This window comes from Streptomyces sp. NPDC006610 (genome assembly GCF_040611575.1).
Taxonomy (GTDB): Bacteria; Actinomycetota; Actinomycetes; order Streptomycetales; family Streptomycetaceae; genus Streptomyces.
The window spans coordinates 1-55,435 of record NZ_JBEXOP010000005.1; the positions used below are offsets into that span (position 1 = coordinate 1).

General features: G+C 71.3%; 53 protein-coding genes (1 of these 53 cut by a window edge). 26 read left to right on the forward strand and 27 right to left on the reverse strand.

Going from position 1 to position 55,435, the window contains the following annotated elements; translation table 11 throughout:
* Nucleotides 1–145: 145 nt before the first annotated feature.
* The 6 genes from ABZY13_RS05595 to ABZY13_RS05620 all read right to left on the reverse strand — a co-directional run bounded on the left by ABZY13_RS05595 (nucleotide 146) and on the right by ABZY13_RS05620 (nucleotide 4,653).
* On the reverse strand, nucleotides 146–883 hold the full coding sequence (locus tag ABZY13_RS05595; RefSeq protein ID WP_356627576.1) for a Tellurium resistance: 738 nt from the start codon (nucleotides 881–883) through the stop codon (nucleotides 146–148).
* A gap of 109 nt (nucleotides 884–992) precedes the next feature.
* Nucleotides 993–2,129 carry a DUF475 domain-containing protein gene (locus ABZY13_RS05600; RefSeq protein WP_356627577.1) on the reverse strand — a complete coding sequence of 379 codons (1,137 nt, stop codon included), beginning with the start codon at nucleotides 2,127–2,129 and terminating at the stop codon, nucleotides 993–995.
* A gap of 58 nt (nucleotides 2,130–2,187) precedes the next feature.
* The gene (locus ABZY13_RS05605; protein WP_356627578.1) at nucleotides 2,188–2,763 is read right to left on the reverse strand and encodes a TerD family protein; all 576 of its coding nucleotides are present in this window, start codon (nucleotides 2,761–2,763) and stop codon (nucleotides 2,188–2,190) included.
* 179 nt (nucleotides 2,764–2,942) lie between these two features.
* Nucleotides 2,943–3,518 (reverse strand): calcium homeostasis/redox stress adaptation protein, encoded by a 576-nt coding sequence (locus ABZY13_RS05610; RefSeq protein WP_356627579.1) that lies wholly within the window; start codon nucleotides 3,516–3,518, stop codon nucleotides 2,943–2,945.
* A 123-nt stretch (nucleotides 3,519–3,641) separates the two neighbouring features.
* Complete coding sequence (locus tag ABZY13_RS05615) at nucleotides 3,642–4,100, reverse strand: peroxiredoxin (protein ID WP_356627580.1); 459 nt, start codon at nucleotides 4,098–4,100, stop codon at nucleotides 3,642–3,644.
* A gap of 115 nt (nucleotides 4,101–4,215) precedes the next feature.
* On the reverse strand, nucleotides 4,216–4,653 hold the full coding sequence (locus ABZY13_RS05620; protein WP_167529716.1) for a DUF3052 domain-containing protein: 438 nt from the start codon (nucleotides 4,651–4,653) through the stop codon (nucleotides 4,216–4,218).
* A 387-nt stretch (nucleotides 4,654–5,040) separates the two neighbouring features.
* Between ABZY13_RS05620 and aceE the strand changes: the two genes are divergently transcribed.
* A complete protein-coding gene (gene aceE, locus ABZY13_RS05625; RefSeq protein WP_356627581.1) occupies nucleotides 5,041–7,773 on the forward strand; it encodes a pyruvate dehydrogenase (acetyl-transferring), homodimeric type in 2,733 nt (910 codons plus the stop codon).
* A gap of 17 nt (nucleotides 7,774–7,790) precedes the next feature.
* Nucleotides 7,791–8,561: an ion channel gene (locus tag ABZY13_RS05630; RefSeq protein WP_356627582.1), complete on the forward strand. Its 771-nt coding sequence runs from the start codon at nucleotides 7,791–7,793 to the stop codon at nucleotides 8,559–8,561.
* A 113-nt stretch (nucleotides 8,562–8,674) separates the two neighbouring features.
* Here ABZY13_RS05630 and ABZY13_RS05635 read toward each other — a convergent pair whose 3' ends face one another.
* A complete protein-coding gene (locus ABZY13_RS05635) occupies nucleotides 8,675–8,983 on the reverse strand; it encodes a small hydrophobic protein (protein ID WP_356627583.1) in 309 nt (102 codons plus the stop codon).
* Nucleotides 8,984–9,203: 220 nt separating this feature from the next.
* A complete protein-coding gene (locus tag ABZY13_RS05640; protein WP_356627584.1) occupies nucleotides 9,204–10,823 on the reverse strand; it encodes an MFS transporter in 1,620 nt (539 codons plus the stop codon).
* 124 nt (nucleotides 10,824–10,947) lie between these two features.
* Here ABZY13_RS05640 and ABZY13_RS05645 point away from each other — a divergent pair, with 124 nt between their 5' ends.
* The 3 genes from ABZY13_RS05645 (at nucleotide 10,948) to ABZY13_RS05655 (ending at nucleotide 13,776) form a co-directional block, all read left to right on the forward strand.
* Nucleotides 10,948–11,589 carry a TetR family transcriptional regulator gene (locus ABZY13_RS05645; RefSeq protein WP_356627761.1) on the forward strand — a complete coding sequence of 214 codons (642 nt, stop codon included), beginning with the start codon at nucleotides 10,948–10,950 and terminating at the stop codon, nucleotides 11,587–11,589.
* A 54-nt stretch (nucleotides 11,590–11,643) separates the two neighbouring features.
* Nucleotides 11,644–12,861 carry an alpha/beta hydrolase gene (locus tag ABZY13_RS05650; protein WP_356627585.1) on the forward strand — a complete coding sequence of 406 codons (1,218 nt, stop codon included), beginning with the start codon at nucleotides 11,644–11,646 and terminating at the stop codon, nucleotides 12,859–12,861.
* Between the two features lie 66 nt (nucleotides 12,862–12,927).
* A complete protein-coding gene (locus ABZY13_RS05655) occupies nucleotides 12,928–13,776 on the forward strand; it encodes a DUF4429 domain-containing protein (RefSeq protein WP_356627586.1) in 849 nt (282 codons plus the stop codon).
* A gap of 15 nt (nucleotides 13,777–13,791) precedes the next feature.
* Here the strand turns inward: ABZY13_RS05655 and ABZY13_RS05660 are convergent, their stop codons facing one another.
* Nucleotides 13,792–14,808 (reverse strand): aldo/keto reductase, encoded by a 1,017-nt coding sequence (locus tag ABZY13_RS05660; protein ID WP_356627587.1) that lies wholly within the window; start codon nucleotides 14,806–14,808, stop codon nucleotides 13,792–13,794.
* The gene (locus ABZY13_RS05665) at nucleotides 14,805–15,269 is read right to left on the reverse strand and encodes a MerR family transcriptional regulator (RefSeq protein ID WP_356627588.1); all 465 of its coding nucleotides are present in this window, start codon (nucleotides 15,267–15,269) and stop codon (nucleotides 14,805–14,807) included. Before ABZY13_RS05665 ends, ABZY13_RS05660 begins: the two co-directional genes overlap by 4 nt.
* A gap of 89 nt (nucleotides 15,270–15,358) precedes the next feature.
* On the opposite strand from ABZY13_RS05665, the gene ABZY13_RS05670 reads away from it, so the two are divergent.
* The gene (locus tag ABZY13_RS05670) at nucleotides 15,359–16,180 is read left to right on the forward strand and encodes a serine hydrolase domain-containing protein (RefSeq protein ID WP_356627589.1); all 822 of its coding nucleotides are present in this window, start codon (nucleotides 15,359–15,361) and stop codon (nucleotides 16,178–16,180) included.
* Here ABZY13_RS05670 and ABZY13_RS05675 read toward each other — a convergent pair.
* Nucleotides 16,177–16,836, reverse strand: a complete 660-nt coding sequence (locus tag ABZY13_RS05675) for a pirin family protein (protein ID WP_356627762.1) — start codon at nucleotides 16,834–16,836, stop codon at nucleotides 16,177–16,179. The two genes, ABZY13_RS05670 and ABZY13_RS05675, sit on opposite strands and share 4 nt — an antisense overlap.
* Before the next feature lie 86 nt (nucleotides 16,837–16,922).
* Between ABZY13_RS05675 and fasR the strand changes: the two genes are divergently transcribed.
* From fasR to fabF, 5 genes are all read left to right on the forward strand, one after another.
* A complete protein-coding gene (gene fasR / locus ABZY13_RS05680; protein ID WP_356627590.1) occupies nucleotides 16,923–18,128 on the forward strand; it encodes a fatty acid biosynthesis transcriptional regulator FasR in 1,206 nt (401 codons plus the stop codon).
* Nucleotides 18,129–18,217: 89 nt separating this feature from the next.
* On the forward strand, nucleotides 18,218–19,129 hold the full coding sequence (locus tag ABZY13_RS05685) for an ACP S-malonyltransferase (RefSeq protein WP_356627591.1): 912 nt from the start codon (nucleotides 18,218–18,220) through the stop codon (nucleotides 19,127–19,129).
* A gap of 24 nt (nucleotides 19,130–19,153) precedes the next feature.
* Nucleotides 19,154–20,155, forward strand: coding sequence for a ketoacyl-ACP synthase III (locus ABZY13_RS05690; RefSeq protein WP_356627592.1), 1,002 nt, complete (start codon nucleotides 19,154–19,156; stop codon nucleotides 20,153–20,155).
* A gap of 79 nt (nucleotides 20,156–20,234) precedes the next feature.
* A complete protein-coding gene (locus ABZY13_RS05695) occupies nucleotides 20,235–20,483 on the forward strand; it encodes an acyl carrier protein (RefSeq protein WP_004988657.1) in 249 nt (82 codons plus the stop codon).
* Nucleotides 20,484–20,588: 105 nt separating this feature from the next.
* Nucleotides 20,589–21,860, forward strand: a complete 1,272-nt coding sequence (fabF, locus tag ABZY13_RS05700) for a beta-ketoacyl-ACP synthase II (RefSeq protein WP_356627594.1) — start codon at nucleotides 20,589–20,591, stop codon at nucleotides 21,858–21,860.
* Between the two features lie 150 nt (nucleotides 21,861–22,010).
* Here the strand turns inward: fabF and ABZY13_RS05705 are convergent, their stop codons facing one another.
* Nucleotides 22,011–22,505, reverse strand: coding sequence for a DUF3145 domain-containing protein (locus ABZY13_RS05705; RefSeq protein WP_356627595.1), 495 nt, complete (start codon nucleotides 22,503–22,505; stop codon nucleotides 22,011–22,013).
* Nucleotides 22,506–22,762: 257 nt separating this feature from the next.
* Between ABZY13_RS05705 and ABZY13_RS05710 the strand changes: the two genes are divergently transcribed.
* Nucleotides 22,763–23,659: an SGNH/GDSL hydrolase family protein gene (locus ABZY13_RS05710; protein WP_356627596.1), complete on the forward strand. Its 897-nt coding sequence runs from the start codon at nucleotides 22,763–22,765 to the stop codon at nucleotides 23,657–23,659.
* A 15-nt stretch (nucleotides 23,660–23,674) separates the two neighbouring features.
* Nucleotides 23,675–24,652: an aldose epimerase family protein gene (locus ABZY13_RS05715; RefSeq protein WP_356627597.1), complete on the forward strand. Its 978-nt coding sequence runs from the start codon at nucleotides 23,675–23,677 to the stop codon at nucleotides 24,650–24,652.
* A gap of 317 nt (nucleotides 24,653–24,969) precedes the next feature.
* Here the strand turns inward: ABZY13_RS05715 and ABZY13_RS05720 are convergent, their stop codons facing one another.
* Complete coding sequence (locus ABZY13_RS05720) at nucleotides 24,970–25,794, reverse strand: EI24 domain-containing protein (protein ID WP_356627598.1); 825 nt, start codon at nucleotides 25,792–25,794, stop codon at nucleotides 24,970–24,972.
* A 23-nt stretch (nucleotides 25,795–25,817) separates the two neighbouring features.
* Nucleotides 25,818–26,273 (reverse strand): MarR family transcriptional regulator, encoded by a 456-nt coding sequence (locus ABZY13_RS05725; protein ID WP_356627599.1) that lies wholly within the window; start codon nucleotides 26,271–26,273, stop codon nucleotides 25,818–25,820.
* A gap of 107 nt (nucleotides 26,274–26,380) precedes the next feature.
* Between ABZY13_RS05725 and ABZY13_RS05730 the strand changes: the two genes are divergently transcribed.
* The gene (locus tag ABZY13_RS05730; protein ID WP_356627600.1) at nucleotides 26,381–27,379 is read left to right on the forward strand and encodes an NADP-dependent oxidoreductase; all 999 of its coding nucleotides are present in this window, start codon (nucleotides 26,381–26,383) and stop codon (nucleotides 27,377–27,379) included.
* A gap of 3 nt (nucleotides 27,380–27,382) precedes the next feature.
* Here ABZY13_RS05730 and ABZY13_RS05735 read toward each other — a convergent pair whose 3' ends face one another.
* Both ABZY13_RS05735 and ABZY13_RS05740 read right to left on the reverse strand, forming a co-directional pair.
* On the reverse strand, nucleotides 27,383–28,549 hold the full coding sequence (locus ABZY13_RS05735; RefSeq protein WP_356627601.1) for a serine hydrolase domain-containing protein: 1,167 nt from the start codon (nucleotides 28,547–28,549) through the stop codon (nucleotides 27,383–27,385).
* Between the two features lie 94 nt (nucleotides 28,550–28,643).
* The gene (locus ABZY13_RS05740) at nucleotides 28,644–29,486 is read right to left on the reverse strand and encodes a hypothetical protein (protein ID WP_356627602.1); all 843 of its coding nucleotides are present in this window, start codon (nucleotides 29,484–29,486) and stop codon (nucleotides 28,644–28,646) included.
* Between the two features lie 279 nt (nucleotides 29,487–29,765).
* Here ABZY13_RS05740 and ABZY13_RS05745 point away from each other — a divergent pair, with 279 nt between their 5' ends.
* The 7 genes from ABZY13_RS05745 (at nucleotide 29,766) to ABZY13_RS05775 (ending at nucleotide 38,376) form a co-directional block, all read left to right on the forward strand.
* Complete coding sequence (locus tag ABZY13_RS05745) at nucleotides 29,766–30,929, forward strand: mandelate racemase/muconate lactonizing enzyme family protein (protein ID WP_356627603.1); 1,164 nt, start codon at nucleotides 29,766–29,768, stop codon at nucleotides 30,927–30,929.
* Nucleotides 30,926–31,930, forward strand: coding sequence for an alcohol dehydrogenase catalytic domain-containing protein (locus tag ABZY13_RS05750; RefSeq protein WP_356627604.1), 1,005 nt, complete (start codon nucleotides 30,926–30,928; stop codon nucleotides 31,928–31,930). Before ABZY13_RS05745 ends, ABZY13_RS05750 begins: the two co-directional genes overlap by 4 nt.
* A gap of 244 nt (nucleotides 31,931–32,174) precedes the next feature.
* Nucleotides 32,175–33,140 (forward strand): hypothetical protein, encoded by a 966-nt coding sequence (locus ABZY13_RS05755; protein ID WP_356627605.1) that lies wholly within the window; start codon nucleotides 32,175–32,177, stop codon nucleotides 33,138–33,140.
* Nucleotides 33,141–33,227: 87 nt separating this feature from the next.
* The gene (gene chvE, locus ABZY13_RS05760) at nucleotides 33,228–34,340 is read left to right on the forward strand and encodes a multiple monosaccharide ABC transporter substrate-binding protein (RefSeq protein ID WP_356627606.1); all 1,113 of its coding nucleotides are present in this window, start codon (nucleotides 33,228–33,230) and stop codon (nucleotides 34,338–34,340) included.
* A gap of 43 nt (nucleotides 34,341–34,383) precedes the next feature.
* The gene (mmsA, locus tag ABZY13_RS05765; protein WP_356627607.1) at nucleotides 34,384–35,934 is read left to right on the forward strand and encodes a multiple monosaccharide ABC transporter ATP-binding protein; all 1,551 of its coding nucleotides are present in this window, start codon (nucleotides 34,384–34,386) and stop codon (nucleotides 35,932–35,934) included.
* Nucleotides 35,931–37,175, forward strand: a complete 1,245-nt coding sequence (gene mmsB / locus ABZY13_RS05770; protein ID WP_356627608.1) for a multiple monosaccharide ABC transporter permease — start codon at nucleotides 35,931–35,933, stop codon at nucleotides 37,173–37,175. Before mmsA ends, mmsB begins: the two co-directional genes overlap by 4 nt.
* A gap of 55 nt (nucleotides 37,176–37,230) precedes the next feature.
* A complete protein-coding gene (locus tag ABZY13_RS05775; RefSeq protein WP_356627609.1) occupies nucleotides 37,231–38,376 on the forward strand; it encodes an aldose epimerase family protein in 1,146 nt (381 codons plus the stop codon).
* A gap of 166 nt (nucleotides 38,377–38,542) precedes the next feature.
* Here the strand turns inward: ABZY13_RS05775 and ABZY13_RS05780 are convergent, their stop codons facing one another.
* The gene (locus ABZY13_RS05780) at nucleotides 38,543–39,979 is read right to left on the reverse strand and encodes a family 43 glycosylhydrolase (RefSeq protein WP_356627610.1); all 1,437 of its coding nucleotides are present in this window, start codon (nucleotides 39,977–39,979) and stop codon (nucleotides 38,543–38,545) included.
* Entirely contained in the window at nucleotides 39,961–40,944 is a 984-nt protein-coding gene (locus ABZY13_RS05785) for an arabinan endo-1,5-alpha-L-arabinosidase (RefSeq protein ID WP_356627611.1), read from the reverse strand. The genes ABZY13_RS05780 and ABZY13_RS05785 overlap by 19 nt, the downstream gene beginning before the upstream one ends.
* A 551-nt stretch (nucleotides 40,945–41,495) precedes the next feature.
* On the opposite strand from ABZY13_RS05785, the gene ABZY13_RS05790 reads away from it, so the two are divergent.
* Complete coding sequence (locus tag ABZY13_RS05790; RefSeq protein WP_356627612.1) at nucleotides 41,496–42,722, forward strand: hypothetical protein; 1,227 nt, start codon at nucleotides 41,496–41,498, stop codon at nucleotides 42,720–42,722.
* Here the strand turns inward: ABZY13_RS05790 and ABZY13_RS05795 are convergent, their stop codons facing one another.
* Nucleotides 42,723–43,661, reverse strand: coding sequence for an NADP-dependent oxidoreductase (locus ABZY13_RS05795; RefSeq protein WP_356627613.1), 939 nt, complete (start codon nucleotides 43,659–43,661; stop codon nucleotides 42,723–42,725).
* 132 nt (nucleotides 43,662–43,793) lie between these two features.
* On the opposite strand from ABZY13_RS05795, the gene ABZY13_RS05800 reads away from it, so the two are divergent.
* Nucleotides 43,794–44,204: a helix-turn-helix domain-containing protein gene (locus ABZY13_RS05800; protein ID WP_356627614.1), complete on the forward strand. Its 411-nt coding sequence runs from the start codon at nucleotides 43,794–43,796 to the stop codon at nucleotides 44,202–44,204.
* Here ABZY13_RS05800 and ABZY13_RS05805 read toward each other — a convergent pair.
* From ABZY13_RS05805 to ABZY13_RS05815, 3 genes are all read right to left on the reverse strand, one after another.
* Nucleotides 44,182–45,330, reverse strand: coding sequence for a HEAT repeat domain-containing protein (locus ABZY13_RS05805; RefSeq protein WP_356627615.1), 1,149 nt, complete (start codon nucleotides 45,328–45,330; stop codon nucleotides 44,182–44,184). The two genes, ABZY13_RS05800 and ABZY13_RS05805, sit on opposite strands and share 23 nt — an antisense overlap.
* 6 nt (nucleotides 45,331–45,336) lie before the next feature.
* Nucleotides 45,337–46,032, reverse strand: coding sequence for a HEAT repeat domain-containing protein (locus tag ABZY13_RS05810; protein WP_356627616.1), 696 nt, complete (start codon nucleotides 46,030–46,032; stop codon nucleotides 45,337–45,339).
* A 309-nt stretch (nucleotides 46,033–46,341) separates the two neighbouring features.
* The gene (locus tag ABZY13_RS05815; RefSeq protein WP_356627617.1) at nucleotides 46,342–46,803 is read right to left on the reverse strand and encodes an Rrf2 family transcriptional regulator; all 462 of its coding nucleotides are present in this window, start codon (nucleotides 46,801–46,803) and stop codon (nucleotides 46,342–46,344) included.
* Between the two features lie 184 nt (nucleotides 46,804–46,987).
* On the opposite strand from ABZY13_RS05815, the gene ABZY13_RS05820 reads away from it, so the two are divergent.
* Nucleotides 46,988–47,650: a DUF4232 domain-containing protein gene (locus tag ABZY13_RS05820; protein WP_356627618.1), complete on the forward strand. Its 663-nt coding sequence runs from the start codon at nucleotides 46,988–46,990 to the stop codon at nucleotides 47,648–47,650.
* 39 nt (nucleotides 47,651–47,689) lie between these two features.
* Here ABZY13_RS05820 and ABZY13_RS05825 read toward each other — a convergent pair whose 3' ends face one another.
* From ABZY13_RS05825 to ABZY13_RS05845, 5 genes are all read right to left on the reverse strand, one after another.
* Entirely contained in the window at nucleotides 47,690–49,207 is a 1,518-nt protein-coding gene (locus ABZY13_RS05825) for an alpha-N-arabinofuranosidase (RefSeq protein WP_356627619.1), read from the reverse strand.
* 123 nt (nucleotides 49,208–49,330) lie between these two features.
* Nucleotides 49,331–50,299: an arabinan endo-1,5-alpha-L-arabinosidase gene (locus tag ABZY13_RS05830; protein WP_356627620.1), complete on the reverse strand. Its 969-nt coding sequence runs from the start codon at nucleotides 50,297–50,299 to the stop codon at nucleotides 49,331–49,333.
* A gap of 22 nt (nucleotides 50,300–50,321) precedes the next feature.
* Nucleotides 50,322–51,179, reverse strand: a complete 858-nt coding sequence (locus ABZY13_RS05835) for a carbohydrate ABC transporter permease (protein WP_356627621.1) — start codon at nucleotides 51,177–51,179, stop codon at nucleotides 50,322–50,324.
* Complete coding sequence (locus ABZY13_RS05840; protein WP_356627622.1) at nucleotides 51,176–52,114, reverse strand: sugar ABC transporter permease; 939 nt, start codon at nucleotides 52,112–52,114, stop codon at nucleotides 51,176–51,178. The genes ABZY13_RS05835 and ABZY13_RS05840 overlap by 4 nt, the downstream gene beginning before the upstream one ends.
* Nucleotides 52,111–53,460 (reverse strand): extracellular solute-binding protein, encoded by a 1,350-nt coding sequence (locus ABZY13_RS05845; protein WP_356627623.1) that lies wholly within the window; start codon nucleotides 53,458–53,460, stop codon nucleotides 52,111–52,113. The genes ABZY13_RS05840 and ABZY13_RS05845 overlap by 4 nt, the downstream gene beginning before the upstream one ends.
* Nucleotides 53,461–54,538: 1,078 nt before the next feature.
* Here ABZY13_RS05845 and ABZY13_RS05850 point away from each other — a divergent pair.
* Entirely contained in the window at nucleotides 54,539–55,036 is a 498-nt protein-coding gene (locus ABZY13_RS05850) for a toxin (protein ID WP_356627624.1), read from the forward strand.
* Nucleotides 55,033–55,435 carry the start of an MAB_1171c family putative transporter gene (locus ABZY13_RS05855; protein ID WP_356627625.1) on the forward strand. It continues 776 nt past the right edge of the window, so the window shows 403 of its 1,179 coding nt (coding positions 1–403); the start codon lies at nucleotides 55,033–55,035; the stop codon falls past the right edge of the window. Before ABZY13_RS05850 ends, ABZY13_RS05855 begins: the two co-directional genes overlap by 4 nt.

Below are 55,435 nucleotides of genomic sequence, written 5' to 3' on the forward strand. Positions count from 1 at the left end.
CCCGGCGCCCCCCCGGGCCCCCCCCTCCCCCCGCCCCCCCCTGGCACCCCTGTTCCTGGGGCGCTGCCGCCCGGGCCGGCCGGGCCGTCAGCGCCCTGCGCGTCCCGCGGCCGCCGCAGCACGGCGCCCCGCAGAGGGGAAGGCGTCAGCGCTGCGTCTTCGTCTTGTGTCCCCGGCCCCACTGGAGCCCCCACCCGTACAGGCGGTCCAGCTCGGCCTGGAAGCCGTAGACGAACTTCACCTCGCGGCGCACCAGGATCTCGTTCTTGACGTTCTCGATCATCACGACCGCGCAGGAGCGGGCCTGCGGATGGCGTTCGTCGAGGCCGATCTCGATGCGCGGGCCGTTGCCCGGGTAGAGCGTGACGACGGCGTGCGTGCGGTCGAAGGCCGGGGTCTGGTCGTAGATGTACACGAAGACCAGCAGGCGCTTGATGGCCTCCCGGTGGTCCAGGTTGACGTACATCGTCTCGCCCGACCCGGAGCCGAACCGGTCGTCGCCGCTGAGCTTCACGTACGGCGGCGCGTTGACGTCGCCGAGGAGGCCGCCGAGGGGCTGGACGACGCCCTTGGTGCCGTCCTGCAGCTCGTACAGGCAGCCCAGGTCGAGGTCGACGTTGACCATGCTCTGGCTGTGCCCCATGACCTCCGGCGGCTTCAGCGCCCGAAGCGGGTGGCGCAGCAGGCTCTCCCGCTGCGGTCCGCCGATGTCGGAGCTGCGCATCCGCCAGGCCAGGTTGATCCGCAGGTGGCCGGTCTCCGCCCCCTGTTTGGTGAGCGACACCTGGCCGCGCCGCTTGGTCAGTTCGATCGCGTTCGAGGCCGTGCCGCCCGAGTCGAACTGGGCCGCGCGTGCGCCTCTGAGCCCGTCCAGCAAGCCCATTCCCCGCCCCCACCTTCCGGTCCTGTGACAAAACGAGCGGGGCGGCCCGAGGAGACACTGTCGTGCTCGACGGCCGCCCCGCTCAGAGCGTTCCTCGCCGGGAGGGGCGTCACACCCCGGAGGAGACCTCGGTCTTGTCCCCGGAGCCGCCCTCGGCCGCCGCGAGCGCGCGGTTGCGGCGCACGGAGGACCAGAAGGAGGCGGCGATCAGGACGACGCCGATCAGGCCGGTGATGATCTCGGAGATCTGGTACTGGATGGTGATCAGCAGGATCACCGCGAGGGCGCCGATCGCGTAGTGCGCGCCGTGCTCCAGGTAGACGTAGTCGTCCAGGGTGCCCTGGCGGACCAGGTAGACCGTGAGCGACCGGACGTACATGGCGCCGATGCCGAGGCCGAGCGCCATCAGCACGATGTCGTTGGTGATGGCGAAGGCGCCGATGACGCCGTCGAAGGAGAAGGACGCGTCCAGGACCTCCAGGTAGAGGAACATGAAGAACGCGGCCTTGCCGGCCAGCGCCACGGCGGACTTGGGCTTGCCGGCCCGGACGGCCTCCTCCTCGGCCTCGTGCTCGCGCTCCTCCTCTTCCTCGAGCTTGTCCTCGAAGTAGCCGGAGAGACCACCGACGATCATGTACGTGATGAGGCCGGCGACACCGGAGAGCAGGACCGTCTCCGCCTTGTTCGCGGGACCGGCGTGCAGGTGGGCGTGGGTGGCGAAGGTCATCGCGGTGATCAGCAGGACGGTCAGGGCGACGCAGACCGACAGCATGTCGACCTTGCCGAGCTTGGACAGCGGGCGCTCCAGCCAGCCGAGCCACTTGATGTCCCGGTCCTCGAAGATGAAGTCGAGGAAGATCATCAGCAGGAACATGCCGCCGAACGCCGCGATCGCCGGGTGGGCGTCCGTGACCAGTGCCTCGTAGCGGTCCTTGTCGGTGAGCGCGAGGTCGACGGCCTCGATCGGTCCCATCTGGGCGCTGACGGCGACGATGACGACGGGGAAGACCAGCCGCATGCCGAAGACGGCGATCAGGATGCCGATGGTGAGGAAGATCTTCTGCCAGAAGGCATTCATCTTCTTCAGGATTCCGGCGTTGACCACTGCGTTGTCGAAGGACAGCGAGATCTCGAGGATGGAGAGGATCGCCACGATGCCGAAGGCGGTCCACCCCCCGACGAAGACCGCCGCGACGAGGCCGAGCGCGGTGACCGCGAACGACCAGCCGAAGGTTTTCAGAACCACTGGCTACCCAATCCCTTGTGTACGGGGTGTACGGGTCTCCCCCGCGCCGCACCCGGCTTTACGAAACGTTGACCCCGAAGTCTAGAGCGATGCCCCGCAGTCCCGACGCGTACCCCTGCCCAACGGCCCGGAACTTCCACTCGCCCTGGTACCGGTAGACCTCGCCGAAAATCATCGCGGTCTCGGTGGAGGCGTCCTCGCTGAGGTCGTAGCGGGCCAGTTCCTGGCCGTCGGCCTGGTTGACGACGCGGATGAACGCGTTGCTGACCTGGCCGAACGTCTGGCCGCGCTCGTCGGCCATGTGGATCGAGACCGGGAAGACGATCTTGTCGCACTGGGCGGGCACCTTGGAGAGGTCGATCAGCAGCGACTCGTCGTCGCCGTCGCCCTCGCCGGTGAGGTTGTCGCCGGTGTGCTCGACCGAGCCGTCCGGGCTCTTGAGCTGGTTGTAGAAGATGAACCACTCGTCACCGAGCACCCGGCCCGCGCTGCACACCAGGGCGCTGGCGTCGAGGTCGAAGGGGGCTCCGGTGGTGGAGCGGGCGTCCCAGCCGAGTCCGATCATCACCTGCGTGAGATTCGGCGCGGCCTTGGACAGGGAGACGTTGCCTCCCTTGGCGAGCGTGACACCCATGATGCTGTCCTCCCCTGGTGCTGCCCTGGCACTGCTTCTTGGGTTGTCTGCGCATCCGGCGCCGCACGCAAACCGTGCGGCGCCGGACGGTGGAGCGGGGTGTTCGGTTGAGCGGGGTGCTCGGTGAACTCGGCGGGGTGCTCGGGGAACGGGATGTCCGGTCGAGCGGTGCCGCTCGCTCAGACGTTCACGCCGAAGTCCTGCGCGATGCCGCGCAGGCCCGAGGCGTAGCCCTGGCCGATGGCGCGGAACTTCCACTCCGCGCCGTGCCGGTAGAGCTCGCCGAAGACCATGGCGGTCTCCGTCGAGGCGTCCTCGCTGAGGTCGTAACGGGCGAGCTCGGCGCCGCCGGCCTGGTTCACGACGCGGATGAACGCGTTGCGCACCTGGCCGAAGGACTGCTGGCGGTTCTCGGCGTCGTAGATGGAGACCGGGAAGACGATCTTCTCCACGTCGGCCGGGACCGCGGCGAGGTTGACCTTGATCTGCTCGTCGTCGCCCTCGCCCTCACCGGTGAGGTTGTCACCGGTGTGCTCGACCGAGCCGTCCGGGCTCTTGAGGTTGTTGAAGAAGATGAAGTGCGCGTCACTGGCGACCTTGCCGGCGCTGTTCAGCAGCAGCGCGCTGGCGTCCAGGTCGAAGTCCGTGCCGGTCGTGGTGCGCACGTCCCACCCCAGTCCGACGATGACCGCGGTCAGGCCGGGGGCCTCCTTGGTCAGCGATACGTTGCCGCCCTTGCTGAGGCTGACTCCCACGAGTCCTCCATTGGTGTCCAGGGGCGGGAAGCCCCGTCGTGCTTGGCATCGGTCAGTTACCGGATCGAACGAGTCGATCCTAGTGAGGGGTTCCCGGGCCCCGCAGGGCCTGGGGCCCGACAATCACAGGGTGTCGAGCGCCTTGACGTAGTCGCCGAGGTCCCGGGCGTCCGGGAGGCCGTTGACGACGGTCCAGCGCACGACGCCCTCCTTGTCGATGACGAAGGTGCCGCGCAGGGCGCAGCCCTTGTCCTCGTCGAAGACGCCGTAGGCGCGCGAGGTCTCGCCGTGCGGCCAGAAGTCGGACAGCAGGGGGTACTCCAGGCCCTCCTGCTCGGCGAAGACGCGCAGGGTGTGGATGGAGTCGTTGGAGACGGCGAGCACCTGGGTGTCGCGGTCGGAGAACTTCGGCAGGTTGTCCCGGACCTCGCACAGCTCGCCGGTGCACACGCCGGTGAAGGCGAACGGGTAGAAGAGCAGCACCACGTTCTTGTCGCCGCGGAAGTCCGAGAGCCGTACCGTGCGCCCGTGGTTGTCCTTCAGTTCGAAGTCGGGCGCCTTGTCGCCGGCCTGGATCGCCATGGTGTCCTGCATCCCTTCGGTGGGCTGTTCGGGTGGGAGTCCACCCTACGCAGCGATCACCGAGGGCTCGCGGACGGGCCGGTGCGGACCGGCCCGTCCGCCGTTCAACGTACGGTCACCGCTTGGACTTCGCGGCCTTGGGCGTCGCCAGCCGGCTGCCGCTCCAGTCCTTGCCGACGCTGACGCTCTTGGACGCGGTCAGACCCGCCGTCGTCGCGGCTTCCGAGATGTCGCTCGGCTCCACGTATCCCGAACGGCCGGTCTTCGGCGTCAGGAGCAGGATCGCGCCGCCCTCCTCGATGTACGTGGTGGCATCCACCAGCGCATCCGTCAGGTCGCCGTCGTCGTCACGGAACCACAGCACAACGGCGTCGGCCACGTCGTCGTAGTCCTCGTCCATGAGGTCGCCCTCGATGGCTTCCTCAATGGCCTCGCGGAGCTCCTGGTCGACGTCGTCGTCGTAGCCGATCTCCTGGACCACCTGCCCGGGCTGGAACCCCAGCCTGGCGGCAGGGTTCGTCCGCTCCTCCGCGTGGTCCGCGGTCGCGCTCACGGGTTGCCTCCTGATCATGTCTTTGGGAATAACTCAGCCACGCGCGTGCGCGAAGCATTGGCCGTAGTCCACACGGGCGGGACGGATCGCGCAAGTACCCGGCGGTTCGGACCGCCGAAACAGTGACGATCCGGGCCGTGTCGCCGCAACTCCAGGCATGCCGCCGGGAGCACTGGTGACACACACCACACCTTTCTGCCCCGTTTGTGCGTTTGGGAATCATCGCAGGGTACGAGACTCGAATGGACTTGCCCCCGCGGCCGGCCCGCGCCCGATGGTTACCTTTCGGTAGAGGTGACGTTTGCCTCCCCGAGGTACACGATGGGGGACGGTGCAGACAAACCGCGACATCCCACCGAAACGGCCCTCCGACAGGTAAGGAACAGCGTGGCTTCCGGATCCGATCGCAATCCGATCATCATTGGCGGCCTTCCGAGTCAGGTTCCCGACTTCGACCCCGAGGAGACGCAGGAGTGGCTCGACTCGCTCGACGCCGCCGTCGACGAGCGCGGCCGTGAGCGGGCCCGCTACCTGATGCTGCGGCTGATCGAACGGGCCCGCGAGAAGCGGGTGGCCGTGCCCGAGATGCGCAGCACGGACTACGTGAACACGATCCCCACCCGGGCCGAGCCGTTCTTCCCGGGCAACGAGGAGATCGAGCGCAAGATCCTCAACGCCACCCGCTGGAACGCCGCGGTGATGGTCTCGCGCGCCCAGCGTCCCGGCATCGGGGTCGGCGGCCACATCGCCACGTTCGCGTCCTCGGCGTCGCTGTACGACGTGGGCTTCAACCACTTCTTCCGCGGCAAGGACGAGGGCGACGGCGGCGACCAGATCTTCTTCCAGGGCCACGCCTCGCCCGGCATCTACGCCCGCGCGTTCCTGCTGGACCGGCTGTCCGAGCGGCATCTGGACGGGTTCCGCCAGGAGAAGTCGAAGGCGCCGTACGCGCTGTCCTCGTACCCGCACCCGCGTTCGATGCCGGACTTCTGGGAGTTCCCGACCGTGTCGATGGGGCTCGGCCCGATCGGCGCGATCTACCAGGCGCGGATGAACCGCTACATGCACGCGCGCGGCATCGCCGACACGTCGAAGTCGCACGTGTGGGCGTTCCTCGGCGACGGCGAGATGGACGAGCCCGAGTCGCTGGGCCAGCTGACGATCGCCGCGCGCGAGGGCCTGGACAACCTCACCTTCGTCGTCAACTGCAACCTGCAGCGCCTGGACGGGCCGGTGCGCGGCAACGGCAAGGTGATCCAGGAGCTGGAGTCGGTCTTCCGGGGCGCCGGCTGGAACGTCATCAAGCTGATCTGGGACCGCACCTGGGACCCGCTGCTCGCCCAGGACCGCGACGGCCTGCTGGTGAACCGGATGAACACCACGCCGGACGGCCAGTTCCAGACGTACGCCACCGAGTCGGGCGCCTACATCCGCGAGCACTTCTTCGGCGACGACCAGCGGCTGCGCGCGATGGTCGAGAACATGACCGACGACCAGATCCTGCACCTGGGGCGCGGCGGGCACGACCACCGGAAGATCTACGCGGCGTACAAGGCGGCGGTCGAGCACAAGGGGCAGCCGACGGTCATCCTGGCCAAGACGGTCAAGGGGTGGACGCTGGGCCCGAACTTCGAGGGCCGCAACGCCACGCACCAGATGAAGAAGCTGACGGTCGACGACCTCAAGCGCTTCCGGGACCGGCTGCACCTGCCGATCTCCGACAAGGACCTGGAGTCCGGCCTGCCGCCGTACTACCACCCGGGCCGGGACTCGGCGGAGATCCAGTACATGCACGACCGCCGCAGGGCGCTCGGCGGGTACGTCCCGACGCGCGTCGTGCGCGCGAAGCCGCTGCCGCTGCCGGACGACAAGACGTACGCGACCGTGAAGAAGGGCTCGGGCCAGCAGTCCATCGCGACGACGATGGCGTTCGTGCGACTGCTGAAGGACCTGATGCGGGACAAGGAACTGGGCCGGCGGTTCGTGCTGATCGCGCCGGACGAGTACCGCACGTTCGGCATGGACTCCTTCTTCCCGAGCGCGAAGATCTACAACCCGCTGGGTCAGCAGTACGAGGCCGTGGACCGCGAGCTGCTGCTCGCCTACAAGGAGTCGCCGACCGGGCAGATGCTGCACGACGGCATCTCCGAGGCCGGCTGCACGGCGTCGCTGATCGCGGCGGGCTCGGCGTACGCCACGCACGGCGAGCCGCTGATCCCGGTGTACGTCTTCTACTCGATGTTCGGTTTCCAGCGCACGGGCGACCAGTTCTGGCAGATGGCCGACCAGCTGGCGCGCGGTTTCGTGCTGGGGGCGACCGCCGGGCGTACGACGCTGACCGGTGAGGGGCTGCAGCACGCGGACGGCCACTCCCAGCTGCTGGCGTCGACGAACCCGGCGTGCGTGGCCTACGACCCGGCGTTCGGCTTCGAGATCGCGCACATCGTGCGGGACGGGCTGCGCCGGATGTACGGGCCGGACAGCGAGGACGTCTTCTACTACCTCACCGTCTACAACGAGCCCATCCAGCACCCCGCCGAGCCGCAGGACGCGGACGTGGAGGGCATCCTCAAGGGCGTCCACCGCTTCAGCGCGGGCACGGCCGGCTCGATCCCGGCGCAGATCATGGCGTCCGGGGTCGCGGTGCCGTGGGCGGTGGAGGCGCAGCGGATCCTCGCCGAGGAGTGGAACGTCCGGGCGGACGTCTGGTCGGCGACCTCCTGGAACGAACTGCGGCGCGACGCGGTGGCCTGCGAGGAGTACAACCTGCTGCACCCCGAGGAGGAGCAGCGGGTGCCGTACGTGACCCGGAAGCTGGCCGGGGCCGAGGGGCCGTTCGTGGCGGTGTCGGACTGGATGCGGGCGGTGCCGGACCAGATCGCGCGCTGGGTGCCGGGGACGTACCGGTCGCTGGGCGCGGACGGCTTCGGCTTCGCGGACACCCGGGGGGCGGCGCGGCGGTTCTTCCACATCGACGCGCAGTCGATCGTGCTGGCGGTGCTGACCGAGCTGGCCCGTGAGGGCAAGGTGGACCGTTCGGCGCTGAAGCAGGCGATCGACCGCTACCAGCTCCTGGACGTCGCGGCGGCCGACCCGGGCCCGGCGGGGGGCGACGCGTAGGGCCCTACGATGCGGGCATGAAGGTGCACTCCGCGCAGGTCCGGTGGGAACGGCGCACACAACGGCCGCTGCTGGCGCTGGCCGTGGTGTTCGCCGTCGCCTACGCGATCCCGATCGTCGACGGCTCGCCGAGCGCGTCCGTCACCCGGGCCTGCTGGATCGTCGAGTGGGTGGTGTGGGGCGCGTTCGCTGTCGACTACCTGGTACGGCTGTGGCTGGCGCCCGCACGCCGGGACTTCGTCCGCCGCAACTGGCTGGACCTGTGCGCGGTGCTGCTGCCGCTGATCCAGCCGTTGCGGCTGCTGCGGCTGGTGTCGACGCTGCTGCTGGTGGGGCGGCGGGCGCGGATGGCCTCGCAGATCCGGCTGACGACGTATGTGGTCGGCTCGGTGGTGGGCCTGCTGATGTTCGGCTCGCTGGCGGTGCTGTCGGTGGAACGGGACGCGCCGGGCGGGAACATCCGGACGCTGGATGACGCGGTGTGGTGGTCGTTCACGACGATGACGACCGTCGGCTACGGCGACCACGCCCCCACCACGGGCGTGGGCCGCCTGCTCGCGGTGGGCCTGATGCTGTCGGGCATCGCCCTGCTGGGTGTCGTCACGGCCAACATCGCGGCGTGGTTCATCGCCCGCTTCCAGCAGGACGACGCGGAGGAACGGCGCCAGACGGAGGCGATCCAGGCGCTGACGGCGGAGGTCCGCGCCCTGCGGGCGGAGGTGGCGGCCCTGTCCGGGCCCGCCGGCCTCCCGGTCCGTGAGCGGGACGGGGTCCGTACGGGGGATTGACGGCGGCCGGGTCCAGCGACCCCGCGGGGGACGGCAGAAGTAACCCCGCGCGGCGCGGACGGCGCGCCAGAAGGCCCCGGCAGCGTGCCGAGGCCCTCTTGGAATCCCCCCGGTCAGAACATGCCCGCGCCCGGGGAGGCCGGCCCTGCCAGCCAGATGAGGGCAAGGAGGGTGTCGATCGCGCCCAGGACGACGGCCACCAGGGCCGGCACCGAGCGGGTGCCCGTCCAGGTGCGGCCCATCGCCAGCCAGCCGCACACCATCGCCACGGGTCCGAGGATGATCTCCAGCACGAAGAACCCGGCGACCGCGCAGATGGCGCCCACCATCCCGAGCGTCGCGCGATCCGGCCCGCTCCGTTGCCACGTCCGGCCGCGTGAGCGGGGGTACCTGCGCGTTCCCTGTCCGAAGCCCGCCATCATCAACTCCCTGGAGTATTCGGGCCGTTCGGTCAGAAGTGCGGGTACCCCCGTATCGCGTGTCAATCCCCGCGGCCGCGGCGCGCCGCCCCCCTCCGGCAGCGCGCCGCGGCTCCGGGGCGGCGTGTCGCCGTACGAACGTGCCACGGGAATGTGCCCGTTGGCAGCGGTCCGCCCTGCTGTCACCCTGACGGGGGAACGGCGACCGGAAGGCGTCCGGGCGTCAGATGTGCGCCGCGCCCGCTCCCGCCCCGGCGTTCTCGCCGCGCTTGGTCAAGAACGCCACCAGCACCGCCGCCGCCGCGACCCCGGCGGCGACCAGCGACGCCAGGCTCATGCCGGAGATGAAGGTGTCGTGGGCGACGTCCGTGATCTTCGCGGCGATCTCCGGCGGCGTCTGCGCGTCCACCGGGGGCACACCCACCTGCACCGCCTCGGAGGCCATCGCCTCCTGAGCCGGCGTCATTGCCGGGAGCCCCGCGTCCGTCCAGTTGCCGGCCAGGTCGCTGTCGACCTTGGAGGCCATGACGGCGCCGAGCACGGCGGTGCCGAGGCTGCCGCCGATCTGCATCGCGGCCTGCTGGAGGCCGCCGGCGACACCGGACAGCTCCATGGGCGCGTTGCCGACGATGACCTCGGTGGCGCCGACCATGACCGGCGCGAGGCCGAGGCCCAGCAGGGCGAACCAGACGGACATGATGCCGCTGCCGGTGTCCGTCTCCAGCGTGGACATGCCGTACATGGCGATGGCGGTGAGCGCCATGCCGCCCGCCAGCGGCACCCGCGGGCCGAACTTGGTGATCATGGCGCCCGCCAGCGGCGAGCCGACGATCATCATGCCGGTGAGCGGGAGGAGGTGGAGGCCGGCGTCGATCGGGCCCATGCCGTGCACGTTCTGGAGGTAGAACGTCACGAAGAAGAGGCCGCCCATGAACGCGATGGCCATCAGGACCATCAGCACCACACCCGCCGAGAGCGGGACCGAGCGGAACAGCGCGAGCGGGATCAGCGGCTCCTTGACCTTCGTCTCCCAGAACGCGAAGAGCCCGAAGAGCACCACGGACGCGACGAGGAACGTCCAGGTCTGGCCGTCGCCCCAGCCCCACTCGGGCGCCTTGATGAGCGCCCAGACCAGGCAGAACATCGCGGCCGACAGCAGCGCGATGCCGAGGAGGTCGAAGGAGCGCGGGGCGTTCTCGGCGCGGTGGTCCAGCAGGATCAGCGCCCCGAGGACGACGGCGAGGACGCCGACCGGCACGTTGATGAAGAACACCGACTGCCAGTTGACGTGCTCGACGAGAACGCCGCCGAGGATCGGGCCGCCGGCGGTGGAGGCGCCGATGACCATGCCCCAGATGCCGATGGCCATGTTGAGCTTCTCGGCGGGGAACGTGGCCCGCAGCAGACCGAGCGCGGCCGGCATCAGCAGCGCGCCGAACAGACCCTGCAGCACCCGGAAGGCGACGACGAGGCCGATGCTGCTGGACAGGCCGATCGCGCCGGAGGCGGCGGCGAAGCCCACCACGCCGATGAGGAAGGTCTGCCGGTGCCCGAAGCGGTCGCCGAGCTTGCCGGCGGTGATCAGGGAGACCGCGAGGGCCAGGAAGTAGCCGTTGGTGATCCACTGCACCTCGGCGAACGTGGCGCCCAGGTCCTTCTGGATGGCAGGGTTGGCGATGGCCACGATGGTGCCGTCGAGCGCCACCATCATGACGCCGACGGCGACGGTTATGAGGGTGAACCAGGGGTGGCCGCGCAGGCCCTCGGCCTCGGGCGCCGACACCGACGGGGCTGCCGCCTTGTCCCCCGACCCCGTGGCGTCTGTGGTGGTCTGACTAGTCATGCGTTCGAGGCTAGTGACAGCCTCTGACAATTGACAAACCGATTCACAAGTCGGTAACTGCCACGTCATTCGCCTATAGCCTGATCAGGGAGAATCGTTCCGAACGAGGGGCCGGATGGACGCCATGGAAACCGTGGGCCTGCGTGAGCGCAAGAAGCAGCGCACGCGCGACGCACTGGTGCGCGCCGCCGTCGAACTGTTCACCTCCCAGGGCTACGACCGCACCACCGTGGACGAGATCGCCGCCGCCGTCGACGTCTCGCAGCGCACCTTCTTCCGCTACTTCGCCGGCAAGGACGAGGCGGCCCTCGCCCTGCACGACCTCTCCGTGGCGCACTTCCTGCGGGCCCTGCACTCCCGCCCCCCGCACGAGCCGCCGCTGGAGGCCCTGCGGCGGGCGGTGCTCGACGGCTGGGACCGGATCAGCGAGGCCATCGAGGACGTCGTCCCGGTCGACTTGTACCTGCGGATGTACCGGCTGGTGGAGTCCACGCCCGTGCTGCTCGCCGCCCATCTGCGCCGCTCGGCGGAGACGGAGGAGGAGATCGCCCGGCTGATCGCACGGCGCGAAGGGCTCGACGTGGACGCCGATCCGCGCCCGCGCGTCGCGGTGGCCCTGTTCGGCGGAGTCCTGCGCGTCACCGAGCGGCAGTGGAGCGCCCGCGGCGACCTCAGCCTGGACGCGATGCGCGACCTGACGGCGGCCCACCTCGACCATATCGGCCCGGCCTTGGCGGGAAACTGGCGATCGACCGTCGAAACGTGATCCGCGTCACTGGTGCCGCGCGAGACCCTCCCGTTCTCCTAGTGTGTCCTCCCAGTGACTTCCTTCGACACCTCTCCTCCGCTCGGCGTCTGGCGCGCACTGCTCGCGCTGGCCGTGGTGTTCGTGATGCTGACGACCACGGGCTGGACCGCGCTGCGGGGCCAGCGTTCCGAGAGCCCGCTCCAGGCCTCCCTCAGCGCCTGGGAGGACGGTCGCATCGGCGGGCGCCCGCTGCCCGACCCGGACGCGGCCCCCGCCCGGCTGGCCCGGTTCTTCGCCTCGCTCACCGCGGCCCAGCGCGGTCACCTGGCCCGCCGCTACCCGCTCGCCGTGGGCAACATGAACGGGGCGCCCCTCTCCCTGCGGTACCGCGCCAACCGCATCGCGCTGCGCCAGGCCCGTGAGGTCGAGCGCGACCGCATGCACGACGACCGCCTCAGCCCGGCCGGGCAGCACACGGCGGGCCGCCGTATGCACCGACTGGAATCCCTGCTGAGAACCGGCCGGCAGATCCTCGCCTTCGACCCGGACGGCGCGGGCCGCGTCGCCGAGGTCCTCGGCGACCTGCACCGGGCCGAGCGGGTCTCCGTCGTCGTCCCCGGCGTCGACACCGACCTGCTCACCTTCCAGCGCACCAACCGCCGCTACGCCGCCCCGGTCGGCATGGCGCAGTCGCTGTACGCCGCCCAGCGCGCCGCGAGCCCGTCCACCCGCACCGCCGTGATCGCCTGGGCCGACTACACCGCGCCCAGCGGCATCGGCATGGACGCGGCCACGGCCGGGCGCGCCCAGCAGGGCGCCGTTCGGCTCGACGCGCTGGTGCGCGCGCTGCCCGGCCGCGCGCCGGTCTCGCTGTTCTGCCACAGCTACGGCTCCGTCGTCTGCGGGGTCGCCGCGCCCGCGCTGCCGTCCCGGGTGACCGACGTCGCGGTGGCCGGCAGCCCCGGAATGCGCGCAGAGAAGGCCGCCGACCTGCGCACCGGGGCGCAGGTGTGGGCGATGCGGGACGCCGACGACTGGATCGAGGACGTGCCGTACCTGGAGCTGGGCGGCCTCGGCCACGGCGCCGACCCGGTGTCCGGGGCGTTCGGCGCGCGGGTGCTGTCGGCGCGCGGCGCACACGGGCACACCGGCTATTTCGAGCCGGGCACGGACAGCGTGGCCAACCTCGCCGAGATCGGCGTGGGCGCCTATCACGCCGTCGACTGCGCGGACGGCACCGGCACGTGCCGGGCGGGTTTGTCCGGTGCCACGACGCCCGGACGCGCGTAGAGGAGCGGAAACTCCGGTTTGCGCAGGGAGGGGACGAAAGAGCGCGTGCCGCATACGATGAGCCGCATGGGTGACGTACTGGCAGGCTTTCACGCCGCCTGGGAGTTCGAGTCCGACTCCGTGCTCATCCGCTATGAACGGGGGATTCGGACACCCAAGCTGTTCCAGGCGCTCGGGGAGCGCCGCGTGCCGCTGGCGGCGCTGCAGGGCGTGACCCTGACGCCGGGCCGCCGCGGGACCGTCGTGCTGCGCGCCGAGCCGCGCCCCGGCGCCGATCCGCTGCTGGAGGCGGCGGCCGGACAGCTCAAGGAGAACTGCGACCCGTACCGCCTGGTGCTGCCGGCCGAGCGCGAGGTGCTCGCCGAGTACTACGCCGACGAACTGCGGTCCCGGCTGACCGAGTCCGGCCCCGCCGACCGCCATCTGGTCGCGGCGCCCGGGACGCCGCTGCAGTTCAAGGCGTACGACGGCAAGGCGTCCTTCGACGGCACGGCGGTGTCGTTCCGCTGGTTCTGGACGGGCGCGTCGTCGGCGAAGTGGAAGGCCGGCGACCAGACGTTCCCGGTCGCCGGCCTCAGCGGCGTGGAGTGGCGCTCCCCCGAACTGTTCGAGGGGCATCTGCGGCTGCTGCGCCGCGACGACGGGGACGCGCCCGCGCAGCCCGACCAGGATCCGGCGGCCGTGGTGTTCGGGCTGGGCTACGGTCCGGTGCACGAGTCGCTGCCGTTCGCCGCGGCGGTGCTGGCCGCGGTGCGCTCGGCCGGGCCCGCGGTGCCGGCGATGTCCGCGCGCCCGCGACGCGACCCCGCGGACATCGCCGAGCGGATCCGGCACCTCGGCGAGCTGCACCAGGCCGGGCTGGTCACGGACGAGGAGTTCTCCTCGAAGAAGGCCGAACTGCTGGCCGAGCTGTGATCACCCGGGCTGCGGTCACTCCCGGCCCGCCGAGGTGAAGGCCATGTCCGCGTAGCGCGTGCCCGCGACCTTCGCGGCGATCGGCTCCAGCACGGCCAGCTCGTCCGCCGTCAGCTCGATCACCGTCGCCGCGGTGTTCTCCTCCACCCGGGCGGGCCTGCGGGTGCCCGGGATCGGGACCACGGGCAGGCCGTGCACCGCGGCCTGCTGCTGGACCCACGCCAGGGCGATCTGGCCCGAGGTCGCGCCGTGCGCCGCGGCGACGTCCCGGACGGGCTCCAGCAGGGCCGCGTTGACCTGTGCGTTCTCGCCGCTGAAGCGCGGCATGGTGCGGCGGACGTCCCGCTCCGTCAGCTCATTGCCCGCGTCGGTGAAGGACCCGGTGAGGAATCCCCGGCCGAGCGGCGAGTACGGCACCAGGGCCACGCCCAGCTCGCGCGCGGCCGGCACCACCCGGTCCTCGATGTCCCGGCTGAACAGCGACCACTCCGACTGGAGCGCCGCGATCGGGTGCACGGACTGCGCCGCCCGCAGCTCCCCGGCCGTCACCTCGCTCAGTCCGAGGTGCTTGACCTTGCCCTCGGCGACCAGCTCGGCCATCACGCCGACCGTCTCCTCGATGGGCACGTTCACGTCCCGGCGGTGCATGTAGTAGAGGTCGATCACGTCGACCTCCAGCCGGCGCAGGCTCTCCTCCACGCACGCGCGGATGTACGGCGGGTCGTTGCGGGTGATGCGCCGGGTCGGCTCGTCCGGCGGGATCGACAGGGCGAACTTGGTGGCGACGACCACCTCGTCGCGGTGCGCCTTGAGGAACGGAGCGAGAAAGCGCTCGTTCTCGCCGGCGCCGTACGCGTCGGCGGTGTCGTAGAAGGTGACGCCCAGTTCGAGCGCGCGTTCCAGGGTGGCCCGCGACTCCTCGGCGTCGGACGGCCCGTAGGCGAAGCTCATGCCCATGCAGCCGAGGCCCTGCACACCGACCTCGGGGCCGTCCGCGCCCAGTCGGACCGTGCCGATTGCGCCGTTCGTCATCGTGCCCTCTCCGACGCCGGGGCCGTCCCGGCGTCCGCATAGAAATCGATCTTCCGGTCGAGCACGGCGAGCGTGCCCCGGAGTTCGGCGATCCTCGCCAGCACGTCCTGCCGGGTGGCCTTCAGCAGGTCCAGGCGGTCGGCGTAGGTGTGGTCGCCGGCGCGCACCAGTTCGGCGTAGCGGACCATGTCGGCGACCGGCATGCCGGTGAGCCGGAGTTTGCCGACGAGGGCGAGCCAGTCGAGGTCGCGGTTGGTGTAGCGGCGCTGGCCGGTGTGGGACCGGTCGATGTGCGGCATCAGACCGATGCGCTCGTACCAGCGCAGGGTGTGCGCCGTGAGGCCGGTGAGAGCGGCGACCTCGCTGATGGTGTACTTGTCCTGTCCGTCCGGACGCCGGTCGTTCGGGGGCGGTCCGGCACACGTGTCGGTCTCGGTGGCCGTGGTCTCCATCACCGTCATGGCCCCCACGCTAGGGCCTTGGAGTGCGCTCCAAGCAAGCGTCCGAGGCGGCGGGCGGCGGGAGAACGGCAGGGCGTAGGCTCGGCCGCATGTCGCTGAAGAGCCTCGCGTTGATCGATGACTGGCCGGTGCCCGCCGCCGCCGCGGGTGTCGTACGCGCCGACGGCGCCGTGCTCGGCACCCACGGTCCGGCCGGTCGGCGCTTTCCTCTCGCGTCGGTGACCAAGCCGCTCGCGGCGTACGCGGCGCTGGTCGCCTACGAGGAGGGCGCCGTCGAACTGGACGAGCCTGCCGGGCCGGCGGGATCGACGGTCCGTCATCTGCTCGCCCACACCTCGGGGCTGGCCTTCGACGAGCACCGCACCACCGCGCCGGCCGGTGAGCGCCGGCTGTACTCCAACGCCGGTTTCGAGCAGCTCGGCGACCACATCGCCAGGGCCGCCGGCATGCCGTTCGCCGAATACGCGCGCCAGGCGGTGCTGGAGCCGCTCGGCATGACCTCGACCACCCTGGACGGCTCCCCCGCCAAGGACGGCGTCTCCACGGTGGACGACCTGCTGCGGTTCGCCGCCGAGGTGCAGGCGCCGCGTCTGCTGGACCCGCGGACCGTGGCCGGGGCGATGACGGTGCAGTACCCGGGCACGAAGGGCGTCCTGCCGGGCTACGGCCACCAGAACCCCAACGACTGGGGGCTCGGCTTCGAGATCCGCGGCTCCAAGTCCCCGCACTGGACGGGCGCTTCGTCCTCGCCGCGCACCTTCGGCCACTTCGGCCAGTCCGGTACGTTCCTGTGGATCGACCCCGCCGCCGGTCTGGCCTGCGTCGCCCTGACCGACCGGGCCTTCGGGCCGTGGGCGGTCGAGGCGTGGCCGCCGTTCACGGACGCGGTGCTGGCGGAGGCCCGCGGCTAGCCGGTCGCCGACATCTCCCACAGCAGCAGCTCCGCCTCCGAGACGCCGACCGCGGCCACGTCCTTCGCGTCCGTGATGCGGGCCGCGTCCCCCGGGCCCAGCACCGCGTCGTCCAGGCGCACCTCGCCGCGTACGACATGGACGTACACATGGGCCGCGTCCGGCACCGCCGTGCGTTCGCCCGGGGCCAGCCGGCGCACGTGCAGCATCGCGCCGGCCTCCGGGACGGCGTACGGGGTGGCGTCGGCGATGCCGTGGACGACCTCGTAGGCCGGGTCGCCGCCGGGCTCGCCCGGGGCCAGCCACATCTGCACGAAGGTCAGCGGCGCGGTCCCGTCGTTGCGCTCGACGTGCCGGACGCCGGACGCCGCGCTGAGCCGCTGCAGGTCGCCGTGGCGCACGACGGTCTCGCGGCCGAGGGAGTCGCGGTGCGTCAGCTCCCCCTCCACGACCCAGGTGACGATCTCGGTGTGGCTGTGCGGGTGCTCGTCGAAGCCGGCGCCGGGGGCGAGCCGCTCCTCGTTGCAGGCGATCAGCGCGCCGAAGCGCAGATTGCCGGGGTCGTAGTGCGGGCCGAAGGAGAAGGCGTGCCGGGAGGCGATTCCGGCCTCCGGGTCGCCGCCTGGGTAGCGCTCGTCGGCGCGCCGTACGTCCATCACGGAACCCACCGTAGACGGCCCGGCCGTCCGACTGCGCGACCCGGCGGCACGTACGCCCGTCCGGATAAGGCAGTCTTGTCCCCGTGCCCGAACCCGTACGCCGCAAGCCCGACGCCGCCGCGCCCCCCGCGCATCCCCATGCCGCGACCCTGAAACGGCTGGAGAAGTCCTCCGGGAGTCTCGCCGCCCAGGCCATCGCGCGGATGGACGAGACGCTGCCGTGGTACCGGGCCATGCCTCCGGAGAACCGTTCCTGGATCGGGCTGGTCGCGCAGGCCGGCATCGCCGCCTTCACCGAGTGGTTCCGCCGCCCGGACGCCCCGCAGGCCATCTCCACCGACGTCTTCGGCACCGCGCCGCGCGAGCTGACGCGGGCGATCACGCTGCGCCAGACCGTGGAGATGGTGCGCACGACGATCGAGGTGATGGAGAGCGCGATCGAGGAGGTCGCCGCCCCGGGCGACGAGAACCTGCTGCGCGAGGCGCTGCTGGTGTACGCCCGGGAGATCGCCTTCGCCACCGCCCAGGTGTACGCGCAGGCCGCCGAGGCACGCGGCGCCTGGGACGCGCGGCTGGAGTCACTGGTGGTGAACGCGGTGCTGAGCGGGGAGGCCGACGAGGGGGCCGTGTCGCGGGCCGCCGCGCTGGGCTGGAACTCCCCGGAGCATGTGTGCGTGGTGCTGGGCACGGCGCCGGACGGGGACTCGGAGCTGACGGTGGAGGCCATCCGGCGGGCGGCCCGGCACGCCAAGCTCCAGGTGCTGACCGGGGTGCTCGGCAGCCGTCTCGTGGTGATCGCGGGCGGCAGCGACAATCCGCTGGCCGTGGCGAAGTCGCTGATCGGACCGTTCGCCGCGGGGCCGGTGGTCGCCGGGCCGGTGGTGCCCGACCTGCTCGCCGCGACCCGGTCCGCGCAGGCCGCGGCGGCCGGCCTCAAGGCGTGCGCGGCCTGGCAGGACGCCCCCCGGCCGGTGCTGGCCGACGACCTGCTGCCCGAGCGCGCGATGGCGGGCGACCCCGGCGCGCGGGAGCAGTTGGTGGAGGAGATCTACAGACCGCTGGAAGAGGCCGGTTCCGCGCTGCTGGAGACGCTCAGCGTCTATCTTGAACAGGCCAGCAGTCTGGAAGGGGCCGCACGGATGCTGTTCGTGCATCCCAACACCGTGCGCTACCGGCTTCGACGTGTGACTGATGTCACCGGATGGTCGCCGTCCGACGTTCGATCCGCGTTCACGCTGCGGATCGCGCTGATCCTGGGACGTCTCACCGACGGTGACCCTCAGACCTAGGCTTTTGTCGGGGGCCCACAAAACCCCCTGGTGTTCTTCGTCCTTGTCCTCACGGGCGGCCGTGCCCGTCTGCAAGAGAGAGTGTGAGAGTGCTCGTACTCGTCGCTCCCGGCCAGGGCGCCCAGACGCCCGGCTTCCTGACCCCCTGGCTCGAACTGCCCGGCGCCGCCGACCGCGTCGCCGCGTGGTCGGACGCCGTCGGACTGGACCTCGCCCACTTCGGCACCAAGGCCGACGCGGACGAGATCCGCGACACCGCCGTCGCGCAGCCGCTCCTCGTCGCCGCCGGGATCCTCTCGGCGACGGCACTCGGTGCCATCACACCGGGCGCCGTCGCGGGCCACAGCGTCGGCGAGATCACCGCCGCGCAGTTCGCCGGGGTCCTGGACGACACCGCCGCGCTGACCCTCGTACGCAAGCGGGGCCTGGCCATGGCCGAGGCCGCCGGCGTCACGCGGACGGGCATGGCGGCGCTGCTCGGCGGCGACCCCGAGGTCACCGTCCCGCACCTGGAGCGGCTCGGCCTGACCGCGGCCAACGTCAACGGCGCCGGTCAGATCGTGGCCGCCGGCACGCTGGAGCAGCTTGAGGCGCTGAACGACGACAAGCCCGAGGGCGTCCGCAAGGTCGTCGCCCTCAAGGTCGCCGGCGCGTTCCACACGCACCACATGGCGCCCGCGGTGGACACGCTGGCCGCGGCCGCCGGGGAGCTGACGCCCGCCGACCCGAAGGTCCCCTACGTCTCCAACCGGGACGGGCAGGTCGTGACCGGCGGCGCCGAGGTGGTCGAGCGGCTCGTCGGGCAGGTCGCCAACCCGGTCCGCTGGGACCTGTGCATGCGGACCTTCCAGGAACTGGGCGCGACCGCGCTGCTGGAGGTGTGCCCCGGCGGCACCCTGACCGGCCTCGCCAAGCGCGCCCTGCCCGGCGTCAGGACGCTCGCCCTGAAGACCCCCGACGACCTCGACGCGGCCCGCGAGCTGATCGCAGAGCACGCCTGAGTCGCTTTAAGGAGCCGACCGAACATGTCGAAGATCAAGCCCAGCAAGGGCGCCCCGTACGCGCGCATCATCGGCGTGGGCGGTTACCGGCCCACCCGGGTCGTGCCGAACGAGGTGATCCTCGAGACGATCGACTCGTCCGACGAGTGGATCCGGTCCCGCTCCGGCATCGAGACCCGGCACTGGGCGAACGACGAGGAGACCGTCGCCGCGATGTCCGTCGAGGCGTCCGGCAAGGCCATCGCCGACGCCGGGATCTCCGCCGCGCAGATCGGCGCCGTCGTCGTCTCCACGGTCAGCCACTTCAAGCAGACCCCGGCCGTCGCCACCGAGATCGCCGACAAGCTGGGCACCGAGAAGGCCGCCGCGTTCGACATCTCGGCCGGCTGCGCGGGCTTCGGCTACGCCCTGACCCTCGCCAAGGGCATGATCGTCGAAGGCAGCGCCGAGTACGTGCTGGTCATCGGTGTGGAGCGGCTGAGCGATCTGACCGACCTGGAGGACCGGGCGACGGCCTTCCTGTTCGGCGACGGCGCGGGCGCGGTCGTCGTGGGCCCCGCCCAGGAGCCCGGCATCGGCCCCACGGTGTGGGGCTCGGAGGGCGACAAGTCGGAGACGATCAAGCAGACCGTGCCGTGGACGGACTACCGCGACGGCGAGGTCGCGAAGTTCCCGGCGATCACGCAGGAGGGCCAGGCGGTGTTCCGCTGGGCCGTGTACGAGATGGCGAAGGTCGCCCAGCAGGCGCTGGACGCGGCCGGGATCGGCTCGGACGACCTGGACGTCTTCATCCCCCACCAGGCCAACGAGCGGATCATCGACTCGCTGGCCAAGACTCTCAAGCTGCCGGAGCACGTCACGATCGCCCGCGACGTGCGCACCACCGGCAACACCTCGGCCGCCTCGATCCCGCTCGCGATGGAGCGGCTCCTGGCGACCGGCGAGGCGAAGAGCGGCGACACCGCGCTCGTCATCGGATTCGGGGCGGGTCTCGCGTACGCAGCGACGGTCGTTACCCTCCCCTAGGCACTCCGTGCCGGATGATGCGTCCGGTACGGGTTTCACACCGCCACACCCTCTGGAACATCTACGAAGGAGCGCCGACATGGCCGCCACTCAGGAAGAGATCGTCGCCGGTCTCGCCGAGATCGTGAACGAGATCGCCGGCATCCCGGTTGAGGACGTCCAGCTGGACAAGTCCTTCACCGACGACCTGGACGTCGACTCGCTGTCCATGGTCGAGGTCGTCGTCGCCGCCGAAGAGCGCTTCGACGTCAAGATCCCCGACGACGACGTCAAGAACCTCAAGACCGTGGGCGACGCGACCGAGTACATCCTCAAGCACCAGGCCTGATCTTCCGATCACCTGGGCCGACTGCCCCGCCACCCGGCGGTGGCGCCGTTCTCCCCGCCCCGGGCGGGGGTAGTCCTCCTCGAATCCGCTGGAGAAAGAATTCCCGTGAGCCCGACCAATCGCACCGTGGTCGTCACCGGTATCGGCGCAACCACACCGCTGGGTGGCGACGCAGCCTCTACCTGGGAGGGCCTGGTCGCCGGCAAGTCCGGCGTCAAGCCCCTGGAGCAGGAGTGGGCCGCCGAGCAGGCGGTCCGCATCGCGGCGCCCGTCGCCGTGGAGCCCTCCGAGATCCTCCCGCGCCCGCAGGCCCGCCGCCTCGACCGCTCGGCGCAGTTCGCGCTGATCGCGGCCCAGGAGGCCTGGAAGGACGCCGGCTTCACCGGGAAGGCCGGTGAGGACGGCAGCGTCGACCCGGACCGGCTCGGCGCGGTCATCGCCTCCGGCATCGGCGGTGTGACGACCCTGCTGGACCAGTACGACGTGCTGAAGGAGAAGGGCGTCCGCCGCGTCTCCCCGCACACCGTGCCCATGCTCATGCCGAACGGCCCCTCCGCCAACGTCGGCCTGGCCGTGGGCGCCCGCGCGGGCGTGCACACCCCGGTCTCCGCCTGCGCGTCGGGCGCCGAGGCCATCGGCTACGCCGTCGAGATGATCCGCAGCGGGCGCGCCGACGTCGTCGTCGCCGGCGGCACGGAGGCGGCGATCCACCCGCTGCCCATCGCCGCGTTCGGCAACATGATGGCGATGTCCAAGAACAACGACGACCCCCAGGGCGCCTCCCGCCCCTACGACGTGGCCCGCGACGGCTTCGTCCTCGGCGAGGGCGCCGGCGTGATCGTGCTGGAGTCCGCCGAGCACGCCGCCAAGCGCGGCGCGCGGGTGTACGCCGAGGCGGTCGGCCAGGGCATCTCCGCCGACGGCCACGACATCGTGCAGCCGGAGCCCGAGGGCCGCGGCATCGCGCACGCACTGCAGAACCTGCTCGACGCGACCGACCTGGACCCGGCCGAGGTCGTGCACGTCAACGCGCACGCCACCTCGACGCCGGCCGGCGACGTGGCCGAGCTGAAGGCGCTGCGCAAGGTGTTCGGGGACGACGCCGACCACATCGCGGTCTCCGCCACCAAGTCGATGACCGGGCACCTGCTGGGCGGCGCGGGCGGCGTGGAGTCGGTCGCGACGGTGCTCGCCCTGTACCACCGGGTGGCGCCGCCGACCATCAACATCGACACCCTCGACCCGGAGGCGGAGGCGCACGCCGACATCGTCCGCGGCGAGGCGCGCAAGCTGCCCGTGGAGGGCCGGATCGCCGCGCTGAACGACTCGTTCGGCTTCGGCGGGCACAACGTGGTGCTGGCGTTCCGGACGGTGTGATCCCGGGTCGCCGTCCGTCCGCCGTGAACGGCGAGTGGCCCGCCCCTGGTGGGGGCGGGCCACTCGCCGTTTCGCATGTCCTGTGTGCGCCAGGTGCGGGTTGCGGGGGGGGGCGTTCGCGCAGTTCCCGCGCCCCCCGGCGGGTGAGGGTCAGACGACCTGGTGGAGCCATCTCACCGGGGCGCCCTCGCCGGCGTAGCGGAAGGGCTCCAGTTCGTCGTCCCAGGGCTTGCCGAGGAGCTTGGCGAGTTCCGCCTCCAGCTCGGTCTCGCCGCGCTGGGAGCGCTGGAGGGCGGCGCGCAGACGGTCCTCGGGGATGAGGATGTCGCCGTGGATGCCGGTGACGGCGTGGAAGATGCCGAGGTCGGGGGTGCAGCTGTACCGCTCGCCCTCGGCGGTGGGGCAGGGCTCGGCGGTGACCTCGAAGCGCAGCAGGTGCCAGCCGCGCAGCGCGGAGGCCAGCTTGGAGGCGGTGCCTGCCTGGCCCTGCCAGGAGAACTCCGAGCGCCAGGTGCCCGGCGCGGCGGGCTGCCGGATCCAGTCGAGGCTGACGCGTGTGCCGAGCACCCCGGCGACGGCCCACTCGACGTGCGGGCACAGCGCGCGCGGCGCGGAGTGCACGTACAGGACTCCACGTGTCGTCACCGGGACCTCCGGGCAGAGCGGGCATGGTGCGTCGGGCTGGGCGGGTGGTGGCCGGACGGGCCACGCTGATGGCGAGGCTACCGTGCGCCGGGGCAAGGAGTGTGACGTACCGTCGGTCCCAGTGCCCCGAAACGCCCCCCATTCACCCGGCAGGACGCTTGTGCGGGTGTGAGACGTTCCACCGGGGGCGCCGGGAACCCTCGCGCGTTGTCATGGGTTGGGGAGCATGACACGTCGTGCAGGGGATGGAGCAGGGCATGCGGAAACGACGTCAGCGTTCACGGGCCGGCCTCGCCGTGCTCGTCGCCGCCGTGCTCGGGGCCGCCGGCTGCGACGTCGTGGGCGGTGACGCGCCGGATGCCGCGGATCCGTCCGGGGGGCGCGCGGCGAGGCCGAGCCCGACGCCGGTGTGGGACACCAGCCCCGAGTCCGTCGCGGCCGTCGGCGACTCGATCACGCGCGGCTTCGACGCCTGCCAGGTGCTGTCGGACTGCCCCGAGGCGTCCTGGGCGACCGGTGACAGCCCGCGCGTGGACAGTCTGGCGGTACGGCTGCTGGGCGGCGGGCGGGCCGCCTCGCACAGCTGGAACTACGCCGTCACCGGGGCCCGGATGGCCGACCTGCCCGGCCAGATGTCCCGCGCGGTCGTCCGCAGGCCCGAGCTGGTGACGGTGATGGTGGGGGCGAACGACGCCTGCCGGGCCTCCACGGACGACATGACGCCGGTGCCCGACTTCCGCGCGGACTTCGAACGGGCCCTGCGGACGCTGCGCGATGCCCTGCCCAAGGCCCAGGTGTACGTGGCGAGCGTGCCGAACCTGAAGCGCCTGTGGGCGCAGGGCCGGACGAGCGTGCTCGGCAAGCAGATCTGGAAGCTCGGCATCTGCCCCTCCATGCTCGGCGACGCCGACGCGCTGGACGCGGCGGCCACCGAGCGGCGGAACACGGTGCACCAGCGCGTCGAGGACTACAACGACGTGCTGGAAGAGGTGTGCGAGCGCGACCCGCGCTGCCGCTTCGACGGCGGCGCGGTGCACGACTACCGCTTCGGGACGGCCCAGTTGAGCCACTGGGACTGGTTCCACCCGAGCATCAACGGCCAGGCCAGACTGGCCGAGATCGCCTACCGGAAGGTCACCGCGCCCTCCCGGTGACTTAGAGTTCCGCCCATGGGCGAACTTTTCGGCACTCTTTCCGATCGAACCCCGGTGCACCGCTGGACGCTGGAGCGCGCCGGCGTACGGGTGCGGGTGCTGTCGTACGGCGGGATCGTGCAGTCGGTCGAGACGCCGGACCGCGACGGGCGGACCGCCGACGTGGTGCTGGGCTGCGCGGACCTGGAGACGTACGTCGCCAATCCGGGCCCGTACTACGGCGCGCTGGTGGGGCGTTACGCGAACCGGATCGCGGGCGGGAGTTTCGAGCTGGACGGCCGCACGTACCCGCTCGCGCGCACCAACGGGCCCAACTCGCTGCACGGCGGTGAGCGGGGCTTCGACAAGCACGTGTGGGACGTGACGCCGGTCGAGCACGGGCTGCGGCTGTCGCGGGTGAGCCCGGACGGCGAGGAGGGCTTCCCGGGGCGGCTGGAGGTGTCGGCGACGTACGTCCTCGACGCGTCCGGCGCGCTGCGGATCTCCTACGAGGCGGTCACCGACGCGCCGACGGTGCTGACGCTGACGAACCACTCCTACTGGAACCTGGGCGGCGCCGGGACCGGCAGCGCCGCCGGCCACGAACTGCGCATCGCCGCCGGCCGGTACACGCCGGTCGACGCGGACCTGATCCCGACGGGCGAGCTGGCGGACGTGACGGACACCCGCTTCGACTTCCGGGAGGCGCGCAAGGTCGGCTCCGGGTACGACCACAACCTGGTCCTCGACAAGGGGGTCACGCGGACGGCCGAGGAGGTCGCCGAGCTGCACGACCCGGCGTCGGGGCGGGTGCTGACGGTGGCGACGACCGAGCCGGGGCTCCAGCTGTACACGGGCGAGCATCTGACCGGCCCGTTCGGTCCGAACGACGGGGTGGCGCTGGAGACCCAGCACTTCCCCGACTCCCCCAACCGGCCGGAGTTCCCGAGCACGGTGCTGCGGCCGGGAGAGGTGTACCGGTCGGAGACGGTGTACGGGTTCTCGGTGCGGTGACGCCGGTTCTGTGCGGTGACGCGCATCCTGTGCGGTGGTCCCGGCGCCGGGACGTCGGCCGCGGTGCCGGAGGGTCGATCCCCGCGCCGGCGCGTCGGTCGTCCGGGGGCGGTGCGCGGCGAGCGCCGGTCACTGCCAAGGGGTGAGCCCCGGTCCGGAGGTCAGGTCCCGGACCGGGGCGGCGGGACGCTCGGTCCCGGCACTCGTCCCCGGTCCAGACGGTAGCCGCCGGGGCGGGCGCGCGGCCGTGGATCGGGCGCACTGACGGGTTCCCGTACGAACCCTTCACAAGCGGGGGCGGAGGGGCGCGGCCAGGCTCAGGCGCCGGGCTTGCGGAAGTGGACGCCGCCCGCGGGCCGCGCGTCCACGCCGTCGTCCTCGTCGGCGTCGCCCCCGGTGTCCTCGCCGTTCAGCTCGCGGGCCAGCATCGTCGCGCCCGCGACCGCGCCCGGCATCAGGAAGACGGCGACGAAGGGCACCACGAAGGCGAGGGCGAGGGGCGTGCCGAAGCCCCACACGAGCCGCTTGCGGGCGCGCAGCAGGGCGAGCCGGTCGCGGAGCTCGACCTCGCGGCGCTGGAGCGCGACGGAGGTGAGCTCCTGGGTGAGGAAGAAGCCGGTGACCATGAAGCCGATCACCGGGACGACGGTCTGGCCGAGCACCGGGACGAAGCCGAGGGCGAACAGCAGCACGCCCCACGCGAGGGCGCGGGCGAGGACGCGCAGGTTGTCGCGGGCCGAGATCCACAGTTCGCGCAGGAGCGGCAGGCGGGATTCGGGGGCGGTGCCGTCCGGGGAGAGGTCGCGGTCGACGGCCTCGGAGAGGCTCTCGTAGAAGGGCTGGCCGATCAGCAGTGTGACGGCCGTGAAGGTGACCACGGAGAGCAGCAGGGCGAGGGCGAACAGCAGGACCGTGAGGAAGCCGCGGAGCAGGCCCTGCCAGGGGCTGTCCCAGTCGTCGGCGAAGGGGGTCGCCCAGCCGACGAAGTCCTGCCCCCACACGGCGAGCGCCACCAGCACCGCCGCGTAGAGCACGAGTGTGATCAGGCCGGGCAGCAGCCCGAACCCGAACTGCTTGCCGTGCCCGGCCACCCACCGCTGGCCCTTCAGCAGGTAGCGGAAACCCACCCCGAGATCGCGCATGGGACGACTCTAGCCGCCGGGACTCAGCGGGCCTCCCCGGCCTCCACGTCCAGCATCCGGCGCAGCAGTTCCCGCAGGGTGTGGCGCTCGATCTCGGTGAGGCCGGCCAGCGGCTCACGGGCGAATCCGAGGGACTCGCGCAGGCTGCGGGCGACGCGGCGGCCCTCCTCGGTCGCCGCCGCGAGCTTCACGCGGCGGTCGGCGGGGTCGGGGCGGCGCTCCACGAGACCGCGCGTCTCCAGGCGGTCCACGATGCCGGTGACGTTCGACGGCTCGCACTTCAGCTTGTGCGCCAGCTTGCGCATGGGGAGCGGTTCGAGACAGAGCAGGCCGAGGAGCTTGGCCTGCGCGCCGGTGAGCGCGTGCTCGGCTGCGGCCTCCTCGTACTCGTCGTGGTAGCGGGCCACGACCGTGCCGATGAGGTCCACGACCTCCAGGGTCACTTCGTCCGGGCGGGATCTGTGCGGTGTGGCGGCCATGGCTTCAGGATACCTCCATTGCTTGACAACATGAAACTTTCAGGCACATGATTGTTTCAGTTACTGAAACATACGACGCAGATCGTCGGAAAGGCACAGGCGCTCCCATGATCAACCGCGAGTGGCATCTCCTCAGCCGTCCGGTCGGCCGGCCCCGGCCGGAGGACTTCGCCCTGGTCGAGGCCGAGGTCCCCACGCCGCGCGAGGGCCAGGTGCTGGTGCGCAACGAGTACCTCTCGGTGGACCCGTACATGCGCGGCAGGATGTCGGCCGCGAAGTCGTACGTCGCCCCGTTCGAGCTGGGCAAGGCCATGCAGGGCGGCGCGGTGGGCGAGGTCGTCGCGTCCGACGCCGAGGGCTTCGCCGTGGGCGACCACGTCCTGCACTTCCTCGGCTGGCGGGAGTACGCCGCGCTGGACGCCCGGCACGCGGTCAAGGTCGACCCGCAGGCCGCTCCCCTCTCGGCGTACCTCGGCGTCCTCGGCATGACCGGCCTCACCGCCTACGCGGGCCTGCTGCGCACGGCGTCCTTCAAGGAGGGCGACTCCGTCTTCGTGTCGGGCGCGGCCGGAGCGGTGGGCAGCCAGGTGGGGCAGACAGCCCGCCTCAAGGGCGCGTCGCGGGTGATCGGCTCGGCGGGGTCGGACGAGAAGGTCAGGCTGCTGCTGGAGGAGTACGGCTTCGACGCCGCCTTCAACTACAAGAACGGCCCCGTCGCCCAGCAGCTGCGCGAGGCCGCCCCGGACGGGATCGACGTCTACTTCGACAACGTCGGCGGCGACCATCTGGAGGCCGCGATCGGCTCCCTCAAGGAGGGCGGCCGGATAGCGGTCTGCGGAATGATCTCCGTCTACAACAACACCGAGCCCGCCCCCGGCCCGCGCAACCTCGCCCGGCTGATCCAGACCCGCGGCCGGATCGAGGGCTTCCTCGTCGGCGACCACTACGACCTCCAGCCGCAGTTCTTCCAGGAGGTCGGCCCGTGGGTGGCCTCCGGCGAGCTGAAGTACCGCGAGACGGTCGTCGAGGGCATCGAGAACAACCTGGAGGCGTTCCTCGGCGTCCTGCGCGGCGACAACACCGGCAAGATGATCGTCAAGCTCTGACCGTCAAGCTCTGATCGCCGCGAGCGCGGCGCGGTGCGCGGCCCGGACGAAGCGCTCGTTCTCCGGTGCGGCTCCGCCGGGGAAGGCGATCCGGCGGCGGGTGTAGCCGTAGGCGAGTCCGCTGCGCGGGTCGGCGAAGGCCTGGGCGCCGCCCGCGCCGCTGTGCCCGAAGGCGCCGGCGCCGAGGAAGGGGTAGGCGGTGTCGGCCGTGGCCTGGAATCCGAGGCCGTACGCCCTGTGGGCGCGGGAGACGAGGTCGTGGCCGACCGAGTGGATCCGCCCGGCCTCGGCGACGGTGTCCGGCTCCAGCAGCGGCGGCCTGCCGTCGACCTCGCCGGTCGCCGCCGCGTACATCCGGGCGAGCCCGCGCGCGGAGGCGACGCCGCCCGCGGAGGCGGGGCCCTTGGCGCGGACGGTGCGGGAGTTGGGGTGGTCGATCAGGTCCTTGGCGCCCGGCGCATGGGTGTTGAAGGCGATGGCGGCGAGGGTGTGCGGTCCGTCGTCCAGGGCCTCCGCGTCGAGCACGGCCTGCTGCTCGGGCGTGGGCGCCATCGGCTGCACGGAGCGGTAGCGGGGCTCCAGGGCCTCGGGCAGCCCGAGGTGGAAGTCGAGCCCGTACGGGGCGCGCACCCGCTCCTCGTACACCTCCTGGAGCGTGCGTCCGGTCGCCCGCAGGACGACCTCGCCGACGAGCGCCCCGATGACCAGGGCGTGATAGCCGAAGGCGGTGCCGGGCCGCCAGAAGGGCCGCTGCCCGGCGAGCCGTTCGGCGATGGCACGGTCGTCGGCCTCCTCGTCCCGCGTGAACCCCGCGTCGGTCCCCACGACACCCGCCCGGTGCGCGGCCAGCTCCCGGACGGTCACCTCCCCCTTGCCCTCGGCGGCGAACTCCGGCCAGTAGTCGGCCACCGCCCGGTCCAGCTCGACGGCCCCGTCCTGCGCCGTCAGCGCGAGGACGAGATGAGCGGCCCCCTTGGTGCAGGAGAACACCCCGTAGAGCGAGTCGCCGGCGACCCCGTCCCCGGCCCACAGGTCGACCACCCGACGGCCGTGCGCGTAGACGCACAACTGCCCCTCGTAGTCCTCCCGCTCCCCCGCCACGAAGGCGGCGAACTCCTCCCGCACACCCTCGAACCCGTCGGCGACGGTCCCGCGTACTTCCTGGCTCATGGCGCCTGCCTCACCCTTCGTGCGTCGACTCGGCCCCGTGGACGCCGGGCCGGCCTCCGAGCCGATTCGGGCGGAGGCGTCCGCGTCGACGACCCTACGCGCACCACCACAGGAACCGCTCGCACGTCTGTGTCGGGTCCGGTTGCGGGGTCGTCTTCGGGGGCTTCGGGGCTTTCGTGGGGGTCGTGGTCGGGGCCGCCGGCGGAGGCGGGGAGTCGGGGGCCGTGGTCGTGGGGGGCGGTGAGGGCGGGGCCGAGGTGGTCGGCTCGGAGGGCCGGGTGGAGGAGGGGTCGTCCTCGGGGCTCGGCTCGGCCTTCTCCTTCTCCTTTTCGGACGTCGACGGGGACGCCGAGACGGCCGGATCGGCCGTGCCGGTGTACGGCGTGTCGGCCATGCCGGAGGGCGACTCCTCCGGCGTGTCGGACCTCGCCGCCGCCGCGTCCGCCGCCGTGCGGCCGGGGGAGGCCGGTGGGGCGTCCCGGCCCAGTTCCGCGAGGCTGAGGCCCGCGGCGGCCAGGGTGAAGCCCGTGGTGATCAGCAGGACACGCCGACGACGGCGACGGTGGGTCGCCGCCTTGCGGTCCCGGCGGGTCGGGGCGGAGGCGGAGAGGGCCGACCGACGGTCGCCGACGGGGGCCGAAGGGGGATCGTCGGCGGAGCCCTGCCAGGAGTCGTCGGCGGAGCCCGACCGGGGGCCGTCGGCGGGGTCGGTCGCGTCCAGGCCAGGGGCGGCTGCGCCCCGGTCGGGGGTGACCGCGTGCCGGTCGGGCGCGGGGGTCCCCCAGGGCTCTGGCGATGAGGCATGGGCCGCGGGCTGTTCGTACGGCTCGTACGGCTCGTAGGCCTCGTACGCCCCCGGCCGCTGCGCCGGTGTGCCGCAGCCCGGGCAGGCGAGGGCGCCGTTCAGGTGCCGTCGGCACGGGTGGCAGTAGTCCATGACGCGGGAAGGCTAGGTTCCGGGCCGCGGCCGATGGGCGGGGTCACTGTGAAGATTCTGTGCGGAACTGCCCGTTCCGGTGCGGCGGTTGAGGGATAGCACCGGCATCCCGCCCCTACCTCCCGAAACGGCCGTCGAAAGCGGGTTTCGAAAGTGCCGAAAGTGTTGTGCGTTCGACCCATTGACACCCCCGCCGTGCGCTCCTTACTGTCACGCCAGCATTTCGAACGAGTGCCGAAATCTCGAACAGAGTCGACGTTCTCTCAAGGGGCAACTGCCGTGCGCATCACCGGAATCAGCACCCACGTGGTCGGAACGCCCTGGCGCAACCTGACCTACGTCCAAGTGCACACCGACGAGGGCCTCACCGGAGTCGGCGAGACCCGGATGCTGGGTCACACCGACGCCCTCCTCGGCTACCTGAAGGAGGCCGAGGTCAATCACATTCTCGGCTCCGACCCCTTCGCCGTGGAAGACCTCGTCCGCCGTATGAAGTACGGCGACTACGGCCGGGCCGGGGAGATCGTGATGTCCGGCATCGCCGTGATCGAGATGGCCTGCTGGGACATCAAGGGCAAGGCCCTCGGCGTGCCCGTGTGGCAGCTGCTCGGCGGCAAGGTGACCGACAAGGTCAAGGCGTACGCCAACGGCTGGTACACCACCGAACGCACCCCCGAGGCGTACCACAAGGCCGCGCAGGGCGTCATGGAGCGCGGATACCGGGCGCTGAAGATCGACCCCTTCGGCACCGGGCACTTCGAGCTGGACCACCAGCAGACGATGTACGCGGTGTCGCTGATCGAGGCCGTGCGCGACGCCATCGGCCCCGAGGCCGAGCTGATGCTGGAGATGCACGGCCGCTTCTCCCCCGCCACGGCCGTGCGGCTGGCGAACGAGCTGGCGCCGTTCAAGCCGGCCTGGCTGGAGGAGCCGGTGCCGCCGGAGAACCTCAAGGCGCTGGAGAAGGTCGCCGCGAAGGTCGACATCCCGGTGGCGACGGGCGAGCGCATCCACGACCGGATCGAGTTCCGCGAGCTGTTCGACAGCCAGGCCGTCGACATCATCCAGCCGGACGTCGGCCACCTCGGCGGCATCTGGGAGACCCGGAAGCTGGCCGCGACCGCCGAGACCCACTACATGCTGGTCGCCCCGCACAACGTCGGCGGCTCGGTGCTGACCGCCGCCTCCCTCCAGGTCGGCTTCACCTCGCCGAACTTCAAGATCCTTGAGCACTTCAACGACTTCGCGGACGCCGAGATCAAGAAGGTCGTCAAGGGCGCCCCGCAGGTGAACCCGGAGGACGGCTGCTTCCACCTCTCCGACGCCCCCGGCCTCGGCGTGGAGCTGGACACCGACGCCGCCGCCGAGTTCCCGCAGCAGCAGGCCCGCTTCGACCTGTGGGCCGAGGGCTGGGAGCAGCGCAAGCCGAAGGCCGCCAAGTGAGCACGGCCGTCGTCGTCCAGGCACCCGGCGAGCACCGGCTCGTATCCCACGAGCCGCGCCCGCCGGAGGCCGGCGAGGCCCTGGTGCGGGTGCACGCGGTGGGCATCTGCGGCAGCGACCGCGAGGTCTACCAGGGCAACCGGCCCGAGGGCTACGTCCGTTACCCGCTCACCCCGGGCCACGAGTGGTCCGGCACGGTGGAGGCGGTCGGCGCGGGCGTGCCCGAGGCGCTGGTCGGCCGCAAGGTGGTCGGGGAGGGCTTCCGCAACTGCCAGGTGTGCGACCGCTGTCACGCGGGCGAGACCACGCTGTGCACGCACGGCTACGAGGAGACCGGCTTCACCCAGCCGGGCGCGATGGCCGCCACCCTCACCCTCCCGGCGCGGCTGCTGCACCCCCTGCCCGACGACGCCGACCTCACCGCCGCCGCCCTGCTGGAGCCGGCCGCCTGCATCGCCGCCGCCGCGCTGAAGGCGAACGCCCGGCCCGGCGAGCGGGTGGCCGTCGTCGGCACCGGCACCCTCGGGATGTTCGCGGTGCAGTTCCTGCGCGCGACCTCCCCGGCCGAGCTGCTGGTGGTCGGCACCCGCCGGGACCGCGAGGCCCTGTCCCTGGGGTTCGGGGCCACCGGCTTCCGCACCAAGGACGAGGAACTCCCCGGCGGCTTCGACGTCGTCGTCGAGACGGCGGGCTCCGCGGACGCCGCCCGCACCGCCGCCGCCCTGCTGCGGCGCGGCGGCCGGCTGGTCCTGACGGGCATCCCGGCGCCCGGCGCCGACGGTCTGGACCCGACGGACCTGGTCGTACGGCAGCTGGAGGTGCACACCGTCTTCGGGGCGCCCCCGGACGCCTGGTCGCACACCGTCCGGGTGTTCGCGGCCGGACTGCTCGACCCGGCGCCGCTGGTCACCCACGAACTGCCGCTCACCGAGTTCACGCAGGCCATCGACCTGGTGGGGGCCGGCGATCCCAAGGTGGGCAAGGTGCTCCTGCGGCCCTAGGGGTGTCCGGCGCCCCGCCCTCACAGCCGTACGCCGGTACGGGGGCGACCCGACGGCCTCCGTGCCGGCGTACATCCAGCCCTCCTTCCAGCCCACCCCGACCCTCCACGCCTCGACGCGCGAACCTCGTCCGATGTCCCGGCCGGCCCGGCATCCCGACGCGACGGACTTCCTGACACGACGGACCTCCCGGCGCGACGGACTCCCGGCCGGCCCGGACATCACGAACACCGAAGGACACCTTGTGACCGACCCTTCCGCCCCGGCAGCCCGCAGGCCCGGCGAGCAGGCGCTCGCCGCACTCGGCCTGGGCGCTCCCGCCCTCGACCCCGCCGACGCCTCGCCGCACGCCTTCCCCGACGGCGGCCGCTGGCGCACCGAGATCCCCTCGTGCGAGGGTCCCGAGGCGCTGGCGGTCGTCCTCAAGGAGGCCTCCCGCCTGGACGTGCCGATCCACCGCATCAGCCAGGGCAGCGGCGTGTGGATGCTGACCGACGCCGAGATCACCGAGATGGTCGAGGCGACCGCCGAACGCGACATCGAACTCTGCCTGTTCACCGGCCCCCGCGGCACCTGGGACATCGGCGGCTCGACCCGGACCGACTCGCGCGGCGCCGGACTGCGGGCGCGCGGCCACGACGCGGTCGCCGGCTGCGTCGAGGACGCGGTGCGCGCGACCGAACTGGGCGTCAGGTGCCTGCTGGTCGCCGACGAGGGCGTGCTGTGGACGCTGCACCGGGCGCGCGAGGCGGGGATCCTCCCGGCCGACACGACGCTGAAGGTGTCGGCGCTGATCGGCCCCGTCAACCCGGCCGCGTTCGCGGTGTACGAGCGGCTGGGCGCGGACTCGGTCAACGTGCCCAGCGATCTGACGCTGGATCACCTCACCGAGATCCGCCGGGTGTCCGCCGCCCCGATGGACATGTACATCGAGGCGCCCGACGACCTCGGCGGCTACGTCCGGATGTACGAGGTGGCCGAGCTGATCCGGCGGGGCGCGCCGCTCTATCTGAAGTTCGGCCTGTCCAAGGCCCCGGGCATCTACCCGTACGGCGCCCACATGCGGGACCTGACCCTGGACACGGCCCGGGAGCGGGTGCGGCGCGGCCGGCTCGCCCTGGACCTGCTCGCCCGGCACGGCGCGGACGGCGACATGGCCGCGCTCGGCAGCCGATTGCCGGGAAAGCTCGACCGGTTCGAAATCTCGTAACGTTCCGGCAACGCCCTCACCACAAGACCGCACAGCGGCGCACACTTTCCCACACCTCTTGCCCTGCACACATCAAGGATGATGACCATGCGCAACCGCAGAGCCGCACTCGCCTCCCTGGCCACCGCAGCCTCCCTCGCCCTCACCCTCTCCGCCTGCGGGCAGAGCAGCGAGGGCGGCAGCGAGGAGGGCAAGGGCGGCAGCGAGGGCGCCACCATCGGCATCTCGATGCCCACGAAGTCCTCCGAGCGGTGGATAGCCGACGGCGACAACGTGGTCAAGAACCTGGAGGCGAAGGGCTACGAGACCAAGCTGGTCTTCGGCGAGGACAAGCCGGACCAGCAGGTCTCGCAGATCGAGAACATGATCGCGCAGGGCGTGGACGCGCTGATCGTCGCCGCGATCGACAACAAGTCGCTGAACAACGTCCTGCAGCAGGCCAAGGACGCCGACATCCCCGTGATCTCGTACGACCGTCTCATCCTCGGCACCGAGAACGTGGACTACTACGCGTCGTTCGACAACGAGAAGGTCGGCGAGCTGCAGGGCACGTACATCGTCGAGCAGCTCGGGCTGAAGGACGGCAGCGAGAAGGGGCCGTTCAACCTGGAGCTGTTCGCCGGCTCCAACGACGACAACAACACGCGCTACTTCTTCCAGGGCGCGATGAACGTCCTGCAGCCGTACATCGACAAGAAGCAGCTCGTCGTCCGCTCCGGCCAGACCGAGCTGACCCAGGTGACCACCCTGCGCTGGGACGGCGCCACCGCGCAGCGCCGCATGGACGACATCCTCACCAAGTCCTACAAGTCCGAGAAGGTCGACGCGGTCCTCTCGCCGTACGACGGCATCTCCATCGGCATCCTGTCGGCGCTGAAGTCGGACAACTACGGCTCCAAGAGCAAGCCGCTGCCGATCGTCACCGGGCAGGACGCCGAGGTCGCCTCGGTGAAGTCGATCATCGCGGACGAGCAGTCGATGACCGTCTACAAGGACACCCGCGAGCTGGCCAAGGTGTCCGCGAACATGGTCGACGCCCTGCTCAACGACAAGAAGCCCGAGGTCAACGACGAGAAGACCTACGACAACGGGTCGAAGGTCGTGCCGGCGTACCTGCTGGAGCCGGTCAGCGTGGACAAGGAGAACTACCAGGAGGCCGTCGTCGACTCCGGCTACATCGAGGAGAGCGACCTCAAGTAGCCCCACCTCCCACCGTCCGCACCACTGACTGGAAGGCACGACCATGGCGGGACCCGTCCTGGAAATGCGCTCGATCGTCAAGACCTTTCCCGGCGTCAAGGCGTTGTCGGACGTCACTCTGGCGGTCCGTCAGGGCGAGGTCCACGCCATCTGCGGGGAGAACGGCGCCGGCAAGTCGACCCTGATGAAGGTCCTCTCCGGCGTCCACCCGCACGGCAGTTACGAGGGCGAGATCCTCTTCGAGCAGGAGGTCTGCCGCTTCAAGGACATCCGGGCCAGCGAGCAGCACGGCATCGTGATCATCCACCAGGAGCTGGCCCTGGTGCCGTACCTGTCCATCGCGGAGAACATCTTTCTCGGCAACGAGCACGCCTCCCGCGGCTTCGTCAACTGGAACGAGACGCTGCGGCACGCCACGCAGCTGCTGCGCCGGGTCGGTCTGGACGACCACCCGGAGACCCGCGTCGCCGACATCGGCGTGGGCAAGCAGCAACTGGTGGAGATCGCCAAGGCGCTGGCGAAGAAGGTGAAGCTGCTCATCCTCGACGAGCCGACCGCGGCGCTCAACGACGAGGACAGCGGCAAACTCCTGGACCTGATCCTGGAGTTGAAGAAACAGGGCATCACCTCGATCATCATCTCCCACAAGCTGAACGAGATCCGCCGGGTCGCCGACTCGGTGACCATCCTGCGCGACGGGCGGTCGATCGAGACCCTCGACGTGAAGGCTCCGGAGACCACCGAGGACCGGATCATCAGCGGCATGGTCGGCCGCGACCTCGACCACCGCTTCCCCGAGCGCACCCCGCACGAGCCGGAGGCGGGCGCGGCCCCGGCCCTGGAGATCCGCAACTGGACCGTGCACCACCCCATCGACCGGACCCGCAAGGTGGTCGACGACGTGTCGATCAGCGTCCGGCGCGGGGAGATCGTCGGCATCGCGGGCCTGATGGGCGCCGGCCGCACCGAGCTGGCGATGAGCGTGTTCGGGCGGACCTACGGCCGGTACGCGGCGGGCACGGTCCTCAAGGACGGCCGGGAGATCCGGACCCGGTCCGTCGCCGACGCCGTCGCGCACGGGATCGCGTACGTCACCGAGGACCGCAAGCACTACGGGCTCAACCTCATCGACACCATCAACCGGAACATCTCCCTGACCGCGCTGGACAAGGTGGCCCGGCGGGGCGTGGTGGACGAGCACGAGGAGCGGCAGGTCGCCGAGGGCTTCCGCAAGTCCATGAACATCAAGGCGCCCACCGTCTTCGAACCGGTGGGCAAGCTGTCCGGCGGCAACCAGCAGAAGGTCGTCCTCAGCAAGTGGATCTTCGCCGGTCCCGATGTGCTGATCCTGGACGAGCCGACGCGCGGCATCGACGTCGGGGCGAAGTACGAGATCTACACGGTCATCGACCGACTGGCCGCCCAGGGCAAGGCGGTCGTCTTCATCTCCTCCGAGCTGCCGGAGCTGCTCGGCATGTGCGACCGCATCTACACGATGGCGGCCGGCCGGCTGACCGGTGAGTTCTCGCGGGCCGAGGCCTCACAGGAATCGCTGATGCGTCAGATGACGAAGGACAAAGAGGTAACCCGATGAGCACCGATGTGACCGCCAAGACGCCGGCCCCGGCGCCGCCCGGCAAGGGCGGCGCGGCCTCGGGCGCCGGCCTGCTGCAGCTGATGCTGGACGGCATGCGCCGCAACATGCGGCAGTACGGCATGCTGATCGCGCTCGGCCTGATCGTGGCGCTGTTCGCGGTGCTCACCGACGGGGACCTGCTGCTGCCGCGCAACGTCTCCAACCTGGTGCTGCAGAACAGCTACATCCTGGTCCTCGCCGTCGGCATGATGATGGTGATCATCGCGGGCCACATCGATCTGTCGGTCGGCTCGCTGACGGCGTTCGTGGGCGCGTTCGCCGCCGTGCTGACCGTGCAGCACGACATCCCCTGGCCGGCCGCCGTGGTGCTGTGCCTGCTGGTGGGCGCGGTGGCGGGCGCGGTGCAGGGCTTCTTCATCGCCTACGGCGGCATACCGTCGTTCATCGTCACCCTCGCCGGCATGCTGATCTTCCGCGGCTTCACCGAGATCCTGCTGGAGGGCCAGACCCTCGGCCCGTTCCCGGAGGGCATGCAGAAGCTGGGCAACGGCTTCCTGCCCGAGACCGGCCCGGAGACCAACTACCACAACATCACGCTGCTGCTCGGCCTCGCGCTGATCGTCTTCGCGGTGCTCCAGGAGGTCCGGGACCGCAAGCGGCAGCAGGAGTTCTCCCTCGAGGTGCTGCCGCGCAACATCTTCCTGCTCAAGCTCGTCGCGATCGTCTCCGCGATCCTCGTCGTGACCCTGCTGCTCGCCAGCTACAAGGGCGCGCCGATCGTGCTGCTGATCCTCGGCGTGCTGGTGGTCGGCTACGGCTACGTCATGCGCAACGCCGTCTTCGGCCGTCACATCTACGCCATCGGCGGCAACCTGCCGGCGGCCAAGCTGTCCGGTGTGAAGGACAAGAAGGTCACCTTCCTGGTCTTCGTGAACATGGGCGCGCTCGCGGCCCTGGCGGGCATGGCGATCGCCGCCCGCCTCAACGCGGCCTCGCCGAAGGCGGGCCTGAACTACGAACTCGAGGCCATCGCCTCGGCGTTCATCGGCGGCGCGTCCATGAGCGGCGGCGTGGGAACCGTCCTCGGCGCGATCATCGGCGGCCTCGTCCTCGGCGTGCTGAACAACGGCATGAACCTCCTCAACGTCGGCACCGACTGGCAGCAGGTCATCAAGGGCTTCGCCCTGCTGGCCGCGGTCGGGTTCGACGTGTGGAACAAGCGCAGGGTCGGTTCGTAAGTCGCTCGGGCCCCGCTCCGAAGGAGCGGGGCCCCTTCTCTTCCAGGAGCCGCACATGGAACTGAGCAGACGTACCGTCATCGCCGGGGCGGCCGCCGCCGGTGTCACCGCCGCGATGAGCGGCACCGCACACGCCAGGGGAGGGCACAGGCCCGTGAAGGAACTCTTCGGCACGCTCGCCGACGGGACCGAGGTGCATCGCTGGTCGCTGGAGAACGGCGGCACGCGGATGAAGGTCCTCTCCTACGGCGGCATCGTGCAGTCACTGGAGGTCCCGGACCGGCGCGGCCGGTACGCCAACGTGTCGCTGGGCTTCGACGACCTGGCCGACTACGTCGCCTCCAGCCCGTACTTCGGCGCGCTGATCGGCCGGTACGGCAACCGCATCGGCAAGGGCCGCTTCACCCTGGACGGCACGGAGTACCAGGTCTCCGTCAACGACGGCGAGAACAGCCTGCACGGCGGGGCGCAGGGCTTCGACAAGCGGGTCTGGGACGTCGAGCCGTTCACCGAGGGCACGGACACCGGGCTGCGGCTGCGCCACACCAGCGCCGACGGCGAGATGGGCTACCCGGGCACGCTGCGCACCACGGTGACGTACACCCTGACCCGGTCCGGCGACTGGCGCATCGACTACGAGGCCACCACCGACCGGCCGACCGTCGTCAACCTCACCAGCCACGTCTACTTCAACCTGGCCGGCGAGTCGAGCGGCACGGTGTACGACCACGAGCTGTCCATCGCCGCCTCCCGCTACACGCCGGTCGACTCGGGCCTGATCCCCACGGGCGAGCGCGCGCGGACCGCGGGCACCCCGTTCGACTTCCGCCGGGCCAAGACGGTCGGCGAGGACATCCGGGCGCCGCACCAGCAGCTGCTGTACGGCCAGGGTTTCGACCACAACTGGGTCCTCGACAAGGGCATCACCGCCCGGCCCGAGCACGTCGCCACCCTGCGCGACCCGCGTTCGGGCCGCACGATGCGGATCGCCACCACCGAGCCGGGCCTCCAGTTCTACTCGGGCAACTTCCTCGACGGCACGCTCGTCGGCACCGGCGGCTCGGTCTACCGGCAGGGCGACGCACTGTGCCTGGAGACCCAGCACTTCCCGGACTCGCCCAACAAGCCGTCGTTCCCGTCCACGGTGCTGCGCCCCGGCCAGACCTACCGGTCGACGACGGTGCACTCCTTCGACGCGTGAACGGTCAACGCCCTCGACGCGTGAGCTGAACGGCGGCCCACCCGCCTCCGTATGCACGGGTGGCCCGTGCTCCCCCGCACGGGCCACCCGGAGGCGGAGGCGACCGGGTGGCCCGGCGCGCCCGCCTGGCCCGTCCCCGCGGGGACGGGCCAGGCGGGCTGAGCCCCTACACCGGGTTCAGCCGCCACTGCTGGCAGCCGTTGTTCAGCCACGTCCACTGCCGTACGTCGGCCGCGTCCGCGGTGGAGCAGTCCGCCACGTCGGCGACCTTGCCGGAGGCCTGGTTGACGATCCGGACGTGCCCGGAGTCCGTGGCGACGAACCGGAACCGCTGGCAGGTGTTGTCGAGCCAGCCCCACTGCCGCAGGTCGGCCCCGTCGGCGGCCGAGCAGTCGGCGGTGTCGAGGACCTTGCCGGTGGCCACGTTCAGCAGCCGGTGGGTGTCGTCGCCCAGGTCCTCCAGCCGCCAGCGCTGGTGGGCGCCGCCGTTGCAGGCGTACTGCTGCACATTGGCGCCGTCCGCCGTCGAACCGCCCGCCACCTCCAGGCACTTGCCGCTGTTGCGGTTGGTGAGGGTGTACGTCCGCTGCACCCCGGACGGCTCGCCCGACGGCCCGGCCAGGGACGCCCCGAGCGCGACCGGCGTGCCGAGGTTCGGCGTGCCGTCCGCGTTCCAGGTGAACTTCTGCGCCCGCGCGGTACGGCCGTTGTCGCAGCCCTCGGAGGCGGCGTCGTTGGCGTGGTAGACGATCCAGCTCTCCGCGCCGTCGGGCGAGGTGAAGAAGCCGTGGTGACCGGGCCCGTACACGCCCGCCGCGTCGTTGCGCTGGAAGTCCGGGGTGGACTTCTTCGTCCAGGACGCCGCGGACAGCGGGTCGGACCCGGTGAGGGTGAGCCGCCCGAGCTTGTAGTCCGGGGTCCAGCAGCCGCTCGCCGAGAAGTACAGGAAGGTCCTGCCGCCCCGCTGGAGGATCTCCGGCCCCTCGTTGACGGGCGCGCCCGACCGCTCCCACGCGTGGGTGGGCGTGGAGACGGTGGAGAAGGACCCGCTGACGGTGTACGGGTTGGACATCCGCGCGGCGACGATGTTCTGCGTGCCGTTGGCGTGGGTGCTGCCGAAGACGTACAGCCGGCCGTTGATGGTGGCGACCGTCGGATCCAGCATCCAGGCGGAGTTGAGTTGGCCCCGGTAGGTGTACGGCCCCATGGGGTCGGAGCCGGTGCTCTCCAGGACGTGACTGCGCTGGGTGGGGTTGTAGTCGGACACGTTCTGCCCGGCGACGTAGTACAGGTACCAGCGGCCGTTGAGGTAGTGCAGTTCGGGCGCCCAGATGTTGCAGCACCGCGAGGCCGCGTCGCCCTGCCAGACCTGGACGCTCGGCGCGGTGGACAGCCCGGCCAGGGTGGCGGACTTGCGGATGGTGATGACGTCGGTCCAGCTGGTGGAGACCAGGTAGTAGTTGCCGGAGTGGTGGACGATCCAGGGGTCGGCGCCCTTCTGGGCCTTGACCGGGTTGGCGAACGAGGCCGCGCTCGCGGAGGGCTGTCCGACCGCCAGGGCCAGCAGCAGCGCGGCGAGCAGGGTCAGTAGGCGACGGGCCATCCGGAGCTCCAGTTCAGGAGGTTGACGCCGAGCTTCGGAGTGCCGTTGTCCTGGCCGTCGTAGTAGTGGTAGACGATCAGGTCGCCGTCGACGTCGTTCATGATCGACTGGCCGCCGGGGCCGATGTAGCGGCCGTGCGACTCCAGCACCGGGGTGCCGCCGTTGTTCATCATGCTGACGCCGTTCTTGTCGTAGTACGGCCCGGTGACCCTGGTGGCCCGGCCGACCTTGACCTTGTACGTGGAGCCGGTGCCGGCGCAGCAGGTGTCGTACGAGGCGAACAGGTAGTAGTAGCTGCCCCGCTTGACGATGTACGGCGCTTCGACGGCCTTGGTCCCGGTGGGGCGGGAGGCGAGGGAGTAGCGGGTGGTGTTGGTGGAGAGCTGCTTTCCGGTGGACGGGTTGATCTGGATCATCTTGATCCCGGTCCACCAGCTTCCGAACGACAGCCACCACTTGCCGTCGCTGTCGACGAACAGGTTCGGGTCGATGGCGTTGAAGTCGCTGGAGGAGCTGGAGCTGTAGACGATGCCCTGGTCGCTCCACGAGCCCGGGAGGCCGGTGGTGGAGGTGGCCAGTCCGATGGCCGAGGTGTTGGAGCCGAACTTCGAGACGGAGTAGTACAGCAGGTACTTGCCGCCGTGGTACGAGATGTCCGGTGCCCAGGCCTCCGGCACGGAGGAGTAGGTCGACCACCAGCCCGGCCGGCTGGAGAAGGCGTCGGCGCCCGCGCTGAACGCTGTGCGGTTGCTCGACGTCTTGCTGGCGATGCCGCCGCCGGTGGCGTAGAGCAGGTACTGCCCGGACGAGGTGCGGATCATCGTCGGGTCGTGCGTGACGACGGACCCCGTGACGGTGCCGGGGTTCGGGTACGCCGACGCGCTGGTCGGCACCAGCGCGAGGAGGAGTGCTGCGGGGAGGGCGAGGAGGAGGCGGGGCGTGCGGGGGGTTCTTGTGCGGCTCATGGGGACGCTCCCGTTCTGGATTTCGAACAACGATCGTCACTGCGAACGGAACGTAGAATCGAACCCCTTGCGCGTCAATGGTTCGCGCAACGGCGGAACGACATCGGGCTCGGGCGGGACAACTGCCGGAAGGTTGAGCCCTCTTGACGAGTGGCCGATACATCACACTGGAACACACGTACGGTTATCACTCGTTGACGAATTGCGCGCCCCTCACGCCCGGAGAACGCGCCCACCTGCGACAACTTCCCCACCCGCGTGACAATCGGCCGTCGATTTTCGGCCGTGGTGGAACTGATTCCCCGGAGGCGCCTCGCGACGGCGGCGGCAGGAGTGACCCTCGGGACGCGCTCGACCGGCCCCCACCCGCCGGACCGTGCCTCGCAAGGGCACTGACGTCCCCCGCTTCACGGCCGTGTCCCCCGGCGGAGCCGTTCCGCGAGTGCGCAGTACAACCTTAATCAGCGGTACTGGGCCGGTATTTCCGACTCTACCGTTACGCCCGACATATCGTCACCTCGCGCGTCGCGGGGTCCGACCTGGAGGCACAGATGAAGAAAGCGATCCACCGTGCGCTCGTCCTCGCGGGCGCACTGGCCCTGCTGCCGATCATGGCGGTGTCGGCCAACGCGGAACCACCCGGCCCGCTGTCCGTCGAGGCGGTGGCGGCGATGACGCCGGAGGAACAGGCCGAGGCACTCGAGCCGTTGCGGCTGGCGGCCGACGCCGCCGCCCAGGTGGGACAGGGCGCCCGCGCGGACATCTACACGCAGGTCGAGATGGCCTCCGACTACCGCTCGGTCAACGTCTACCTGACCGACGTGGACGAGCGCGGCGCGTTCCTGGCCGCGGTCCGCAAGGTGAACCCGAAGGTGGACACGGACCTGATCAACGTGGTCCGCGGCGAGAAGTCCCGGCAGCAGCTGAGGAAGGAGATTGCGGACCTCACCGGCCGCGCCGACCTGCCCTTCAAGGTGGAGATGGCGGGCAGCTCTGTCGACGGCGGCACGATCGAACTGGCCGTGGACAAGCCCGAGGCCGCGAGAGCGTACCTCGCCTCGCCGGCCGTCGCCCGCGAGCGCGCCGACGCCGGCGGAACGGAGGTCCGCGTCAGGAGGGCGCCGCCGGCGAAGCCGCTCAGCCGGTGGAACGACACCTCCCCGTTCTACGCGGGCGCCGCGCTCGGCCCCGCGTCCGGCAGCCTGGCGCAGTGCACGAGCGGCATCCCCGCCATCAGCACGTGGGACGGACGGCAGTGGCTGGTCACCGCAGGCCACTGCTACAACGTCGGCACCCACGTCCACGCGGCCGGCGGCAACTACATCGGCCAGGTCAAGTACAAGCGGGCCGACCTGGACTCGGCGTTCATCGAGGCGCCGACCTACCGGCGCACCTGGGACGGCACCGACGCGACGGGGTACTCCCGCTACCTCAACGGCGTGCGCAACGTCGCGGTCGGCGACTTCACCTGCCAGCTCGGCTACAACTCCAAGGTCGTCTGCAACATCCGGACGGTCTACGCCGGCAACGTCTCCTGGAACGTCAACGGCACCACCGTGTGGGGGAGTTACGGCGTCCCCCACTACGGCGGCGTCGTCGGCCGGGGCGGTGACAGCGGCGGCCCGGTCATCTACATCAACGACCCCGACTCCCGTCAGCTCAACGGCATCGTGAGCGTCGGCTTCGGCTGCGGCCCCTCCGGCTGCACCACCGGCCTCGGCTGGGTCGACGTATGGTCGATCTTCAACGGGTTCGCCATCAAGCTGAACCCGTCCTGATCACGGAGTGAGGACGATCTTGCCGGTCGTCCGCTTCTCCTCGATCGCCCGGTGGGCCGCCGCCGCCTCCGCCAGCGGATACGTCCGTTGCACGCGGACGCGCAGGCGGCCCGCTTCGATGCGTTCGGTGATGCGCTCCATCGCCTCGCCGGAGGGGGCGGCCGTGACCCAGGCGTAGCGCAGCCCGCGGGCCGCCGCCCGCCGCTCGTCGGTGCCCGGGTCGATGGACGCGCCGACGAGGATGCCGCCCGGCCGCAGCACGTCCAGGGAACGCGGCCCGTAGGAACCGCCGACGAGGTCCAGGACGGCGTCCACCGGGGCGGTGGCGGACCGGAAGTCGACGTCGGTGTGGTCGATGAGTTCGTCGGCGCCCAGGTCCTCGAGGAAGCCGTGCTTGTCGGCGCGCGCGGTGCCGATGACGTACGCCCCCAGCTCCTTGGCGAGCTGCACCGCCACATGCCCCACCCCGCCCGCGGCGGCGTGGACGAGCACCCGGTCGCCGGGCCGCACCCGGGCCAGTACGGCCAGTGCCTGCCAGGCCGTGAGCGCGACGAGGGGCACGCCGCCCGCCTCCACCAGGCCGGTGTCGCGCGGCTTGCGGGCGAGCGCGGCGGCCGGCGCCACGGTGAACTCGGCGTAGGCTCCGCGCCCGGTGACGGCCAGCATGCCGTACACCTCGTCGCCGGGGACGAACCGCGTGACGCCCTCGCCGATCCGCTCCACCACGCCGGAGACGTCGTTGCCCGGCGTCCACGGCAGGGCGACCAGCTCCGGCACGCGGCCGGACCGCAGCACCGCGTCCCCCGGATTGACGCCGGCGCCGGCGACCCGCACGAGCACCTCCCCGGGCCCGGGTTCGGGCACGTCGGTCTCGACGTGGACCAGCGTCTCGGGGCCGCCGAACTCCGACTGGACGATGGCGTGCATACGGGCGGGCATCGGAACTCCTCGGCAGAACGGGTGCGGTGGCGTGCGTTTCGCGCGTTTCGCCGCGCGTCGCGCGGCGCGTTCATGGTCGGCCGGGCCGATGTCCGAACGGAAGTACGCACTTTTCTGATATCGAGGTTCCTCATGGATACCGGCTTCGATCTGAGAGAACACGGCGGCGTGGACGTCTTCCTGCGCGACTGCCCTACCCGCGCCGTGCTGGAGCTGATCGCCGGCAAGTGGACCATGCTGGTGCTGGTGGCCCTGGAGGACGGCCGCCCCATGCGCTTCGCCGAGCTTCGGCGCAGGCTGGACGGGGTGACGCCGAAGGTCCTGACACAGACGCTGCGCGCCCTGGAGCGCGAGGGACTGCTGACCCGCACGGTGCATCCGACGGTGCCGCCGTGCGTGGAGTACCGGCTGACCGGGCTGGGGCGCGAGGTGGGGGGCCTGGTGCAGACGATCACCGACTGGTCGAAGGCGAACATCGAGGCGATCGAGGCGGCGCGCAGGCGGTTCGACGAGCGCGCCGCTACCGCGCCGGGCGGATCGTGAGCACGTAGGCCGCGGTGAGCGCGACGGCACGGTCGTCGTCGTGGGCCAGGTCTTCGAGGGCGCGGGTCGCGGTGCTTCCGGGGATGTCCGCGAGCGCCTGGGTCAGCCGCCGGCGTACGGGCGCGTCGGCGGCGGCGTGGGCGAGACGGCCGACGAGCGCGGCGGCGATCCGCTCCGCCGTCTCGGGACGGCCGGCCAGCGCGCTCAGCACGTCGGCCGCGTCGACGTCGTTCGCCTCCTCCACGACCATGTCGACCAGGGCGGGGATCGCGTCGGCCACACCGCGCGCGCCGAGCGCGAGGGCGGCGTGCCGGCGGACCTCGGCGTCCGGGTGCGGGAGCGCGACGTCGAGGAGCAGCGCGGTCGGGTCGCCGCGCGGTTGCGCGGGCGGGTCGCCGTGCGGCAGCGCGGACGCCTGGCCGCCGTACGGCAGGTCGGTCGCCTCGCCGGGCGGCGGGTCGGTCGTCTCGCCCTCGTGCGGCGGCCCGGTCTCCTCCACGTCGCCGTACGGCAACTCGGCGATGGCCCGGACGGCGCGCCCGCGCACCTCGGCGGCCGGTGAGCGCAGGCCCTCCGCGAGCGGGGCCAGTGCCCCCCGGCCGCCCGACCGCGCCAGGGCCCAGCGCAGGGCGCCGGCCACGTTCGGGTCCGACTCGCCGAGCACCGCCTCGACCAGCGCCTCCACGGGCACCGCGGCCTCCGCCTCCTCGACCGAGGACAGGGCGGCACGCTGCCGCGTCCCTGCGTTCGTGGACCTCAACGCCCTCAGCAGGGCGACGACTTGGAGAACGTCGTCCCAGTCCCCCGGTTCCGCGGCGCTGATCCGGCGGAGCCGGGTGAGCAGCTCGGTCTCGGCGGCGATGCGTTCCCGGGTCTGCCGGATCAGGTCGTCCACGAGTTCCGAGGGTGTGAACCCCGGATCGTCGAGGGCCCGCCCGACGTCCCGCAGCGACAGTCCGAGCGACCGCAGGCTCTCGATGTGGAAGATCCGCCGGATGTCGTCGCCGGAGTACTCGCGGTACCCGGCGCCGCTGCGCCCCGTCGGCCGCACCAACCCCAGCGCGTCGTAGTGCCGGAGCATCCGGGCGCTGACCCCGGACAGCCGCGCCACCTCACCGATCAGCACCGTCCGTCATCCCTCCTGCCCGGCGGCCCGCCCGAGGGCGACGACGCGCTTGGCCTCCTCGACGGCGAACGCGAATCCGGCCTCGGGGTCACGCAGCAGCCGCTCCGTGGCCATCGCGTGCGCCCGTACGTCGTCGTCGCCGTCCATCCTGGCAGCGCGCAGCGCCGGCACGATCACCTCGCCGAGGGCGATCAGCGCCCGGCTGAGGCTGAGCCGCGTCTCGCGCCCGCCACGGCCCAGTTGCGAGGCGAGCACCGCGGCCAGTGCCGGCTCCTCCCCCTCGGGCACGAGCACGGCCGCCGCCCGCCAGGCGCTGCGCGCGACCTCGTCGTCGGCGTCGGTGAGCAGCGCACGGGTGAGCGCCGGCCACGCCCGCCGGTCCCCGATCTTGGACAGCGTGTGCAACGCCTGGCCGCGGGCCTGCGCCCGCCCCGAGCGCAGCTCCGCGAGCAGCGCCGGGAGCGTCAGGGACACGGGGTGGCGGGTGAGGGCCCAGGTGAGGGTGTCGCGGACGAAGAACTCGGGCTCGACCGCACAGCGTGCGACGAGCGGGCCGACGTAGCGCGGGTCGGGTTCCGCACCGACAGCCATCGCCGCCCGCAGCCGCACGGAGGGCCGGGCGTCCTCCAGGGCGCCGAGCAGACGAGCCGCGCCGGTCCCCCACCCGCGTCCCGGTTCCTGTTCCTGTTCCTGTGTGGTCATGGGACCACCTCCTCGACGCCAGTGAAGGGGTTGTCACCGTGTCAAGGTCAACCGCAGTGGCCGGCCAGGACGTCCCGCCGCCGGACGTGAACCGCGTGAACCGTTCGGGGTCGACAAGCCGGGCGCCCGGCCCTGAAGCGGCGGGGCGTGGACGGGGTTCTCCTGCCCCGCAAGCGAGCTGCACACGTCCGGCCAGGTCTCGGACGCGGCCGAGCCCCGTCCTTTTCATCTCGCGGTACCCGGGTTCCACGCCGTTCCGACGCGACGCGCTTCGAATGGATCGACAGCCGCCCCCGCCCGCCGCCGGACTCAAACGGGGTTCTCCCACGACGCCGGTTCCGCCGCCAGTTCGCGGACCGGTTCGGGGAGGGCGTCCGCGGCTATGTCGGCGATGGTGACGCCCTCCAGGATCTTGCGGACGTTGGCGCGCAGGGCGATCCACAGGGGGAGCAGCGGCTCGGCGGAGCCCTGGTAGGTCAGCCCGGTCGGGCGTTCGCCGCGTACGGAGACGATCGGTCCGTCCACGGTGCGGATGATGTCCGCGACGGTGATCTCCGAGGCCGGACGCGCCAGCCGGTACCCGCCGCTGCCGCCCCGCCGGCTCTCCACGACGCCGCCGCGGCGCAGGTCGCCGAGGATCCCCTCCAGGAACTTGTGCGGAATGTCCTGCGCGGCGGCGACCGTCTCCGCCTTCACCGGTCCCTCGTCCTGCCGTACGGCCAGCTCCAGTACCGCCCGTACCGCGTAGTCCGCCCTTGCCGAGATCCTCATGGGTCCAGGATCTCCCAGGCCGGGGTAACGGCCCAACCGGGGTGTACTGCTGCCCCGGCCGCCGGAAGGCTGTCGCAGTGTCACAGGCCTGTGCGCAAACGGCCCCCGCTCCGTGCGGGCACGCCCGTGCGGCGTCCTCCTGGGGCACTATCGCCGCAACGCAACGACTTCCGGGGGACTTCTCATGACGTACACCGTCCGTGCTCGCCGTACCGCCGCCCTACTGGCCTCCCTCTCGCTCGGCGTCCTGGCCCTGACCGCGTGTGAGGGCGGCGTCGAGGAGGACGCCGCCGCCGCTCCCAGTGCGACGGCGAGTCCGTCCCCCGGGGGCGCGGGCGACGGTGAGGGCTCCGCCACGCCCTCGCCCACCGGCGCCAACTCCGACACGCCCTCGCCGGCCGGCACCCCCTCGCCGGACGACGGCGCCGGTGACGATCAGGACGGCGGCGTCGGCATGTGCGAGACCGGTGACCTCGACTATGTCGTCACCGTCGCGGCCGCCGAGGTCGGGCACACGCTGCTGACCGCGACCAACAACGGCGGTGACCCCTGTCTGCTGGGGGCCGATGACGCGGTCATCACGGTGCCCGGGCTCGACGGGGCCGCCGAGCACATGGGGCCCGCCGGCACGGACCGGATGCTGGAGCCCGGTGACCGCGCCTACGCCGGGATCATGTTCGCGCCCCTCGGCGCGGGCGGCGGCGGGCACGACGCCGAGCAGGTGGAGATCGCGCTCAACGCCTCCGAGAGCCCCGTGACGGTGCCGATCGGCGGTGGCCCGGTCGTCGTCGACGACGGCAAGGTCACCAGCTTCTTCGGCACCGCCGAGGACGCGCTCTCCTACTGACCGCCCGCTCACGATGGGCGGATCACGAGGACCGGCGGATCAGGAGGACAGGCGGATCACGTTCCAGGACAGGGGTTCCAGGCTCGTGGTCAGCCGGCCGTTCTCGATCGTCGTGCCGGTGGTCTCGTGCGGGGTGACGCGGTCCGGGTCGGTGAGGGTGTTGCGGGCGTCCGGGTCGGGATCCGAGAGGACGCTGTGCTCGACGACCGACGTCACGTCCAGGCCGGCCAGGGCGACCTCCAGCGGCAGGGACTCCGTACGGCTGCGGTTGACCGCGAAGACCGTGACCGTGCCGTCCTCCGCACGGACCGCCGTGGCGTGCAGCAGGTCGGCCTCGCCGTACTTCTTCGTCTCGTACGTCGGGGAGTCCACGCGGACGTCGAGGACCTCGCCGCGGCCGTACTTCGACGCCTGGGCGAACGGGTAGAACGTCGTCTGCCGCCACGCCGGTCCGCCGGGCTCCGTCATGATCGGGGCGATCACGTTCACCAGCTGCGCCAGACAGGCCACCGTGACGCGGTCCGCGTGGCGGAGCAGGGCGATCAGGAGGGAGCCGAAGACCACGGCGTCGGTGACGCTGTAGTTGTCCTCCAGGAGGCGGGGGGCCTCCGGCCAGTCGTCCTGTTCGAACGTCGTCGCCTGCTCCTGCCAGCGCGACATGTACCAGACGTTCCACTCGTCGAAGGAGAGGTTGATCTTCTTCTTGGACTTCAGGCGCGCGCCGACGTGGTCGCAGGTGGCGACGACGTTCTCGATGAACGACTCCATGTCGACCGCCGACGCCAGGAAGGAGTCGACGTCGCCGTCCACCGGTTCGTAGTACGCGTGCAGGGAGATGTGGTCGACCAGGTCGTACGTCTCCTGGAGGACCGTCGCCTCCCATGCGGCGAAGGTCTCCATCGACTGGCCGGAGCTGCCGCAGGCGACGAGTTCGAGGGCGGGGTCGATCTGGCGCATCGCGCGGGCCGTCTCGGCGGCGAGGCGGCCGTACTCCTCGGCGGTCTTGTGGCCGGTCTGCCAGGGGCCGTCCATCTCGTTGCCGAGGCACCACAGGCGGATGCCGTACGGGTCCTCGTCGCCGTGCGCCACGCGCAGGTCCGACAGGGCCGTTCCCCGGCGGTGGTTGGCGTATTCCAGGAGTTCGATGGCCTCCGCGACGCCGCGCGTGCCGAGGTTGACCGCCATCATCGGCTCCGCCTGGGGGCCGATCTTGCGCAGGAAGTCGATGTACTCGGACAGGCCGAAGCGGTTGGTCTCCGTGGAGTGCCACGACAGGTCGAGGCGGCGGGGGCGGTCCTCCACGGGGCCGACGGAGTCCTCCCACTTGTAGCCCGAGACGAAGTTTCCGCCGGGGTAGCGGATGGCGGTCACGCCGAGTTCGCGGACGAGTTCCAGGACGTCGGTGCGCAGGCCCGCGGCGTCCGCGGCGGGGTGGCCGGGCTCGAAGACGCCGGTGTAGACGCAGCGGCCGAGGTGTTCCACGAAGCTGCCGAACAGGCGGGGGTTGACTTCGCCGACGGTGAAGGCGGGGTCGAGGGTGAAACGGGCGGTGCGCATGTGGTCCTTCCGAATCCGGTGGTGTCTCTCGTCATCTGCGAGGGGGAGAGCGGGGGTGGTGGTGGGGTGAGTGCGGGGCCGGGCGCGGTCGTCCGCGGGCCCGGCCCCACCTGGGCCGTACGCCTAACGGACGACCGGCCAGCCGTCCTTCGTCCAGTCCAGCCTGTTCAGGCCCAGCTTCGGGGTGCCCTGGTCCTCCGCGTCGTAGTAGTGGTACGCCAGCCAGTCCCTGCCCCGGTCGCGGAAGACCGACTCCCCGCCCGTGCCGACGTAGCGGCCGTGGCCGGCGAGGAGGAGGTCGCCGCCGCCCTCCAGCATCGGCTTGCCCGTGCTGTCGGTGTAGGGGCCGGTCACCGACGTCGAGCGGCCGACGCGGATCTTGTACGTGGAGTTCACGCCCGAGCAGCAGGCGTCGTAGGAGGCGAAGAGGTAGTAGTGGGCGCCGTGCCTGACGATGTACGGGCCCTCCACCGCGTACGGGGCGTCGGGGCGGGTCGCCAGGTGGTGGACCTCGGCGTCCGGCACCGCCTTGCCGGTCTCCGGGTCGAGTTCGACCATGCGGATGCCGGTCCAGTAGGAGCCGAACGCCATCCACAGCCTGCCGTCGGCCTTGACGATCGCCGGGTCGATGGCGTTCCAGTGGTCGGTGCGCTCGGAGGAGAAGACCTTGCCGTGGTCGGTCCAGGAGCCGGGCAGGCCGGTGCGGGAGGTGGCCACGCCGATCGCGGAGTGGTTGCTGCCCCACGAGGAGACCGAGTAGTAGAGCCAGTAGCGGCCGTCGCGGTAGGAGATGTCCGGCGCCCACGGGTCGCCGGTGGCGTTGTACTCGTACCACCAGCTCGGCGGCTCGGCGAAGGCGTTGCCGGAGTCGTCCCAGTGGACGCGGTCCTCGGAGAGGCGGGCGCCGATGACGCCGCCGGTGGAATAGGCCACGTAGCCGCCGGACTTGAGGCGGATGACCGTGGGGTCGTGGATGATCTCCTGGCCGGTGATGTCGACCGGGTCGGGATGGGCGGCGTCGGCCGTGGCCGTGGTCGGCAGCAGGGCGACGAGGGCGGCGGCGAGGACCGTCGCGATGCGCGTGGACTTCAACTGGGTCTCCTGGAAGGGGATGTCACTGACCGGCGAGGCCGGTGTGCGCGACACCCGCCACGATCTGGCGCTGGAAGAAGACGAAGACGACGATCAGCGGCAGGCCGGCCATGAGGCCGCCGGCCATGAGCTGGGCCCACTGGATGCCGTAGGAGTTCATGACGGTCGCGATGCCGTTCGGCATGGTCATCAGGTCGGGGTTGTTGGTCACCATGTACGGCCACAGGAAGTTGTTCCACGAGCCGATGAAGGTGAAGATGCCGACCGCGGCGAGGGAGGGACGGGACAGCGGGAGCACGATGGTGAAGAAGACCCGCCAGCGGCCCGCGCCGTCGATGAACGCGGCCTCCTCCAGCTCGCGCGGGATGCCCTGGAAGAACTTGTAGAGGATGTAGACCATCGCGGCGGGCGCGCACTGCGGCAGGATCATGCCCCAGTAGGTGTCGACCATCCCCATCTGCTGGACGGTGGTGAACAGCGGCACGCCGAGCACCGCGGGCGAGATCATCAGGCCGGCCATGACGACGCCCAGCAGGATGTTCTTGCCGCGGAACTCGGTGCGGGCGAAGCCGTATCCGGCGAGGGCGCTGACGGTGAGCACGACGGCCGTGACGCACACCGAGACGACCAGGGAGTTGACGAACCAGTTGGTGATGTTGCCGGTCTCGAAGAGGGCCTTCCACGCCTGGCCCGTCCAGACCTCGGGCAGCCAGTGCGGCGGGATCTCGGCCGCCTCGGCCTCGGACTTGAACGAGGTCAGCAGGGCGGCGACGATCGGCGCCACGAAGACGGCGGAGACGGCGATGCCGAGGACGGTCAGGACGATCTGGCCGGGCGTCCAGGAACTGCGGGGCTTGAGCCGGATCTGCGTGCTGCTCATCGGGTGCCCTCCTCACGGGTGCGCAGCAGCCACATCCGCGCCAGGGCGACGACTGCGATGATCACGAAGAAGATGACGGACATCGCGGAGGCGTAGCCCACGCGGTAGCTGGTGAAGCCCTGTTCGAGGGTGTACTGGACGAAGGAGCGAGTGCTGAGCTCCGGTCCGGGGCCGAAGTCCATCATCACGACGGCCTGGTCGAACAGTTGGAGCGAGGCGAGGATCTGGAGCGCGATCACCAGGCCGGTGATGTTGCGCAGCATCGGCAGGGTGATGTGGACCATGCGGTGCCAGGCGCCCGCCCCGTCGAGCTTGGCGGCCTCGTACAGGTGGGCCGGGATGCCCTGGAGAGCGGCGAGGTAGAGCAGGAAGCAGAAGCCGACCGTCCACCACAGGGTGGTGATGACGATGGCGAGCATCGCGTACGACTTGTCGGTCAGCCAGGGCGTTTCGAGGCCGAAGGTCTCGTTGAACAGGCCGATGCCCTGGGTGAACAGCCACTGCCACATGTTGGCCGCGACCGTCGACGGCAGCAGGAACGGTGCGAAGAAGCACAGCCGCCACAGCCATTTCCCGCGCTCGATGTTGTGCGCGAGCATCGCGAGCAGGAAGGCGAGGAGGGTGATGCAGGGGACGACGAGGAGCGTGAAGTACGCGCTGTGGCCGAGCGCGTCCCACATCGCGGTGTCGTTCAGCGCCTCGCGGTAGTTGTCGAAGCCGACGAAGCCGGTGTTCTCTCCGGAGATGTTGGCGTTCGTGAAGCTGAGGTAGACGCCGCGCAGCAGCGGCCAGATCACGAAGAGCGCGAAGAGCGCCAGGAACGGGGCGACGAACCAGCCCCCGTGCTGGAAGCCCTGCTTGCGGCGGACGGTCGCGGTGGCCGTGGCGGTCCGTGTCCGGGCCGGGGTGGCGACGGTATGAGCACCGGTCGTCATGCGACGGCACCTCCCTGCGCGGCGGTCTTGCCGTCCATCGGGTTCTTCGAGGCGAGGAGCGTGGCGAGCCGGGCCTTCATGCGCTGCGCGACGGCGGCCGGCTTGGCGGACCCCATGGTCGAGGAGACGACGACGGGTCCGAGGTCCTGGGCGAGGACACCGGTGGAGCCCGCGAACCACACCTTGGGTTCGGTGGCCTGGTGGTCCATGGCGCCGGCGTACTCGTTCTGCGGTGCGAGCTTCTGGTATTCGGGCGTGGCGAGCGTCGGCGTGTGGGCGGGGATGTGGCCGCCGGCGGCCCAGGCCCGGGCGTTGCGCACGACGTAGGCGGCGAGCTTGTGGGCGCCCTCGTTGGCGGCGCCGCCGCGGCCGGCCTGGTGGGGCAGCACGAAGGCGTGCGACTCGGCGTGGGTGGCCGGTGTGCCGAAGACGGGCGGCAGGGGCGTCGCGCCGTAGTCGAGCTCGGCGCCGGAGAAGACCGGCACCGACCAGTTGCCCTCCCAGGTGAAGGGGGCGCCGTTGAGGAACTGCTCGCCGGTGGGCGCGCCGGGGATGGTGTATCCGTCGCTGACGTGCCGGCGCAGGAACTCCAGGACCTGGGTGGCCTTGTCGGCGTCGAAGGTGACCTCGGTGTTCTCGGCGTTGAACCAGGTGCCGCCGAGCTGGGTGTAGAAGGAGACGAAGAACCACCACTGGAAGTTCTGGTCGTTGGCCCACAGGCCGACGGTCTGCAGGCCCTTCTTCGTGACCTTCTTGGCCTCTTTCAGGACGTCGAACCAGTCGCGGGTCGACGTGACCGGCACCATCCTGCCGTCGTCGCCGAGCAGTCCGGCCTGTTTCAGCACGTCCTTGCGGTAGAAGCAGAGTTGTACGTGGATGTCGAGGGGCAGGGCGTAGAGCCTGCCGTCGATGACGGCGCGCTTCCACAGCTCGGGGTTGAAGTCGGCTTCCTTCACGCCGTACTTGGCGAGCAGGTCGACGTCCCAGGGGTCCAGGAGCCGGCCGGGTGAGAAGCCGGTGACCCGGCCCAGGTGCATGACGCCGAGGTCCGGCGCGCGGTTGCCCGCGGCAGCCATGGCGACCTTGGTGTAGAAGGGGTTGCCCCACTGGAGGGTGGAGTCCTTCACGTCGATGTCGGGGTTTTCCTTACGGAAGGCGTCCAGCATCGCGATCATGTTGTAGCCGTCGCCGCCGCTGAAGAGGTTCCAGTAGCGCACGCGGGTGTCCGCACCGGAGGCGAGCGCGTCGGCCCCGGTCCCGAGAGCCGCGAAGCCGAAGCTTCCGGCGACGGTGAGCCCGCCGATGCCGGCGAGAATGTGCCTGCGACTCAGGCCAGGTCGTCCCATGCCCTGCCCTTACTGTTCGAAATGTGCCCGGAAGACACACCGTTCGGTATTTCGAATAGTGCTCGTAACTTCGAACGGGACCGTAGGTTCGTTGGCCGTGCGCGTCAATGGGTCCGGCAAAACTTTCGGGAAGCCCGTGGGCGCCGGTCCGGGGCGCGTAACCTCGAACGGGCCGAACGGGCCGAACGGGCCGAACGGGCGGAACGAGGCCGTATGAGCCGCCGCGGGCGGCGGGCAGGCCCTGTGGGGGGTGTGGATGGCGGAGGGCGCGGCGCGGGGGCCCGCCGGGTTCCTCAGCGCGTTCTCCACGCCCTTCCGGTGGATTCCGGCCCTCGTGCCGGCGGCGGCGATCGAGCTGCCGACGATCATCCGGCTCCGGGTGCCGTTCGCACTCGCGGACGCTCCCGAGGAGCGGCCGCGGGACCTGGACGCCTCCCGTGCGAACATGCCGTTCACGCACGAGGAGACCCTGCTCCGCCTGCCGGCGCACCCCACGGCCGTCCTGATCGCGTCCGGGCTGATCCGGAACCGGGTCCGCACCGACGGGCTGGACGCGTGGCTGCGCCGGGGACCGAGGTGCCTGGGCGCCGGCTGCGTGCTCGACCCGGTCCCCGACGCCGCGAAGGCCGACCGCGGTGGCGGCCCGCCGGACCGGCCGCGCCCCGGACCGGCTCGAGCCGAACGTGGCGCCGCCGGCGGCGTGTCCGTCCGCTGTGCTGATCGCGGTCGGGGTCATCCTGCCGCACGGCGGACAGTGCCTGCGGGTGCGGCCCGCGCACCACGAGCGGCGGCCCCCGTATTCGCTGATGCGCACGGCCCGCGGCGAGCAGGTCCCGTTCACGCTGCGGGCCGGCCCCGAGCCGCGGCAGACGCGCCGCGAGACGTTCCTGCGCGACAACGCCCCGCACCGCGCCCGGCCCCCCGGCGGCGTCGAAGTGCGGACGAACCGTGGCGACCGTGGGGATCGTGGAAGGTGCGGGGTAGTGAGTGAGTGGGCGCGATGGCTCGGGTGTTGGCATAGTGCACGGTGACCCGGCGTACAGGGAGGGATCGGTGAACGGTGCGTAGGAGCAGGGAGATGAGGCGCCTCGCCGACCTCCTCGTCGAGCCGATCGAGGTGCCCGTCCCCGCCGACCCCGAGGTCCTGTTCGCGGCGCTCGTGGAGTCCGTGAGCGCCTGGCGGGGCCGCGAAGTCGCCGTGCACCGCAGGGCGTTCCCGCCGCACACGGCCAGCGGGCTGTGGCTGAGGGGCGAGACGCACGACGACGTCGTCGTCGACAAGCGGGCCGCCGTCTGGCACCAGATCGTGATCTTCTGCCATGAGGTGTGGCACATGCACCGGCAGGATCGGGACGGGCCGGCGAAGCGGACGCCGGGGGCTCCCGTGCTCGTCGCCGCCCGGACCGACTTCAGCCTCGCCGAGGAGCAGGAGGCCGACCGCTTCGGCATGCTGATGGGCCGTCGGCTGCGAGTGTGGCTGGAGGCGTCGGAGGACTTCCCGGCACGCGGCGGCGACGCCCAGGATCTCGCCGGCCGTATCGGGGCCGCGCTCAACTACCGCGGGACGAGAGCATGAGCAGCCTCATCAACTACGTCAGCTGCGCCGTGCTCTGGCTCGGCCTGCTGGTCAAGGCCCCCGACCTGATACGTCACCGGCACGACCCCCACCTGCGTGCCATCTGCGCGGTCCTGGGCCTGGCCGGCGCCTGCTTCTTCCTCGGCGCGCCCCCGACCGTCGGCGCGGTCAACCGGCTCAGCGACGTGCCCAACCTCGCCGCGCCGCTGACGTACGCGTCCATCACCGCGTACAGCGCCGCCTCCCAGGTGCTGATCGTGCACTGGCGCGGCGGCCCCCGCGTGCACCGCACGGCCCACTGCTGGGTGCTGGCGTACGCGGCGGTCCTGCTCGGCATCGCCGTCGCCTTCGCGCTGGGCGAGACCCCGGTGGAGCGGCGCGTGGACTTCGACACGTACT

Excerpts from the sequence above, each read along its gene's own strand:
- ABZY13_RS05595 (WP_356627576.1), bottom strand. The coding sequence starts at position 883 with ATGGGCTTGCTGGACGGGCTCAGAGGCGCACGCGCGGCCCAGTTCGAC.
- ABZY13_RS05605 (WP_356627578.1), bottom strand. The coding sequence starts at position 2,763 with ATGGGTGTCACGCTCGCCAAGGGAGGCAACGTCTCCCTGTCCAAGGCC.
- ABZY13_RS05615 (WP_356627580.1), bottom strand. The coding sequence starts at position 4,100 with ATGGCGATCCAGGCCGGCGACAAGGCGCCCGACTTCGAACTGAAGGAC.
- ABZY13_RS05630 (WP_356627582.1), top strand. The coding sequence starts at position 7,791 with ATGAAGGTGCACTCCGCGCAGGTCCGGTGGGAACGGCGCACACAACGG.
- ABZY13_RS05635 (WP_356627583.1), bottom strand. The coding sequence starts at position 8,983 with ATGATGGCGGGCTTCGGACAGGGAACGCGCAGGTACCCCCGCTCACGC.
- ABZY13_RS05640 (WP_356627584.1), bottom strand. The coding sequence starts at position 10,823 with ATGACTAGTCAGACCACCACAGACGCCACGGGGTCGGGGGACAAGGCG.
- ABZY13_RS05645 (WP_356627761.1), top strand. The coding sequence starts at position 10,948 with ATGGAAACCGTGGGCCTGCGTGAGCGCAAGAAGCAGCGCACGCGCGAC.
- ABZY13_RS05655 (WP_356627586.1), top strand. The coding sequence starts at position 12,928 with ATGGGTGACGTACTGGCAGGCTTTCACGCCGCCTGGGAGTTCGAGTCC.
- ABZY13_RS05660 (WP_356627587.1), bottom strand. The coding sequence starts at position 14,808 with ATGACGAACGGCGCAATCGGCACGGTCCGACTGGGCGCGGACGGCCCC.
- ABZY13_RS05665 (WP_356627588.1), bottom strand. The coding sequence starts at position 15,269 with ATGACGGTGATGGAGACCACGGCCACCGAGACCGACACGTGTGCCGGA.
- ABZY13_RS05670 (WP_356627589.1), top strand. The coding sequence starts at position 15,359 with ATGTCGCTGAAGAGCCTCGCGTTGATCGATGACTGGCCGGTGCCCGCC.
- ABZY13_RS05675 (WP_356627762.1), bottom strand. The coding sequence starts at position 16,836 with ATGGACGTACGGCGCGCCGACGAGCGCTACCCAGGCGGCGACCCGGAG.
- ABZY13_RS05690 (WP_356627592.1), top strand. The coding sequence starts at position 19,154 with ATGTCGAAGATCAAGCCCAGCAAGGGCGCCCCGTACGCGCGCATCATC.
- ABZY13_RS05695 (WP_004988657.1), top strand. The coding sequence starts at position 20,235 with ATGGCCGCCACTCAGGAAGAGATCGTCGCCGGTCTCGCCGAGATCGTG.
- ABZY13_RS05710 (WP_356627596.1), top strand. The coding sequence starts at position 22,763 with ATGCGGAAACGACGTCAGCGTTCACGGGCCGGCCTCGCCGTGCTCGTC.
- ABZY13_RS05715 (WP_356627597.1), top strand. The coding sequence starts at position 23,675 with ATGGGCGAACTTTTCGGCACTCTTTCCGATCGAACCCCGGTGCACCGC.
- ABZY13_RS05720 (WP_356627598.1), bottom strand. The coding sequence starts at position 25,794 with ATGCGCGATCTCGGGGTGGGTTTCCGCTACCTGCTGAAGGGCCAGCGG.
- ABZY13_RS05725 (WP_356627599.1), bottom strand. The coding sequence starts at position 26,273 with ATGGCCGCCACACCGCACAGATCCCGCCCGGACGAAGTGACCCTGGAG.
- ABZY13_RS05730 (WP_356627600.1), top strand. The coding sequence starts at position 26,381 with ATGATCAACCGCGAGTGGCATCTCCTCAGCCGTCCGGTCGGCCGGCCC.
- ABZY13_RS05735 (WP_356627601.1), bottom strand. The coding sequence starts at position 28,549 with ATGAGCCAGGAAGTACGCGGGACCGTCGCCGACGGGTTCGAGGGTGTG.
- ABZY13_RS05740 (WP_356627602.1), bottom strand. The coding sequence starts at position 29,486 with ATGGACTACTGCCACCCGTGCCGACGGCACCTGAACGGCGCCCTCGCC.
- chvE (WP_356627606.1), top strand. The coding sequence starts at position 33,228 with ATGCGCAACCGCAGAGCCGCACTCGCCTCCCTGGCCACCGCAGCCTCC.
- mmsA (WP_356627607.1), top strand. The coding sequence starts at position 34,384 with ATGGCGGGACCCGTCCTGGAAATGCGCTCGATCGTCAAGACCTTTCCC.
- mmsB (WP_356627608.1), top strand. The coding sequence starts at position 35,931 with ATGAGCACCGATGTGACCGCCAAGACGCCGGCCCCGGCGCCGCCCGGC.
- ABZY13_RS05775 (WP_356627609.1), top strand. The coding sequence starts at position 37,231 with ATGGAACTGAGCAGACGTACCGTCATCGCCGGGGCGGCCGCCGCCGGT.
- ABZY13_RS05780 (WP_356627610.1), bottom strand. The coding sequence starts at position 39,979 with ATGGCCCGTCGCCTACTGACCCTGCTCGCCGCGCTGCTGCTGGCCCTG.
- ABZY13_RS05785 (WP_356627611.1), bottom strand. The coding sequence starts at position 40,944 with ATGAGCCGCACAAGAACCCCCCGCACGCCCCGCCTCCTCCTCGCCCTC.
- ABZY13_RS05790 (WP_356627612.1), top strand. The coding sequence starts at position 41,496 with ATGAAGAAAGCGATCCACCGTGCGCTCGTCCTCGCGGGCGCACTGGCC.
- ABZY13_RS05795 (WP_356627613.1), bottom strand. The coding sequence starts at position 43,661 with ATGCCCGCCCGTATGCACGCCATCGTCCAGTCGGAGTTCGGCGGCCCC.
- ABZY13_RS05800 (WP_356627614.1), top strand. The coding sequence starts at position 43,794 with ATGGATACCGGCTTCGATCTGAGAGAACACGGCGGCGTGGACGTCTTC.
- ABZY13_RS05810 (WP_356627616.1), bottom strand. The coding sequence starts at position 46,032 with ATGACCACACAGGAACAGGAACAGGAACCGGGACGCGGGTGGGGGACC.
- ABZY13_RS05815 (WP_356627617.1), bottom strand. The coding sequence starts at position 46,803 with ATGAGGATCTCGGCAAGGGCGGACTACGCGGTACGGGCGGTACTGGAG.
- ABZY13_RS05820 (WP_356627618.1), top strand. The coding sequence starts at position 46,988 with ATGACGTACACCGTCCGTGCTCGCCGTACCGCCGCCCTACTGGCCTCC.
- ABZY13_RS05825 (WP_356627619.1), bottom strand. The coding sequence starts at position 49,207 with ATGCGCACCGCCCGTTTCACCCTCGACCCCGCCTTCACCGTCGGCGAA.
- ABZY13_RS05835 (WP_356627621.1), bottom strand. The coding sequence starts at position 51,179 with ATGAGCAGCACGCAGATCCGGCTCAAGCCCCGCAGTTCCTGGACGCCC.
- ABZY13_RS05840 (WP_356627622.1), bottom strand. The coding sequence starts at position 52,114 with ATGACGACCGGTGCTCATACCGTCGCCACCCCGGCCCGGACACGGACC.
- ABZY13_RS05845 (WP_356627623.1), bottom strand. The coding sequence starts at position 53,460 with ATGGGACGACCTGGCCTGAGTCGCAGGCACATTCTCGCCGGCATCGGC.
- ABZY13_RS05850 (WP_356627624.1), top strand. The coding sequence starts at position 54,539 with ATGAGGCGCCTCGCCGACCTCCTCGTCGAGCCGATCGAGGTGCCCGTC.